We start from the raw sequence: 56,958 nt of genomic DNA on the forward strand, positions 1-56,958 counted from the left end.
GCATAACTATTATGTAGAAGGCATGAACTGGCTGACTAATAATGTGGGTATTGATGGTGTGTATTTAGATGATGTGGCTTTTGATCGTGTAACCATGAAGCGCATTAAAAGAGTTTTAACGCAGAATAATCATCCTGGGATAATTGATTTACACTCTGCAAATCAGTTTAATAAGAATGACGGTTTTAACAACAGTTCTATATTGTACTTGGAACATTTTCCGTATTTGAACCGTTTGTGGTTTGGTGAGGAATTTGATTATGAAAAGAATAAGCCCGATTACTATTTGACAGAAATGAGTGGAATTCCGTTTGGGCTGATGGGAGAGATGCTTCAAAACGATGGTAATCCATGGAGGGGAATGCTTTACGGTATGACCAATCGTTTGGGCTGGTCTGACACGAGTAACCCGAGACCGCTTTGGAAAGCTTGGGATGATTTCGGTATTAAAGGATCTGAAATGATCGGTTATTGGAGTGATAATTGTCCGGTTACGACTAGCAATGCCAACGTTTTAGCCACTCTTTATAAGCAAAAGGGTAAAACCATGATTGCTTTAGCAAGTTGGGCAGAAACTGATGTTAAGGTTACTTTAGCTATCAATTGGGAAAAACTCGGATTAGATGCTACAAAAGTAAAATTAACAGCGCCTGCTATTGATCGGTTCCAAAACGAAGCAGGTTATACTGTTGGCCAAGAAATTAATATCGAAAAAGGGAAAGGCTTAATTTTAATTGTTCAATAAATTTTTCCTGCTCAATGTTAGTTAATTTTACTAATTATTGTTGCTTCTTTTAACTCAAATTATGCCAGATCAAAATAAAACTGAAAATTTAAGTATTGCACTAAACCTGAGTTTGCGTGAAAATAATTTTGTTAAAATATCACTCGGTAATTACCATGGAAACGAAATTGATTTAAAACAAATTTTAGTTAGGAAAGTAATTATTAAACGAGAAGATAAACTAGCTTTTACTTTTAGGTATAAAACCAGAGACATTGCAAAAAACTTTTCGGTAAAAGCGGGTACGGAGCTGATTTTTGATTATTTAAGTAATGGTTTTAAAATTGCAACACTTTTTACAACCGTAAATGATTTTATTTTTGAAGAATTAAATAATGGAAAATTTGTATGGAGGATTTTAGCAACCAGTACTAAATCAGTTCAATCCGTAAGCCATGATGAGGAAAAAGTAAGGTTGATTAAACCAACATCTAAATCGTATTTAACAGCACTCAAAATTACCGACGCAGATGGAAATGTTTTTAAAAATGCGCAGGATAAATTTAGGCAGATTAATCACTATATAGAAATTTTAAGCTCGTTAATTAAAGAATTGCCAGACGGCACGATTAAAAAAGTAGCTGATATGGGCTCGGGTAAAGGTTATTTAACTTTTGCGTTATACGATTATTTACATTCGAATTTAAAACTCGAAACCGAAGTTGTTGGTGTAGAATACCGCCAAGATATGGTCGATTTATGTAATGAAGTTGCTGTAAAATCTAAATTTGAACATCTAAATTTTATACAGGGAACAATTGAAGCTTATGATGCCGAAAAAGTTAATCTATTAATTGCCTTACACGCTTGCGACACTGCAACTGACGATGCTATTTTTAAAGGTATTAAAGCTGGTGCGGAGCTGATTGTGGTTGCGCCCTGTTGCCATAAACAGATTCGTAAAGAGATTGAACTAAATAAAGTGAGTAACGATATTTCATTTTTAACCAAGTATGGGATATTTTTAGAACGCCAAGCAGAAATGGTTACGGATGGCATACGGGCATTAATTTTAGAATATTTTGGCTATAAAACGAAAGTTTTCGAATTTATATCTGATGCGCATACGCCAAAAAATGTTTTGGTAGTGGGGATTAAAAAGGCTGAAAGCTTAAAGACCAAAGCTGAAAGCGAAAGAAGAGACGAGATTTTGCATAAAATTAAGGCTAGTAAAGAATATTTTGGTATTGGCTACCATCATTTGGAAAGGTTATTGGATTTACAGTGAAATATGATTAGACTAGATAGTTTTAGAATTGGAAAGTTCTTTTTATTCACACTTTTGCTGGTTTCACTTGCTTCATGCCAGCCTAAAAGATTAGGTGATAAAATTTTTGATCTTAATGATTTTTCGTTGGGGTTAAGTGTTCATCGTTTATATGAAAACGTTTTGAAAAAGGAACGCACAGAAAAATATTCATCTTATAGCGATACAATATTTAATTATAAAGAAGGGGCTAAAAAGGCCATTGCTGTAGAATATTTTGTCGATGCTGAAAAATCTGAACGATTCGCAAAGTTTAAGAACGTTAGTTTTTTTAACGTGAAATCAATAAGTGATGTTAAGGATAACTTGATGATGATCACTGCTGAAGAGAATTGTGGCTTTGGAGATCAAATGAAGCTTATAGGTGAGTTAAAAGTGGAATACGGCAAGCCCATAGTTAAACAACATATTGCCAGTTTTACAACCTTCACTTGGTTATTGGATGATAGAACTATTCAGATTCAATGTGAAATGATTCCCGACTCCGACAATTATTACAATAAAAAAAATGATTTTCTAAATCCTAATGGCGGGTTTTTAAGATCAGATAGTTACGAACAAAATCATATTTGGAAAGTTATTGTTTATGTTTTTAATAATGATTATATGGAGCAATTGAGAGAACAATATGGATATTCTGAAAGTGGCCATAAACCTTATTTGTATGATTATGATACGAAGACAGTTTCTCCATTTTGATGAATTTAGCATATAATGTTGGTAAAGCATGTTATATTTATATCTGTTCAGTTGAATGAAGCCAATGGCGATTAACTTAATTTTTATGCAAAGTTTTTCATGGCGGGTGTTTTTTTCTACATCAGTTGGGCGATAAATAGGGAGAATTAGGTTAGTCATCGGCATAATATTTGAGAAATTTCTTACAGGATTTATCCTATGACTGAACGGAGCAAAACATCTAACTAAAAAAAAAGCAGCAATCTTAGCGATCGCTGCTTTTTTGTTAATATCCACCTATGTTCTATTTCCCTGTTTGAAAAGGTGAAGCGGGCAAATCGCTATCATTATATAAATTTCCATCAGGATTGTGCGCCCAATCGTAACGCACAAATTTTGGTTCTGCCACCTCTTTTGAGCTCACCGAAATCTCATTTCCTTTAATAGTTGCGTCTGCCCAGTGCCAAACTTTATCTGCGCCTGCAATTGCAAAGCCCTTCAAATTTCCATCACCTTTGGCTTTTAAACCTTTAGCGTGGGCGAAACTTAAAATGATATTTTTGCCCTCAACTTTACTAGTGGTGTAAACTGGTCCAGCGTATTCGATGTCTTTGTTATAATCGTTGTGTAAGGCAATAAGTGCCAATCTCTTACCAACATCTTGTTTATTTTTAGGATGGATGTCTTTACCTTCTCCAACATCAATAATTGTAGCCATACCTGTATTTGGCAACTTTAGGGTATTTCGCTGTGCATCCCTAAGTTCTGCCCAGTTAGATTCTCCAGGTTTGTCTTCTTTCGATAAATAGTTTGCCAATTGTACAAAGTAAAATGGAAAATTTCCTTGCTTAAAACTCGACCTCCAATTATTAATCATCAAAGGAAATAAAGTTCTGTACTGTTTTGGTCTGCTTGCATTGTCCTCGCCCTGATACCAAATAACGCCTTTGATATTGTAATTTAAGAACGGATGAATCATTGCATTATACAATACACCAAACTGATATGGGCTATCATCCGGTTCTGGCTCGGGGCCAACTTTAGCTAAATCCAAACCGATTTTATACTTCCAATCTCCCACAAGTGATATTGCCTCTCCTCCTTCAAATTTTAACGTTAGCGAATTTTTGTCTCCAATAATTCCACCGCCACCACCCGTATCAAAAATACGGATTGTAATTACATTTTTCCCAGCGCGTACAAGTTTTGCTGGCACCGTATAGGTTCCGTTATTGTGATCGTCATCCGTGTCACCTACTTTTACCCCATTAAAAAAAATAATTCCATTATCATCTATATAACCTAAGTGTAGCTGCAAATCTTTCCCAAACATGCTTTGTGGCAAATTTATCTCTTTACGTGTCCAAACTACACCATCAAGATTTTTTAAATCACCATTGGCCCAATAGCCTGGCGTCTTTAACATCTTCCAACTCGAATCGTCAAAATCTACTCCTGTCCAAATTTCTTTTTCATTGCTATAGCCTTGGTCTGCTTTTATTAAGTCTGCACGCCAAGTTCGCATTCTATCCGTATAAGGAATCCCTCGGCCTTTTACTTTTTCTGCATTTAATTTTGCTGCCGTGGCATAATCTGACATTGTGCTCAACGCATTAACGCTTGTCCATGCTTCAGCAAAAGTTCCACCCCAAGAGGTATGGATTAAGCCTATCGGGATACCCGTTTGTTTATAAACTTCTCGTGCAAAAAAGTAAGCTGTAGCAGAAAATTCTGCAATACTTTTTGGCGAGCATTCTTCCCAACCTCCGCCATTAGCTAATTTAACATCAGCCAACGGTACAAAACTCATTACATGTGCGGCCTGCAATAACCTTATCTGCGGGTAGTTTGCGTCTGAAATTTCTTGTTCATAATTTTTAATTTTTCCCCAACCTGCCAAAGGCATTTCCATATTAGACTGTCCGGAGCAGAGCCAAACATCTCCAATAAGCACATTTTTCAGCGTAGTAACTTCACCGTCAGAAATGGTGATCTGATAAGGGCCGCCATAACTTGGTGTCGCAACAGCAACCTTCCAATCGCCACTGGCGGAGGCTACTGACTTGTATGTTTTATTATTCCAACTTGTTGTTATGCTAATGGCTTTACTTTTTGTTGCCCATCCCCAGATATTAGCCTTAGTTTTTTGTTGAAGAACCATATTATCGGCAAAAAAAGAGGGTAATTTTACTTTGGCAGCGCTTGCGTAACCCACACAGATGGCTATTAAACCAAGAAGAATTTTTTTCATTATAATTTTAAGATTGAGTTAACACCTAAAATAAATAAAATAATTCATTAATTTAAAATTGGACAAATAAGATTGGTTAAAAACTAAAGTAAATTAAGACCGTTTACAGAAAAAGACCGATAAGAACAAAGAGGGTTTGATGATATTTTAATTATAAGATGGCCTACGCTTTATTTTGATAGTTTTACTTCCGTAAGAAATGTAACAATTGGTATAAATACAGAAATTGTAGGCTATTTTGAAAGGACAATTACCCATTTATTACTTAAAACCACTAATACATTCTTTATCTCCGTTAGTTTTTGCTTTAGTTTATTTGGAGCATTAATGAATGATTGTGAATTTTTAAAGTTTGTAGTCCTCGGATGAACCTTAGCAAACCTTACATGATTCACACGAGGACTACATGGAGATAGAGAGACTATGCCTAATGAATACTTTCCCAACAGAATAAAGCAATGAATTTAGTGTGGCAATTTTTCTCTCCACAAACCATAAAACCAAGTGCCTGCAATTGCACTTAAAAGTGTTACAATAACCACACTTGCACCTGTTCCTATTTGTGCAAATAATGGTCCTGGGCATGCGCCAGTTATTGCCCAGCCGAAGCCAAATAATAAACCGCCATAAATTTGACCTTTGTTAAATTTCTTATCATGGAATTCTATTTTTTCCCCATAAATGGTTTTTATGTTAAACCTTTTGATTATCCAAATAGAAACCATGCCCACCACCACTGCGCTTCCGATTACGCCGTACATGTGAAAAGATTGCAACCGGAACATTTCTTGAATGCGAAACCAGCTAATGACTTCAGATTTTACAAATACAATACCGAAGAGTACGCCAATGATTAAATATTTTATATTATGATACCATTTATGTTGTATATTACTTTCGTTAATGCACATTGCATCTAACGAGCGAACTTCAAAATCGGTATTTTGATTAATTTTATTTTGCATCGTTTTACAATTAAAGCGAAAGTATATAAGGTAAAATTAAGTTGGCCATTATAAAGCCACCAACCATAAAACATGTTGTGGCAATTAACGAAGGCCATTGCAAGTTCGATAAGCCTGTAATTGCATGGCCACTTGTACAGCCACCGGCATAACGGGTGCCAAAACCAACTAAAAAGCCACCAACTACCATCATAATAAATCCTTTTAAGGTAAAAAGTGTGTGCCAGTTCATAATATCTAGCGGTACTAAATTAGTGAAATTTGTAATGCCATAACCCGCAAGTTCTGCAGTTAATTTTGGATTTACCTGAACTGCCACTGGGTTAGAAAGTAAATTAACTGCAATTGCCCCGCCTAAAAAAATCCCAAAAACAAAAAATAAATTCCATACTTCTTTCTTCCAATTGTATTTAAAAAATGGAATATTTGCCGGGATGCAAGAAGCGCAAATGTGCCTTAATGACGAACTTATCCCGAATGATTTGTTGCCGAGAATTAACAAAGCCGGTACGGTTAAGCCAATCAGCGGGCCGGCTATATACCAAGGCCATGGTTGTTTTAAAAATTCAATCATTTACTTGTTGTTGTTAATTAATTTTTCTAGTTCTGGCGCAGCAACCACGCCCGATTGGCGCCAAAGTGTTTTACCATTTTTAAACAGAATTAAAGTTGGTACGCCACGAACTTGATAAGCCGAGGCAGCTTGCGGATTTTTATCTATATCAATTTTAATGATACTCGCATTTTCGCCAACGCGTTTTTTTAAATCATCTAAAATGGGCGCCATTGTTTTACAAGGTCCGCACCAAGTAGCAAAAAAATCTACTAAAACGGGTTTATCTTGATTGATTGTCTCTTGGAAAGTCATACTTTGGTTTTTGGATATTTACTCTCAGATTTTGTTAATATTAAAGTCAAGTGTTTTGAGCCTATGAAGCTATTTTACCTCTGTAAAAGTGATATCACGTGTATTCGCGGGTGTTTTTGAAAAAGGAACGTTACAGCCTCCTGAACTGCCACAGCCCATGTTTAACAAAGGCATTAAAGCAAATAATGCACCCATAAAAACAATTAGCCATTGCTGATTGGTAATTCCTTGCACGATGAAGAATATGCCAATCGACAAGCGAAGCACACGCATAAAATTCCAGTTTTTTAGGTAGTTTTTCATTTTTATGTTTTTATTAGGTTGATAAATATTTCTGAATTTACTCTTGGCGCAATGCTATTATAGCACTTCTCCATAGTTTTAATTACAAAATTAGGTTCAAAAATTGGTTTATAGTCTTCAACAGATCCACCAAAAGGAGGGCCCTGATGTTCGAATGTTTTATCGAAAAGCAAACCTATTATTCTACCGTTTTTCTTAAGAAGAGATGCTGTTTTAAATGAATATTCATTTCTTTTAGGTAGGGGTAGGGTACAAAAGAAAGTTTGCTCGATGATTAAATCATAATGCCCTTCGTGAAGAAAAAAATCTTTGCACAATACCTTAACATTAGGTGTATTTGCAAATTTTTCGTTTAATAATTCAACTGCTTTTGGGGCAATATCAACCAATGTAATATTGGTAAAACCATTTGCAACTAAATATTCGGCTTCATGTGCATTGCCACAACCTGGGATAAGTATTTTTGCATTTTTTGCTAAATACTGATCCATGTATTTTGTAATGGCTGGCGAGGCTACACCAATATCCCAACCAATTTCATTGTTTTCCCAGCGCGAATTCCAAAACTTTGCATCCAAAGGATTTTCACACTTGGAAACACAACATTGCAGTTCTTTATTTCGATCACTCATTTTATAGCCTCATTTACATTGTGCCAAGTGCCACCGTTAATTACGTTTTTGAAGCCATTTTGAGCTAAAATATTTTTTGCCTGCGTGCTTCTTCCACCACTTCTACAAAAAACGATAATGTTCTTTTTACTTTTAAATTTTGATAAATTAGTTGTTATTTTATCCAATGGGATATTGGTTGCGCCTTTAACACTTCCACTAGAAAACTCTGCGGATGAACGGACATCAACAAGAAATGCACCTTCTTTTATAGCTTCGATTAACGCACTGTTATCGGTACTTCCAAATAAATTTTTAAATATTCCGAACATTTTTATGAGGATTAATTATGTTTTATTTAAACACTTTTGTTTGACACACAAAATTAGTTTTAGGCACGCCAGTTTGCGCAATGGCATTAAAGCCACCTGCTACTTCGGTAAAGTTTCTATAACCTCTTGCTTGTAAAATGCTGGCCGCAATCATACTGCGGTAACCACCTGCACAGTGTAGGTAAAAGTGCTCTTTTGGGTCGGTATCTTTAACCCATTCGTTAATATAAGCCAATGGTTTAATAAAGGCATTTTCTATGTGTTCGGCTTCATATTCAGTTTCCTTACGAACATCAATAATTTTATTTTCAGCTGTATTTACTTCTTTTGCAAACTGTTCGGCTGTTATTCTATCTATACGATCTACTTCTTTTGCTGACGATTTCCAAGTTTGAAAGCCACCTTCCAAATGCCCTAAAACGTGATCGAAACCAACTCTACTTAATCTGGTTATGGTTTCTTCCTCTTTCCCGATCTCCGTTACCAATAAAATTGGTTGCTTTACATCAACAATCATTGCACCAACCCAAGGGGCAAAATCGCCATTTAAACCAATGTTTATGGCTTGTGGAATAAATCCTTGCGCAAAATCGTCATTACTTCTAGTATCTAAAATTAATGCACCACTCGCTTCGGCAATGGCTTCAAAATCGGTTGCCGATAATGCTTTCATGCCCGTTTTTAAAACTGCCTCAAAGCTGTCGTAACCTGTTTTATTCATAGCAACATTCATCCCGAAATAGGCCGGAGGCGGTAATAAACCATCAGTTACTGCAGTTACAAAAGCTGCCTTATTGGGTTGATTTAAGGCATAATTCATTTTTTTCTGATTGCCAAGTGTATCAACCGTTTCCTTCATCATATTTTTGCCACAAGCAGAGCCTGCACCATGCGCGGGATAAATAGTTAAGTCATCAGGTAAGGGCATAATTTTATTTTGCAGACTATCATAAAGTAGCCCTGCCAGTTGTTCTTGGGTCATATCGGCTGCCTTTTGTGCTAAATCTGGGCGACCTACATCACCTAAAAAGAGCGTATCGCCGCTAAATAGAATACTTTCTTTGCCGTTTTCATCTATCAATAAAATGCACATACTTTCCATAGTATGGCCGGGTGTATGTAGTACTTTTAGCTTAACATCGCCTACTTCAAAAATTTGATTATCCGTTGCAATAATGGATTCAAATTCTGGTGTGGCGGTAGGGCCGTACACAATTGATGCACCAGTTTTTTTGCTTAAATCTACATGGCCACTAACAAAATCTGCGTGAAAATGAGTTTCGAATATGTACTTTAGTTTAACATTGTCTTTTTGTAATCGCTTTAAATAGGGGTCAATTTCCCGCAAAGGATCTATAATGGCCGCTTCATTTTTTGAAGTAATGTAATATGCCCCTTGTGCTAAACAGCCAGTGTAAATTTGTTCTACCTTCATTTTATTATTTATAAATTCACTATTTATTATACGAAGTTGCAAACTAATTTTTGTAGGCAAAGCTACTTTAGTTACACAAGCTAAATTACTTAATTATTGTTTCTTTTACGATGATATAAATGCCCATAGTTAATACAAACCAACCAAATGCGGGCTTTAATTTTTCGCCATTAATTTTAGTTGATAGATAACTGCCAATTAATATGCCCAATATTGCTAAGCTTGCAATTTTTATTGCAAAAATCCATTCCACGTTAAAATGTGATAAAGAAAACAGAAATCCTGCCAGTGAATTAATTGAAATAATTACCAATGATGTCCCGACGGCCATTTTCATCGATAATTTTAAGTTTTTTACCAAAACGGGAATAATCAAGAATCCTCCTCCTGCACCGATCAGTCCGGTAATTAACCCTATAAAAATACCCTTAATAAATAGGCTTTGATAATTTTGTGTTTTTACTGTTGATTTACTTTCATCAATCTTTTCGTCTTTTTTGATCATGCTATACGAAGCAAAAATCATCAATAGTGCAAAAAGAATCATTAACAAAATATTTTTGGTTACTGGCCAACCATTTGCCCGAAAAATTTCTTGTGGTATGGTAGGCAGAATATACCACCGTGTTAAAAAAACTGAAAATATTGAAGGGATACCCAATACAAGCACCGTTTTAAAATTGACCAACTGCTTTTTGAAATAGGATATAGAACCTACAATGCTTGTTGCGCCAACAATGAATAACGAATACGCTGTTGCGGCTAACGTATCTATTTTGAAAATATAAACCAATACCGGCACAGTTAAAATACTGCCACCGCCACCTATTAATCCTAATGCAATACCAATAAATATTGAGCTAATGTAGCCAGCTACTTCCATTTCCTTAACTTGAAATGCAAATTTGCATCAAAAAAAAGTGCAATAAAGTGACTTAGGTTACATAAGGATTATTTTGTTTCGGCCCAGTTTAACACTTCCGTTATCTTCTAATTGTTTTAATAATCTAGAAACCACCACGCGGGCTGTTCCTAATTCATTTGCCAACTGCTCATGCGTAACCTGCAAGGTTTTGTTATCTGTTAATTCTTGTTTCTTTTGTAGCAAAGTAAGTAAACGCTCATCTACTTTTTTAAATGCAATGGCATTTACAATTTCCAACAGTTCTTCGAAACGTTTGTGGTACATTCTAAAAATATAATCTAGCCATTGTGGATATTCTTTAATAAATACAGAAACTTTATCCATTGGCAAAAATAGTATTTCGGCATCTTCTTCAACTTCGGCTTTCAACTTGCTGGTTTCGTTATGTAAGCCACCTAAAAACGACATAATGCAACTCTCGCCGGCTTTTATGTAGTAGAGTAAAATTTCCCGACCATCGTCTTCGGTTCTCATTACCCTCAGACTGCCTTTAATTACAATGGGAATGGAGCGGATATGCGAATGCTCATCTAAAATAATTGCCCCAACTTTATAGTTTTTCTTTATGCTGTATTTGTATAGCTTCTCTACTAAATCTGGCGAGGTTTGAAATTCTGTTATATGTTGTAAGTCATTCATTTTTTAGCTTTAGTTAATGTAAGAGGGATTGGCGTTTGTTTAGAAATTATTTCCCTTCGGATGTAATATAATTTATTCGATGGTATTATAGTGAATTGTTTACTTAGCTTATAATTGCTTGAAAACAAATATCCTCATTCAAATTAATGAATGAGGATATCGTTTTTATTAATTAAGTTTTATAATAAAACCCTTAAACTTATTTTGTAGCTTTTTCGAACGCATTTGCGCCATTTACAACTGGCAAAGTTAACGTAGTGTGATTTAAATCGATTGTAATTTCTGTACCTGGTTTTGGCCATAATGTAAATTCTTTATCGCTAGAAAAAATTACAACTCCAATTTGTTTCCCTGCTGGTATAATCTGATCGTCAGGTTGTAAATTGAATTTTAAGTTGTAGAATTTACCTGGTTTTAAAGGCTTACTTTTTGTTAATGATTTACTATTTTGAGGATCTGCCCATCCGCGGGTAATTATATTATCCATTAATTTTGCGCCCTTTCCTTCGCTCCAAGGCAAAGCAACCAACCAAACCGAAAAATTAGCTGCTTTTTTACTGCTTGCTAATCTCACAGAAATTTGAGTTAATCCAGATAAATGTACCGCTTCTTTCAGTATAGGCGTTACATAAAGTAGGCGATGATCTGATTTTTCGGCTTTTGCTAAGTCACTTCCTGAAATGGAAACATCATCTACTAATTTTTCATTATTTTGATTTTCTGTTGGTGCAACTGAAAGCTTTCCGGCTGAATTTCCGCCAGCTGTAAGATATAATTTTACATCGCTAGCTGCGGGGTTAGGGAAATCAGCATAAGGCGTAGGGTTATCGTTTTTGTCGTTTTCTCTAACAATCCAAGCTTTTGGCTCATTTTCTACGCCATTATCAATATTGTACAAATATTTTGTAAACCATCTGTTCATCATGGTAAATGGTGGTTCGCCACCGTGTCCTTCTTGGTGATAGTATATTTTAACCGGCAACCCCATTTTTTCTGCAGCTTTATAGATGCGGTAACTGTGTTCTGCCATTACATTCCAATCGTTAAAACCGTGCGACATAAATAAGGCCGCTTTCATTGGCTTCATTTGATTTAGATAATCTCTACCTGCCCAAAATTTATTGTAATCACCTTTCTCTCTATCCATGCCCTTCATCATCTCGCCATCTCTTACCACGCGATCGCCATAAGCTCTTTTTTCTTCAGCACCACTGTGAATGAAATCGTATAAAACATCAATATCTTCTCCTAAATATCCACCCGGACTTCTAACTAGTCCATTTGAGCGATAATAATGATAGTATGAAGTATTTGGTGCAACTGGAATAATAGCTTTTAAACCTTCTACGCCGGTTGTTGCTGCAGCAAGTGGAATTGTGCCATTGTATGAAGTTCCTGTCATACCAACATTGCCGGTACTCCAATAAGCTTTAACTTTTTCATCACCAGTTCTAGATGTGTAACCATTATCTTTTCCCGAAAGCCATTCTATTACCGCCTTTGGTGCTAACGATTCGTTAATGCCGCCTACTGTTGGCGAACCATCAGAAAGACCTGTACCTGGAGAGGACGAGTGTACAATTATATAACCACGTTTTACCCAATCGTAAATAAATTCATTCGAAATTATTGGTCGGTTTCCAGTACGTTTAACTGAAGGATGATCGTGCATATATGGCGGTTTTTCATCTACTTCTTGCTTCACATCCCAAAAAGAATTAGGACCATCTTCTGATACTCCGGCATAGTAAGGACTACTACCGTAAATTACGGCGAGTTTTAATCCTTCAGTTTCTGTTTGGAAAGGCCTAGTAACATCTACGTGCATACGGTCTAACTTTCCATCTCCGTCGGTATCGAAGGTGGTTTCTACCCATAAATCGGTTCTAATCCATTTATCTGGCGTATCAAATGCTTTTACAATTTGCGCTTCTCCATCTTTAAATATGGGTTGCGCTTTTTCTTGAGCAAAACTTTGCGTGGTAACAAACGCAAAAACTGCAAAATTTAAGATTAAAATTCTTGTTAAATTTAATTTTTTCATAGTTTTTAAAAATGAATTGATAGTGGTTTATTGTGTGTTAACAATTTTCTGTAAATTAAGTTAATTTTTTTAATCTGATTATTGGATTGACCGTTATTTTAAGCCTATTATATTAATATACTAATTTATGTCAACAATGGGTTAAATTACTAGCGTTTTTAAATCTTAAGTTATACGTTATCGTGAATAAATACGCTACAATATTTTTTTATGTCTTCTCTAACCAATCTAAATTCTTCCATTATTTCGGCATCGGTTCCGCTTGCCTTTGCGGGATCGGGGAAGTTTTGGTGAAATTTTATAGCGTTTGATGGGAAAAATGGACAGCGTTGTTGAGCATGATCGCATAAGGTAATAACGAAATCAAAATCGACATTTTTGTATTCATCAATATGATTAGAACTGTGATGGGAAATGTCAATCCCATCTTCTTGCATAGTGGCTATGGCTTTTGGGTTTACGCCATGCGTTTCTACACCAGCACTATAGATTTCTGCTTTGCCATTAGCAAAATAACGTAAATAACCTTCAGCAAGCTGGCTTCTGCAACTGTTTCCGGTACAAAGCACTAATATTTTCTTCATTGTTGAGGATAAAATTTTTGTTTTAGCAATAAACTAGCCCGTACTAATAAAATTAAAATCGGTACTTCTACCAGTGGCCCAATTACGCCAACAAATGCCTGTGGCGAATGTATGCCGAAAACTGCAATAGATACAGCTATCGCCAACTCGAAGTTGTTTCCGGTAGCTGTAAAAGCAATGGCGGCGTTTTTATCATAGGGAACTTTTAAATACAGATTTATAAAAAAACTGGTAAAAAACATCAATACAAAGTAGATAATTAACGGAATGGCAATTTTAATAACATCAAACGGAAGTTGTAATATTTTATCGCCTTTTAGGCTAAACATTAATAAAATAGTAAACAGTAAAGCATATAAAGTTATGGGTGATATTGCTGGAATATATTTTCTATTGTACCAATCTTTCCCTTTGGTTTTAATTAAAAAATACCGACTTAAAAAGCCTGCAAGAAATGGAACGCCCAAGTAAATTAACACACTTTGAGTTATATCTTTAATAGATACACTTACGTTAAAGTTGGCTAATCCTAATTTATTGGGTAATATATTGATGAACAACCACACCATAAAACTGTAGCTGAATATTTGAAATATGCTATTTAACGCGATTAATAATGCTGCATATTCGCGGTTTCCTTTACCTAAATCGTTCCAAACAATTACCATTGCAATGCAACGCGCCAAGCCAATTAAAATTAAACCAGCCATATAATCTGGTTGGTCTCTTAAAAAAAGAATAGCGAGGATAAACATTAAAATTGGCCCAATTACCCAATTGAGTATTAGAGAAATCCCAATTGCTTTCTTATCGGTAAATACCTTTGGCAATAACGAATAATCTACCTTCGCCAATGGCGGATACATCATTAATATTAAACCTATTGCCAATGGTATATTTGTAGTGCCAATGGAAGAAGCATTTGTGATGTTGGAAATGCTTGGGAATAAATAACCCAACAGCATACCAATTGCCATTGCAAGGGATATCCAAAGTGTGAGGTAACGATCGAGAAATTTTAGTTTTGGTTGCATTAATTTTTGTTTAGCAACAGCCTCCACCTGGTGTGCAAGTAGTCGCATTTGCATTCATTTCAGCTAGGTTTACCATTGGTTTTGCAGCAGGAATTCCGCAAGAATCTTCTGCCAAACAAGCCGTGGTTTTATTTTTTAAAACAAATACTTTTCCATCGAAATCCAAATCATATTTACCAATGGTTTCACTTTGATATTCTACTTCAATTTCTTGATCTTCAATTCCTAATTTTTCTTCTGAAAGTTTTATGATACTTAACAATCTATTAGGTTTTAGGCGATGGTTGAAGTCATCGGCGTTCCAAAGTTGGAAGTTTACAGTTTTTTCATTGCGAATTACGCCACCACAATCAATAAATTTTTTCGTAATCATGCCAACTTCAGTTACATGAAAATGTTCGGGAACAGCTGTTCCATTTTCTAATTGAAATTCAACGTTTTCTAATGTGCTTAAAATCTGTTTTACTGCTGATAATTTCATGGTATTTTAATTTAAGTTTTTTTTTGTGCCTAAAAAAATGGGGTTAGCAACACTTATTTTTAGCCACGGTATTTTCTATTAGTGAAAAGTAAGTAGTCATTATTTTGATTGTAGTTTCATCGATACAGTAACAAATGGAATTGCCTTCGATGTTTCCTTTGATGATACCAGCGTTTTTAAGCTCCTTTAAATGTTGCGAAACAGTGGGTTGTGCCAGCGGTAGTTCATTTACAATGTCGCCACAAATGCACGCATTAACTTTCATTAAATGCTCAATAATGGCAATTCGTGCAGGATGGCCCAATGCCTTAGCAATTGTAGCAATTCGGTTTTGTTGATCGGTAAAGTGTTCAGTTTTGCTTGCACCCATTTCATAAAATATAATATTGCAATATTACGATATGTTATTGAGTAATCAAATATTATATTTTCTTGGGGAAAATTGATTAACTTATTTTTCGACCAGTTGTGTCTATTTAGAAACAAATGAGTGCTTTAGGTCAAACTCAATTATAATTTTTTTGCAGCATTTTCGCGTTCGAGAACTTTTATATTTTTGCAATGTTACTTTAGTAAAACGTAAAGGCTATTAGGCTTTGATGGAAATTAAATATCAACACAGTTTTAATAAAACAAGCAAAATGATACAGGATGAACTGATTGCCACGGCGAAAGCACTGGTTGCAGACCATAAAGGTTTGCTGGCTATGGATGAAAGTACAGGTACTTGTAATAAACGATTTGCAGAATTTGATATTCCCCAAACCGAAGAAATGAGGCGAAAGTACAGGGAACTTATTGTTACTACGTCGGGGCTCAATCAAAGCATCAGCGGTGCGATACTTTTTGATGAAACCATCCGGCAACAGCAATTAGATGGCACGCCGTTTATTAAAATATTAATTGATGCAGGCATCATTCCCGGAATAAAATTAGATCTCGGTGCAAAACCTTTAGCGGGATTCCCAGGTGAGAAGGTAACCGAAGGACTTGATGGTTTACGCAAAAGACTGGTTGAATATAAAGAAATGGGCGCCCGATTTGCAAAGTGGCGTGCGGTTATAAATATTGGCGATGGTTTGCCAACTGCTGGAGGAATACTCGCCAATGCCCACGCTTTAGCAAGATATGCAGGTTTATGTCAGGAAGTTGGTTTGGTTCCTATTGTAGAACCCGAAGTTTTAATGGATGGCGACCACAGTTTACAACATTGTTTAACCGTAACTAGTGAGGTGTTGCACATCGTTTTCGAAGCACTTTACAGTCAGCGTATTTTATTAGATGGAATGCTTTTAAAACCAAATATGATATTGCCAGGTTTGGAGGCAAAGGTTCAAGAATCGGTTGATGAGGTGGCTGAAGCTACTGTGAAATGTTTGCTAAATAATGTACCAGCAACAGTTCCGGGCATTGCTTTTTTATCTGGCGGACAATCGGCCGAACTTGCTACGGAAAGGTTGAATGCGATGCATAAAAAATATAAAGCTGATTTGCCCTGGGCACTTACTTTTTCTTACGGCAGAGCCTTACAACAGCCTGCTTTAGAAATTTGGCGTGGAGACGATGCTAATAAAGAAGCCGCACAACAGGCATTAATTCATCGGGCAAAGTTAAATCGTGCAGCTTGTATGGGTATTTATACCAGTGAAATGGAAAAAGCGAATTAAGTTTTAAAAGCTAATATATTTCAAAACGCGGAAACCCATCTGTTATTTACCCACAATAACAGATGGGTTTGATTTTGGTAATTCATCAGGAATTTGCATTTTGGCAACACCAATTCTGTTATCGGCCATTCCATAATATACATCAATGCGGTTTGGTTGGCCAATGTCATCTCTGCGGTCTATACCTGTCGGGAATACAACATTCGCTATTGTGCCAATAGTTTCTTCGGGTAATTCTGGCGTTAAAATGGGTTTAGCAGACCTGTAAATTACATTTTGAGGATTTTTTTCTGAAAGAATCATAGCGCCCGCCGAGTAGCAAAGTTTGCGATGCGCTTCCGTAGAATCGGGCAATTCGTGTACACCATGATAAACTACAAGCCAGCCAAGTTTAGTAAGCAATGGTGGCGCACCTGCTCCAATTTTTAAGTTTTCCCAATCTTTTTGCGGTATTGCTAACCGGTGGTTTGATGTAAATTTTGCATATTCTATGGTGAGGTCTTCTCCTAAATTGTAGTAAGAAATCCAGATACTTTCTTTGTGGGTATCAATTTCTCTGCATTTTTCGCATTCAACGGTTTCTTCTGGCCTCGAGCCACTAAAAAGTGGTCGGTGCAACATACCAATTGAAGGGTGCCCCTTCGGACTCATAATAATTTCGGGGAAGATACTGGCATCTTTATTATCAACGCCATTAAAGTCGATGTCTTTATAAACCTTATATTTCACCAGTCCTAGTCTTTCCCAATTTAACAAATCTTTAGATCGTGCAACGGCAATTCTTGGTCCATTGGGGCCAAATGCTGTATAAGTCATAAAGTAATGTTCCAAAGTTTCTACATAAGTAACCCTCGGGTCTTCACAACCACCACCGCCATCTGGGCGTTTTTCGTATTCAGCTTCTGGTTCCAACGCTACACCCAAACGCTCTACACCAATCGGGTCACCGGCGTCGTTAAATTTTACTCTTGCAATGCCAATTCGCGAATAATTATTTTTGGCAACTAAACGTGGAAAAAGGTAAAGTTCGCCATCCGGACCTCGAGTTGCTGCGGGGTTAAGTACGCCTTCTACTTCTAAGTCATTGCCCGCTTCGGGTTCCATTATGGTACAAATTCTTTCTAACTGGAAGGTGATCATATTTCTTTTCCTTTATAACTATCGTTTAAACAAGCAACAAACGTTTCAATAACTCTTTTTGTTTCTTCTGGATCGCGAACTTGCACACAAATTACGCCCGTTTTACGCGATGGATAATCATTGCCACCTTTAAATAGCGCATCGCCAACAAACATCATTTCTGAAATTTCAATTTCTAAAACCTCTTTTAATTTCTGAATGCCATAAGCTTTATCAATACCAGGTTTTGTAACATCTATAGAAGTTGTGCCACCCAGCGTAACCGAAAATTCTGACAGTGATTTGTTTAAAATGGTTTGAACTTTTTTGCGTTTAGAAAAATCAGGATCCCAATCTTTTTTCTCTTTCAAAGGTGCACTTTGTCCCAATGCCGAAAACGTAACCTGACTGCCTCTATCTTCTATCTGTTCGCCCCAAGTTTTTGTAATTTTCCATCCCGCTTCGCTTATTGCATCATTTAAGTTTTTAATGATTTTCTCTTTTTCTTCCGCTGTAAAATTCTCTGCGTATAGTTGTTTCCATTCTTTGTCATATTGATAAAATTTGGTACCACAAGTTGGCAGAATAGAAAGTTTTTGTTGAAGATTTTTTTTGGGGAGATGATCCAATACCTGTTTTTTAAATTGAGGCCAGTCGCCTCCAGATATAATTGCAACGTGCGCAACTTCGAGTAGAGCGGTTAAATGATCCGCCATTTCGGTATCAATTGCTGCTTTGCTTTCGGCCAAAGTACCATCTAAATCAAATATTAGGAGCTTTTTCATAGTTGGAGTAAATTTAATGTTGAGCAAAACAAAATGTTGATGCTCTATTTTACCGATGAAAAAGGATTGAAAATCTTAAATCGCGCTTTGGTTGTCATCAATAAGATTCAAAAATCCTTATTAACTCTATTGAGAAAAGATTTTCCATTGGATTATACATTAACTAACAATTTTTATGGCGTTTTGTTGGGGTATTTATTAGAATAACTGATTGTATTTTTATTCGGTGATTAAATAATCATACCATCTTTCATTTCTATAATTCTATCGCTTTTTTGTGCGAAATCTTCATCGTGGGTTACGGCAATAATAGTTTGACCGGCATTGTGCGCCAAATCCTTAAAAATCTCGAAAACAATTGCTGTATTTTTACTGTCTAAATTTCCCGTTGGTTCATCGCCCATAATAATTAATGGATCATTTATGAGTGCCCTAGCAATGGCTACACGCTGTTGTTGTCCGCCTGATAGTTTACTTGCGTTTTTTAGCGCTTGATCGGCAAGACCCAAAGTTTTTAAACGTTCGTAAGCTTTGGCTTCTATTTCTTGAGGTGATAATTTCCCTAAGCGTAGGGCCGGAATCATTACATTTTTAAGGCAACTAAATTCTTGTAATAAATAGTGAAATTGAAATACAAAGCCGATTTTTTCATTGCGTATCGCAGCCAATTCGTCGATACTTTTGTGGGTCATCAATTCATTATCTAAATATAAATCTCCTTTATAATCTCTATCCATTGTAGAAAGAATGTATAGCAAAGTAGATTTTCCGCAACCCGATTTGCCTACCAAAGTAACAAGTTCGCCTTTATCTACCTCTATAGAAATATCTTTTAGCACATGAAACTCATTCGGATCATGAAAGAATTTATTTACGAGTTGTGTTTTTAAAATTGACTTCATTTAGTGATGAGTTATTTCGGTAGTTATGAGTTATTTCGGTAGTTATGAGTTATGAGATATGAGTGATGAGTGCTTTTCAATTGCAGAAACTTCGCGATTAGGTAAACTCATAATTTTATGTTTATCGATTACGTGTTTGGTTTACTGAGTTTTTTGTATTCATATTATTTCATTATTGCAATTATATTTTTTACTTGATAAAGTGGCGATGAATTTTCTGGTCATTGTCAGTAACTCATATCTCATCACTCAACACTCATCACTAAATAAAAAAGCTTATAGCTTTTTACTTATTGATTGTTTAACTGTAATAATAGAACTTTTCAGCATTTTTAGTAATTCTGTATTATCATTTGCGATGCTTTCGAATTCATTTTCTGTTAAATAATCTGTCGCTTTTAGTAATTCTAACCAATATAAAGTTTCATCGCATTCTTTTTGAGCAATTGCCAATTTATGAATAAAGTCCATTTTACTTTCTGCATTTTGCGCCTCCCTAATCAATGCGCCAACTGCGGTACCGCTTCTGTAAACCTGTTTGCTCATTATAAATTCCTTTTTTTGCTCTATAATTAATTTGTACAGCTTAACAATCCTAATGGCAAACAAAAAACTCTTTTCTTGTAAAATACTCTTACTCATATTCTGTTTGTTTTTATAAATCCTTCCCACTCATCACTCATATCTCAACACTCATCACTAACCTCCTGTTCGCTCATCACTCAAAAAACTATTTTCTAAAAATCTCTACCGGATCTACTTTTGCCGCTTTACGTGCAGGAAAATAGCCAGCGAAAAAGGTTATGATTAAGCCGAAGAAAATTCCCCGTAAAAATCTGGAGCCGTCAAATTCAATCGGGAAATAGCCAATATCGCCACCTACGTAAACATGTTGTAAAACGCTTATTAAAACTGTGGCCAATAGTACACCACCAATTACGCCCAAAATACCAACGGCTAAAGCCTGCGTTACAAATATGCGCACTACATCTTTCCCTCTAAAACCCATCGCTTTTAATATGGCAATGTCATTTATTTTCTGACTAACCGTCATATTCAAGATGTTATAAATCCCGAAGCCGGCCACTAATAAGATTAGAGACGACACTAAACTGCCCACAATGTTGCGCATTTTATTGCCTGTAACCATAGAGTTATTGGCTTCTTGCCAGCTTTCTGCTTTGTAGCCAGTCACTTGTGAAATTTCATCGCCAACGGCTTTTGCATCGTCTGGATTTTTAATATTTACCGTAATATCGGTAATGTATAATGCACCTTCCTTTTGTAATTGCTGTGCAGATGCTAAATTAATGTACGATTTCGAATCATCTAAAGTCCGCACGTTCGACCTAAAAATACCGACAACTTTAAAAGTTCTATTTACCCCTTTTGCTGAGGTAAGATTTAGATTATTACCGACCACAAGATTCATTTTTGTAGAAATCCCTACGCCAATTACAATGCCATTTGGGTTTGATGTTAGCGACTTAAAATCGCCAGAAACTATAGTAGAATTTATATTATACATTGCATTGGCCTCGGCGGGTTTTACGCCCACCGCTATGCCCGAAATTTGCGATTTACCATTGTTGTAAAATACAGAAGAATTTACTTGTGGCGTAACTACAGTAACATTTTTATTTTTTAATATCGTTTCTGTAACTTGATTAGGGTTGATGATGGTGTTGCTTTTTGGCAATACTTTAGGATTGATAATAAGGTATTTCGCAGTACTGTCATTAACCAGCGGTTTGCTCATTTTATCTTCCTTATAAACCCTAATGTGCGCATTGTTTTTAAAAATAACACTGGTCGAACTTCTATCTAAAGCCAACATTAAGCAATTCATAAAAATATAAATCGCCATGCCCAATAAAACGCCCATACCGGCAACGGCTGTTTGTTTTTTACCAGCAAAAATATAGGTTTTTGCAATATCAGTATTGATATTCATGGCTTAGTGTTTTAAAGGTAAAATCACATCATCTTTTGTAATGCCAGCTAAAATCTCTACAAAATCTGAAGATATAATGCCAGTTTTTACGATCACATAATCATCCTTGCCTTTTACATTTACGCGGTTGCCAAAATCCATTAAATTTCTTGGAATAAGCAAGGCATTTTTCTTTTCTTTGATGAAGATATTTGCTTCTAATTGAGTGCCGAAAAAAGCTTTGTTTAGCGGTTCCTCAAAAACCGCTTTGCAAATAAACGATTGGCTTTTTTGATCAAATGAAGCGAGTATCTCGGTTATTTTGGCATTGTAGATTTTCGAATCGTCTGTATTTAATTTTACATACGCCGTTTGGCCGAGTTTGATTTTCCCGATATTGGTTTCATCTACATTAAGCACAGCTTGAATAAGTTTCGCATCGGCGATGGTGGCAATTACATCACCTTTTTTTACAAAATCTCCATTGGTTTTCAGCTTTTCAATTACGGTTCCATATTGAGGAACCACAATGTTGTTGTACTGCTGGGCAACTTTATTGTTTTCTAACTGACCTTTGGTTGTGATGTAATTTTGCTTTGCCTGTTGCTTTAACTGGGCGTAATTATTTTTTAAAACTTTAAGGTTGGTTAACGAGTTTTCTGCTGCCAACTTATAATTTTCGTATTCGGCTTTGGCTACACTTTGGGTTTTGTAAAGCCTTTCATACCTTTCGGCTTGCAGTTGGTCTTGATTGTGTTTTGCAGTAGCAAATACAATATTTTGTTGTACCTGTTGCAAAGCAGGGGAGTTGTTAGATAAATTTTCTGTTGTTATAGTTAACTGTTCTTTTGCAATTTGAGTATTTACTAAGTTGGTATTGTTCTCAATTCTAGCTAAAACTTTATCTTTGGCCACCGCGTCGCCAATTTCAAAATCTACATTTTTGAGTACGCCATCGGTTTGCGCGGTTAGGTTGTAACTATTTTTCCATTCTAGCGTGCCAGATGCAAAAACCAGTTCTTTTATATCTTGTACAATAGGTTTTGTACCTGTTTCTTTATTGCAAGAAAAAGCAAATATGCTTACAATAAATACGGCGATAATTTTGATTTTCATTTTGCTAAAATTTATTGTTAATGTCTATTTTACTTTTGTTAAAACCAATGTTTGCCAATGCACTAACCACATTTAACTTAGCATTAAGCATGTTGTTGTAAGAAATTAGTAAATCATCTAGGCTCAAAATATTTTCTTGGTATTGATTGAAATTTTTATGGTAAGTATCTGCTTTAAGCGAGGCAATTTTTTTGAAATTTTGCAACTGAATTACGGCTTTTTCATAGTCTAAAATTAATGCCCGATTTTTCGTTTCTGTTTCTTTAATACTGTGTTCGGCATTTGTTTTTAAAATACTGGCTTCAAATTGCTTGTTTTTAATGTTCGCTAATTTGGTTACCGTTGTCGGTAAATTCATACTTAATTTCAGTCCAATATAATTGTAGGAAATTGTGTTCGAATTGGTATCGTAAAAAAAATCTCTGCTTAAATTTTGCCAATTTAGCGATGAAATAAAGGATAAGGTAGGCCAATTTTGGGCTTTAGCAAATCGAATATCCTGTTGCATCATTTGTAATTGTAGCGATGCATTTTTATCGACTAAACTATTCTTTATGGGTAAAACATCCATAGTGTTTTCGTAAGCCCAAACTTTTTCGGTAAGCGTAGGGTAAATGCTGTTTTCAAAAAAAAGCGCTAAACTTTCTTCTTGTATTTTAAGGTTGATTGAAAGCTGTTCGAGGTTATTTTTTAAATTTATTTGATTTACTTCCGCCTCATTTACATTCTGTTTTCTGCCCACACTTTCCTTAAATCTATTTTGGGTAATTTGTAAAATGGTATCGGCCGATGCCAAATTTTGGCTAATAATTTCGATCTGTGCTTTAAAAGAAAGGATGTTAAAGTAAATGGTATTTATTTGGTTGTAAATATTTTGCTCGTTCAGTTTGTTTTGATTCTCGGTAAGTTGTTGGTTAATTTTTGCCGATTTTATTTGAGCAATTCCTGCCAAATTAAAAAGCTCGAACTGTGGTTGCAAGTTAATTAACGACGAATATTTTTGCCCCGTGGTTACCTGTCTAAAAGTGCCGGGCTGACCGAAAATTTCTCCCGGTAAAAAAAGAACTTGTTGTTTGGTATTGTCTAGCAGTTGCATCGAAGCCGGAATGCGTGGATTAAACACATTTCCTAAAGCGGTTTTTTTGGTCAGCTCGGCTAGTTTGTTTTGAATGTTTGCATTGATAAATGTATAATTTTTTGTTTTGGCTAAAGTCAATACTTCCTGTAAATTTTTAAATGCGACCGTTTGTTGCGCCTGAACGTTTGGAACACAAAAAAGAGAAATAACTATGATTATGAGGTAATTAAACTTTAAATTTTGAATATATACTAACATAACTTTCAATTATTTAATCGGATTTTGTAGTAATAAGTTAAGGGTATTCATCATTTTTTTACCAGCAAGCTGTAAATCGAATTCGAAATTTTTGAGTCGCCATTTGTGCAACAGTAATCTAAATGAACCAATAACAGTATGTTGTAATTCTGCAATCTCAATATCATTTCTAATTGTACCTTCTTTTATACCTTGTTGCAAAATAATTTCCACTACGTTAAATTTGTAAGCCATAATTGATAGCAGTTCGCTTTTTACTTTATCACCTTCGAAATAAATATCATCTGCTAAAACAGCCATTGCAAAATGTGGATTTTGCGAAAAGAAAGTACACTGACTATCAAAAACTTGATTTAATCTTTCAATGGCGCTTAAATTTAGCTCCAAAATTTGATCCAACCGCTGTTTAAAATTAGCCAGAATAAATTCAAATAAAGAAACAATAATGTCTTCTTTATTGGCGAAATGCCTGTAAATGGCACTCTCCGAAAAACCCATCTCTAGCGCTAAGTTTTTGGTTGTTAATGCCTTTAATCCTTTCTCAATCAATATTTTCCCCGAGGCTTCTAAAATTTCTTGTTGCCTTGCCGAAATAGTAGTAATCATAATAAAATGTTAGTGAGTATTCACTCTTTAAAGGTAGCATTATTTTTTAATGATTTGTTGAGATTGAAAAATTTGATTGTTGGTTACGTAAAATTTGGAGTTTTAAAGAAAAGTATTGGTGTTAGCGTTGGCTGTAATAGATAAATACTAATCTTTTTGAACTTGAAAGATTAGGATTTATATCTAAACAAAGGCAATTTAAATTACAAAAGCTCCACTATGATTTCATTTTTGCGGTTAATCACTTCGAAAGGTGGATTATAGCCCAAAAAGTAGAATTTATTGCTGTATTTAATGCCTTCTGTATTTAAGGCTGCTATTAATTGCTGCTTGTATTTTGCGATGGTTTCATCATTTGCCCAACCGCCAAAAGTAATTGCTGCAACGGTTTTTGCAGGTTGCTCAACAAATTTGATTCCCGGCTGATTAGGTTGCGGAAGCGTTTCCTTATTAAATTTTTTCGGCACCATAAACATCATGGTCATATCATCATCCAGCGACATAGAAACGGGGGAAGTCATTGCTATTTTTTCGCTTTTCTTATTCCCACCAAAAATGTAGCCTGCTAAAATGGAAAAGCCTTTGCTCGAAGCTTCTTTGTATTTATTGCCCGAAAGTTGAACGGAAGTAAACAACGTTGCTTCATAACTGCGGATCTCAAATCCATCGTATTTTTTCTTAACCGTATAAGGATAAGTTTCTATATTTCTTTGTCCGCTCATTGCAAAAAGTTGTGTAATAATAAAAGCCAATAGGATTATTCCAGATGTGATTAGTGCTATTTTCATAGTTTAAATTTAATAAATTTCATGCAGTTGCTTTTTAAACTTCACGTTAGTTTACAAATAAACTACGCTATGGATTCGTTCTAATACTTTGTTGAAGTTTTCTCTTTCAATTAATACTTAGATCAATCGTTAAATCCCAAATCAACTTATTTTACGCAACGCCGAACCTTTACGCGCAGCAATATGATCGGTTTTACTACTTTTTATTTCATATTGAGGATCATTTTCGGTAGCGTGGTGTGTGTAACCTTTGTAATCGAAATTTTTGTGATGTATTTTGATGATCGTTCCAGATGCATTTCCACCTTCAGAATTCCAACTTACTTCATCGCCGATTTTAAATGTAGTTGCCATAATAATTGTATTAAATTTTAATTTTCATCTGAATAAGAAACCTCGTGATCTAAAATAATGGCTGGCGAAGTGTAGGGGTGTTCTTGCACTTTTCCCAATCCCATAATGTGATAAACCGTCCAGTTTTTTGCTTTTAAAAAATCAGAAACCATCGATCTATGGCAACGCCACCAAACCGCTTCAGAACACATATATACAGTAGTCTGCGTCGATGCGATATTTCCTAAGTTTAAAGCTGCGTTTTTAAATTCGTCAGTTTCCATGTAATCGGCATACGCCCTAAAAGAAGGATTGTTCCAACGGTTATTTTTCGAATCTTTATTAACTTTTCTTCTACCGCCTAAATCTGTTAAATACAGGTACTCAATCCCAACTTCTTGTAACGATTTTTTTAAATTTTCTTGGTCGAATTGAGGATATTTTTTCGACCCAGGCAAACGGCGGATATCGGCCAGAACTTTTACATCGTAATACTTAAGCATCTCCAAAAACTCGGCAATGGGATGTGTAGAATGGCCGATGGTGTAAATGGTATTTGAAGGTAAGTTTTTCAAAGCAAATTATTTAATGTTAATATAAAACGATCAATGTATTGGTACCGCTCTTTAAATTTATACTGTTGAATGAAGCGTGGATGTTCCAGCACAGTTAATCGATCGAAAAGTTTGGCTTCTTTATTTAGCTTTTGAATAAAGGTTGCATTCTTTTTGCCTAAAATAAATACTTCTGATGTATCTAAACCCAAACTAATGTGTTTTTTTAACGAATCGATCATAAAATCTTTTACCATTTCGAAAAGTGCGGGTTCATCGTAATAATTCGCATTTACCCACCTGCCATCTTTTACATGGCGAATAATGGCCAATGGAAATGGAGAGTTAATATAAAATTGCTTGTAGAAAGTTTCTGGTCCGCCATATTCTTCAATCAAATCATATACAAAAACCGACGAAACCTCATGTGTTCTTGCCGATTCCATTTTAATGCCACAAATACTTTCCAATCTTTTTGTATCGGTAAAAGGAACACCCGTTACGCCTGCGCCATGCCGACTTGGATTGATGCCAATTATAAACTTTCGTTCTTCATTATCATGATAAAATTTATGGTAGAAATCTTTCATCACCGCCATCGTTTCGGGGTTATCGAAATAAGGATTGAGCACCATAAAACCTTCAGGAAGATTGCCTAAATAGTGTAATTGACTGTTAAAATCGATCACCTTTTCTCCAAAAGTTTTCATCATCAAGTGAGTTTTTTAATTTGAACAATTTACCGTAAACAAAGTTTTTTAATAGCCTTCTTTAATGATGAAATCTGCAGAAATCCCTAACGAAGCGAGTTGTTTTTCTATAGCTTTCATCATTTCTTCAGGCCCGCAGAGGTAAAAGTATTTACTGCTGGTATCTGAATATTTTTTGATCAAATCTTCGGAGATATAGCCGTGTTCGTAGCCTTCGATATCTTCTTTAGAAAGTATGTTAATGAAATTTTTACCCAGAAGTTTATCAAATTCTTTTTCTAAAATAATATCAGCTCTAGTTTTATTGGCGAATAGAAGCTTGTTGTTTCCAATTTTATTTTCTTTTTCGAGGGCTTTAAAAATCGCGATAAATGGCGTTATTCCTGCCCCTCCAGCAATGAAAATACCTTCGTTTTTGTATGAAATGTCGCCAAAAACATCGCCCAAAATTAGTTCATCACCTTTGGTAAGAAATTGTAATTGTTCGGTTACGCCTTTATGCTCAGGATATGATTTTATGGTAAATTCAATTTCGTTATCATCTGGTAAAGATGTAAATGTAAAGGGCCTTATTTCCTTTTCCCAGCCGACTCTGTTGATGGAAAGATCTACGGCTTGCCCAGGTTTAAAGGTTAATGTTGCGGGTTTTTCGGCAACGATTCTCAATACATCGGGTGTAATTTTCTCGACAGATGTTATTTTTACGGTATGTGCCATTTTGAGTTGTTTTTATAAATATGATAACCATTTATATCCAATAAAAAATGACTTTTCAAATTGATTTGAATAGGCGGCGCCGGAGAAGTTTGCTGTTGGTATTCTTTATCTATTGTTGAAGCCACAATATGTGGACTACCTATTATAACAACGGCATAATTATTATGTTTGAGGAAAGGAAGATTTTTTCAAATTTGGTTTTTAAAGTCATTTGGTTTTAGGTTGTGAGTGGATTTATTTTGAACGATTATTTAAAAATGCGCTTTTGACTTCGGCTTTTATCCATAGGGTAGCTTAAAAAAGAACTGCCATGTGCCGTTATTTAGGTTGGTTTGTAACATTGCGTAGCACAATTATCTTGTAGTTCTTGATTCTATAAAGCTGTTTAAAAATTAACAAGTTCCCCATCAAAATTGAGTTGGTGGGTAGGAGTTTTTATGCTCGAATATGGAGGAAAACATATAAAAATCAGGTCTTTTTTTTCCAAAAAAAAGAGGAACTAAATCCTCTTCTTAAGCAATCCAAATAATTTTACGAGAAGCCCATAACAAGGGTAAATGTAACCGGTTCTCCCGAACGAAAATCGGGACAGGCTGTTCAACCGAGGCTTCATTGTTGGCTCTGCGAGCCCAACGAAGCCTTAGCTGTTAGCGGTAGTTTTTATTTAAACATTAACGTTTTAGTTTCATTCATTAGTGGTTCTATTAATTTACTATTTTTCGCACCTGACAATGAAATGTTTGCAAGCTTATCATTTTTTTTAAATTCCATTGATAGCGAAGTCCCACTGTTAATAAAATTAGAAGTGTGTTTAGTGATTATAAATCTTTCAAAATCATTAATGGTATAAATTTGTTTATCAAATAAACCAAAAATAGAGAATTCTATTGTTTTATCTTTTTCGTTTATAATTACTTTTCTCCCCAAAGCTATTAAATTAAGGACTATTGGGATTATTGTAAAAAGAAAGAAAGGTATTTCTCCATCTAATTTACTATTATTTACAATGAAATATATTCCAAGCAAAGTGAAGAATATGAGTGATATAATTGAGAAAGTTTTGTTTATTTTCAGTGAATAAAGTTTATCTTTTTTTTTTGTATAAAATTGTAGTTTCATAGTTATAAATGTGTATTAATTTGTGTTATTTTTTCTTTTAAAATTTCTCCGTATTTTGAGTTTTCAATAGTAGATAGATTTAATTTATATCCATGACCGAATTTATCATCTTTCATAATTACAGAATAGCTAATTAAATTATTGTTACCACCAGTTTCCATTTTTTCTATTTTATATATTTCTGAAAAATTCAATATTTTTTGCCCATAACCCAATCTTTTTCTTTTTAACTCTTTACGATTTAAATTAAAAATATATTCAGTTGAAAAAAAGAAATTTATAATTAAACCAGATACCATTGTGATAAATAAAATTCCGAAAAGAAACTTAATATTTAATTCTGGGAAAATAGCAAATAAACCAAATGGTAAAATTGTAATCCCTACAATTACATAGGATACAATAATATAGGGTTTCCAAGGTTTAAAAGTAATAATCATTTTATGTTTTTTTTAAATGTTCTATAAAATTACCGCTAACGGCAGTCTGTGAATTAACTAAGTTAAAAAAAGAAACTATTCGGATACCCCTCGGAGAAAAATTTCATACAGACGATTCTAAGAGGCTCATTTTTAGTTTTTTCACAGCCTGACGGTTTGAAAATTTGTGCAGAAATGGCATTGCTTGCAGAACCATTGTCGCACCGCACGAAATTAAGTAAATAACTGATGAAATAACGTAAACCACCGTCAGCCATTTTTGCGCAAATTTGCTGTTGTAGGCAGTGCTGTTTTTTAATTTACAGTCTGCGCTTCAATTTTCGTAGTCTTGCTGATAATAGCTTTTTGATTTTTCTTCTTCTTAAAATATTCTGACAAAGACTTTTCCTCTTGAGCTGTCAAAGGCTCATGTCCGCCAATAAAGTCAACTTCCAATTCTTTTCGTGTAGTTTTCATAGTTATGAGTTTTGAAAATATTTATTGATTAGTACAAGTGCTGATTTTGTTTCTATAATCATTAATCTTCCGCCAAAATGAAGCGCACCAAGTGTCTTTTCGTAATGGTCCACAAGTTGTGTCTTTGAAATAAAAGATACGTTTCCCTGATGTCCTCTTTGGAAAGATAATTAACAGGCAAAAGCAACTAAGTTTCCTGCGACGCCAGCATACATTTTTGTCTTTCCTTTATTAAATGGAGAATTTTCAACTAAATGCATATATACATGGTCTTCCTTCACTTCGACACAAGTTAAACCTCGTATTATTGTCGGATTATTCCAAATGGTCAATTTGTAAACATCCTTTTTTGGATTTTTGAATTCACTTTTCCAGTCAAACAACCAACTGTTTTTTTGGTCACTGATTTTAAGTCTTGAGTCGTCAAGACAGATATTTCAGTTGGAAAACTGTCGCCAGTTACCACGTTTTCGATAGAGTTCGTGAGCTTATCGATGATAAAGTCTAGACCGATTTCTTCCTGTTTTTTCACATTACTAATTTACGAAAATAGATTGGTAATTTATTTGTCAGTTGTATGCATTTTGTCGAGTAGTACTAGCGATAACGTATTGGGTATTGGCGTAGTGGCAGACTTTCAGCAGAAAAGTTGATTAGAATTACTACCTTTTAAGTTTGCACAAATGTTTAATCGAAGCAAACCACCCGCCATTATGCCAATACCTTGTTAGCGGTAGTACTAATCCTGATGTCCATATCCAAGTTCTTCGTTTTTGTCCCAAAATGATATAAATAATTCAGCTGGTGTACCTCTCTTACTAGTCCAAATTGCTACAATTTTTATAGCCTTTTCTAAATCATCAAGATATGCCATTCTACCGTCACTACCTCTAATTCCTTTATCATCTTTTTTTGCCCCACGGTTTATTAGGATGTTTTTTTCATCATACACAATTCTTCTAACGTCTTCAAAGTCCTTACCTTTTGGCAACGTATCTTTAAGAAGTTTCGTTAGCCCATTATAATATAATTGGAATTTAGTTACAGGGTCATCAATCTTCTGTCCCAGTAATTTATCTGCTTCATTTTCGGTTATAAGTTCAGAATTAATATCTAGAGCTAATTGCTCACCTTTAATTTCTTCTGATTTTTGTAGCAACTCTAACCTTTCTAAGTCTTCTTTTGAAAGGTTTCGTTCCCCAGTGCCTAACTTTTTTTTGTTTTCTTCCACATTAAATAATTTATACAGTTAACAATTCTTTTATTCTATTCGCAGTTTCTTTTATTTCCTCAATATCCCAATTAGCTATATTGAGATTTTTTGTGAGATTTGACATCTTTGGAAACCGGTCTTTAAATGCTCCCCAATAGTCATTTCCAATTTCCGCTTGCCTCCATTGAAATTGTGAGTAGATAATTGAAGGATGTATTTGGCATTCATTAGCAAATTTCTCAACTATTAATTTATTATGGATTAATTTTTCAATGTATCTCATTTTTTCTTTTGACAGAAGATATTCACCTGCAAATTCATTTGCCCTATCCTCTTGAATTAAAAATAAATCTGGCTCACCAGATAGATGATAGGTGGTTTTTTCAATAATATCAAGGTCGTATAGTACGTGATGAAGTTCGTGAATCAAAGCAAACCAAATAGTTGCGTAATTTTTATTCAAATCTGTTATTACTACACAAGGTTTTTTGTTTATTATAAAAGTTGCTCCGCGAATTTGAGTTTTCGGTAATGATGGCTGAAATATAACTGTAACTCCGATGTTGTATAAAGCTTGAAAAACGGTCATAAGTCCTTTTTCAATATTCTTTGTATATGGTTTTATTTTAGGAATTAAATCAATTAAACTGTTACGGTTGTATTCATTAGGGTTATCAATTGTTTCAAAATATTTATAACTTGATTTAATCCAGAAATCTTTCATTTTGTCACTAAAAGACTTCTTAGTTCTACTATATAAAGCCTCGTTAAGTTCTACGTCGTATTCATAAATCGAGTTTAATCCAAAGAACTTACTTATTCTGTTTTTGAGATTATCAATATCGTCAGTTTTTTTTATAAAACCTAGTGTTAACAGTGCTTTCAAATCGAAAAACTTATTAATAAAAGTGATGTCCATCGAGTCCTGAAGTTCTTTGAGTTCTTCTGCTGACCTCTCGTTGTAATGAATTATTAATAAATTTTCTAAACTTATTTCTAGAAATTCGCCTAATTTGATAAGCTTGTTAATATCTGTTTGTTTAGAAGTCTTGTTAATAATTGCGTCTAAACTCTTCCTCTCAATACCAGCAAGTTTTTCGAATTGAGTTTTATTTAAACCAGAATTTTCAAGTTTTTCTATAAGTAACTCTTCAAGAGTTGGCCCTTTATAGTTAAAACTTTGACTGAGGATTTTTGTAACCATTATTTTTAAGGTGAATTTACCTCAAATGTAAGTTTATTTTTAAAAAAACCAAAATAATAGAGGTAAATTTACCTTTCTTATTTATTTCAAGAAAGACGATGATTTGAGTTGAGAGTCGGTAGGTATTGCCACTAACGGTTTGCGTATTGGCGATGGTGCGGCTAAAAATATGGACTTTTTGTATTAAAAATTAATATTCGGAACATCTAAAATGGTTAAACTTGCGATTCCTCCGCACTATTGCCAATACGATGTTGTATGCTGTGCTTTATTCCATTTTTATTGTTAATTTATTCGATTTTACTTTTAATATTGTCGAGCCATTTTCAGTGATATTATAACTTCCTTCGTCATTTGGAACATATTCTTTAAAATAATCGGTATTGTTTTTATATATGTGATAATCATAATAACTTTCTCCGAGAATAAAATTCTTTTGTGTTTTTGGTAAAAGATGTAGTCCCAAAATTAGTGTTCTAATATAAAATTCACCCTCAATTTCTTCCATTGACTGTCTGTTTTTAAGAATATTCCAATCAACATCCACAATCTCAAACTTTTGGTTTATTAATTTTTCAAAATCATCTATTCCTGCAATATTATCGATAGTTTCTTCAACGCCTAAATTTATTTGGTTGTTTTTTCCCGTCAGAGAAATACTTTTTGGCGTTCCACTCGTTCTATTGTTTTCAGAAAATTTAGAATATTCATAAAGAGTCAATTTAATTGTGTCTGTTTTTTTGTAAGAACTTTTGTCTGCTGACCAAATTACTTTGATATCATTTTTGTCAATAGTTATTTTATCAACAACATTGATGTGAAATGGTTTACTTTTATATTCTTTTCCTTTATACAATACTGTCATAATCGGAAAATCAATTCGTCCAAGCCTTGTTGGTTTTGCATACGTATAAAATTCATAAAACGTTTTGATAACTTTATCATTTTCATCTGTGATGCTATTCTCAGAAGTCATGTGAACTCTATCTAAATTATTAGTCAGTTCTAAACCGTCAATTTCTTTAACATTTGTGTATATACTATCTGGTTTTTCCTCAAAATGTATACTGAAATCAATAGACTTTCCAATTTCTGCTTCGGGTTGTACGACAAACCAAACAAAATCTTTGTCATTTTTGCTTTGACAAGAAAGAATTGTAAATGGAAAAATTATAATTATTAGATAAATAAAAAATGTGGCTTTTAATTTGTTCATTTGTGTAAATTTCTATTTAAAGATTTGTCAGAAGCGGTCTGTTAGCATAGCATACAACTCGTAAATATACGCAACTCGCTTTAATCTATCCGTTTATAAACGAATATAAATGTTTAAACTCCTATTATTAAATTTATTTTTCTCTATACACTATCAACAGCTCAATGTTGCAACAATTCACAACCAATAGGGCGTTTTGTTCTAAATTAAATTAGTTGTCTTTTTACGCAGAAACTTTTTCTATTCACCTTTAAATTTAAAAGTTGGCCTTTCGATAGATATGTTGCGTGATTAAATATACAACATCCCGATTACCGAAAATAGGTAGATCACGATTACAATCCAAGAATCGATACCCATACCTTTTTTTCTTGTAGGCAATTTCAGCACCATGCCAATTAAATAAACGGAAGTTATGATGATGGCTACGGTGGTTAAATAAATATCTACATTTTGCGCTTTAGGTAAAATGGGGTTATTGCTTATTAAGCTAGCAATTAAAAATAAAACGGGTAAAAAAGCATTTCCGCCAAAAATATCGCTGATGATAGGCTGATAACTTTTTGCTTTTACAAAAGCCATGCCGCTCGAAATTTCGGGTAAAGAAGTAACCAATGCTAAAATCGTGGCGCCGAAAATGATGCCGTTGATGTTAAAGTGAGTGGCAATTTTATCACTCGTAACCTCCAATAAAACGCCAAATACCAATACCACAATTGCGATTGAAATTAGCCAAACTAAAGCGGATGTTTTGGTGTATTTATGAGTGTTAGTCGGGTTGGGGGTAGCCGAAGTATCTTTCTTTTTTGATTGAAATTTTTTTAATAAAAGTATGCTGGTTAACCACGAAAATGCGATTAAAATTTCGGGTGCAGTGCTTCTAAACATCATGTTCGATTGATGAATCTGTTTGCCAAGAATAACCAATACCAAGATTATAATCAGGAATAATCCTTGTAAAATACTCGTTTTATTGCTCACCAATGTGCTTAAAGGCTTCGGTTCTTTGCGCGATGCGAAATCGAACAACACCAATAATAGCGATTGTATTACGATTCCACCTAAAATATTACCCACTGCTAAATCAATATTTCCGCTCATCGCACCACTTACGGTAATGGCTATTTCGGGTAAATTGGTTACGATGGATAAAATAATCGTGCCACCAAATGAGCTTCCTAACTTGAATTGATCATCAATAAAATTAACTACGTTAGATAGTTTGCTGCTAAAAATCCATAATAGAATTACGGAAACTAAAAAGATCCAAATGGATTGATCGAAAGAAAGGTTTATTTGCATAGTTTGCTGGCAATGTTAACGTATTTTGTATTGAACTTAATTTAGTACTGCTGGTTTCAATTGGTACTAAAACCCGCGGAATTATGACTTGTTTTTATAAATGCCAATAAATTTACGACTATAATTAAGCCACCATTTTGGTTAAACTTAAAATCTATTATCGTGTTTAACTTTATTGCATTCAATTTTAGAATATAATTAAGTAAAAACCTATTTTTATTTGCATAATCGGTCTAATAAGCCAAAATTTAACAAAAATTGATGAAGGTTATAAAATGTTAAAGCCGTAATGGTTTTTACACCCAACAAACCGTTATAATTAACTACTTCATTTAGTACTTAGCCCCGGTTGTAGCGTGCACGCAGTAAAGCGAAAAACGGGAACAGATTTTGTTTTGTGTACAGCCGTTGCGCTTCGAAAAAAAGAAATAATATGAAAAAAACAATATTTATAATCGCTTTAATACTGGTTACGGTTGGTTTGATTTATAACTACTATCCCGAGCCAAAACTCCCTGCAAACGCCAACGTAGATTTGCTGGTGGTAAAAAAATCGAAACACCAATTGCTTGCTTACAGTAACGGAAAACTTTTAAAAAGTTATAAAGTTTCTTTCGGCGATGCGCCAATTGGACATAAAGAATTTGAGGGCGATGAGAAAACACCCGAAGGAATTTACACCATAAATGCTAAAAACGATAAAAGTGGATACCATAAAAATCTTGGTATTTCTTATCCTAATTTAGCCGATATTGCCCACGCAAAAGCGATTGGTAAACCAGCAGGTGGCGACGTTAAAATACATGCCCTGAAAAATGGATTAGGAGCAATTAATAAATTTCAGCGGTTAATAAACTGGACAAATGGCTGTATTGCACTTACAAATAGCGAGGTTGATGAACTTTACGCATCGGTAAAAATTGGAACTAAAATAGAAATTAAACCATAAAATATGAAATTAAAAATTATGCTGTTAGCTTTTGCAGTTATGCTATTTGCAAGCTGTGGGCCAACAATTTCGGGCAAAGATGAACAGTCTTTTAAAGCTTCGAAAGCAATAATGGAAGCAAAGTTAAGTGTTACTGAAAAGGACGATTTGGAAAAAGCATTACGGGTTTTAACGGCAAAGGCCATGAAAGAAAAATGGGAAAAACCTGATGATGTAAACTTTAAAGGCAAATCTTTTGATGCTATTGTAATGAATATGATAGATGGCAAAACCTTTTCGGGAATAGTTGATTATGCAGAAGATTTTTTGAAAGCCGATAGAGATAAAAGTATCAAGGAAAAAACAACCGAAATTGATAGTTTAACAACTGAAAAAATTAAAATTGCGAAGCAAAATAAGGTGCTAGATAATTTTAAACTAACGAAAGTCAGCATCAGTGAACAAGAATGGTTTGGCGAAAAAACACCATTTTTAGATTTGACATTTGTGAATAATATGGGTACGGAAATTTTAGGGTATAATGTACAGATAAATATTTATTCGAAAGCAACAGGTAAAATAATTGCCTCTCAAGAACAAGGCACAAGCTTTAAAGTTGACCAAGCACTTAAACCTAATGCAGAGGATGTTTGGTCTCAACCACTTTTATTTGAGGCAAAAGAACATAGTAAACTTTGGGCAACCGCACAATATCCTATAACCGATTTCTCAAAATTCGATTTGAAAATAGAAGCATTTCCAAAAACAGTTGAAACTAAAAAAGAGAAATTAGTTCGCGTAGGAGGTTTAGAAAACATCGATAAAAAAATTAAATACCTCAAAACAGAGTTGGAGCAACTTAAAGAAACTAAAGGTACTTTAGATGAATTGGAGTTAACCAAATAATATGAAAAGAAATATATTGCTTTTGTTTCTGATTTTTTGTTCAATTGCTACGGTTGCTCAAATTAACGATGAAGATAAACTAAGCGTAGATTTAGATAAGGATGGCATAAAAGATCATGTTGTTTTTGATAAAGATAATGGCGTAATAATCGTGAAGCTATCTACGCAAAAATTTAAGCCAATTCAAAGTAAACCAGTTGAATTTGAGTTTATGTCATCTGGGATACGCACTACCAAAAGTGGTTTTGAGTTTTCTAATAATTATATGCGTGCAGGTTACAGTTGCCAATTTAGGTATAATCCAAAGCAAAAAAAGATTCAGCTCATTGGCATGAGTCGGTACGAATTTGGCCCGGCATCAAATGATGGAAGTGGAAAGTCTAGCGTTAACTTATTGACCAATAATTATATCGGTAACTGGAATTTTTGGGATGATGAGAAAGAGGAACTCATACCGATGAAGACCATTAAACTGAAAATGACTTTTCCTGTTACTTATTTATCGGGTTTTGATGACGGAATTTTTAATAAGTTTCAAGATAAATGTGTGAGCCTATATGAAAAGGCTCACGAAAAAATGAAAAAATCTCAACTTTTAGAAAATCAAAAATGAAATTAATATTTTATTTGCTTTTTTTGCTAGTAACGACTAATGCAATCGCTCAAAAGGTTTTTAACCAACCTAATGCAAAAGGAGAATGGCAATACATTTATCCATTTAAAGATAAAAATTATGTGTTGGCGATACAATACAATTTAGATACTGGAGAAAACACTACTTCGGAAAACAATACTTTTATCTATTTTGGTAAGAAAGGAACCTATTCAGACCAGATTTTTTGGAAAGAACACGTTTTTATGAATGTAATTAAAGAGAATGTGCAGTTTGAAGACTACAACAATGATGGGGTAAAAGACTTAGCGTTATTTTCGACCACAGGTGGACGGGGAAGTAACGAATATTACAAGCTGTATTTAGTCAATCCGAAAAACCACACCCTCAAAAAAGTGATCGGATTCGATGAAATTACCAATCCAGGTTATGATAAAAAACATCGCGTAATTGTAGGTTACGGGTATGCTGGTAGTAATTATTACAGTCTTTATCGCATCAATAGCAAAAACAAAGTTTACGAAATAGGAGAAGGTTTTGAGGATAACGAAAAATTAGACTTGGATAAAAAAATAGCAGAAATTTTAAAGAAATTCACAAAGAAATGAGAACTGTTTTACAAATGACCAAAGTATTCTCGTTTACGCTTATTTTACTGGCATCATTTTCTGCTAGTTATGGCAACATGGCCAAACCTTATGTTGATGGTACAGAAAGTTCTACCTTATTTGGAACTAAAAATTGCAAGGTAATTAGCGAGCGGATAGATTTAACTGCGGTTGCTCCGGTTGATGAAGATGATTATGCTTACAAATTAAATTATAAAATTTCCTATCGCATTTCTGCCGATCAGCAAGGATTATTGCCGTTGCTTTTTATTGCACAGAATATGGATGTGCCGAAATCGGTAATGGTTAATGGCGTAAAAATCAATCTCGAAAGTCTAACCCAAAACATGGCATCGAAGTTTAAATTTCTTACCCCAAGTCAATCTGGTGGAGATTTCTACGACATTGCTTTTGATAAACGAAGCATGAAATGGGGCGTTCAATTATCTGAATTAATTTATTTTGAAGCCCTAATATTAAAAGGTGAAAACGTTATTACGGTTGAATATGACGGGCATCCAGAATACAATGTGTACGGCCTGCTGCGAGAATATAAAATTCAATATGCTTTGTATCCGTCTAATTATTGGAAGTCTTTTGGCGTAATAGAAATTAATATAAAACTGCCTAAAGAAGCTGAAATTAGAAATGTAAACATTGGCACGCTCCAAAATTTAAACAACGGAAATTATAAATTAACGATTGGTAAAATTAGCAAGGATGATTTAAAAATTGTTTTCTCCAAAAAAATCTCTTATTTTGCTGGAGCTTTACTTTTTTTACAGCCATTTGGTTTGGCCGCTATAGCATTTTTAATTTCGGCATTCTTTCATTTTAAATGGATAAAGAAAAGGCGATTGATGTACCCAACCAAGTACAATTTTGTAGTTCCGATTGGCATGTTGCTGGTTACGGCAATTACCTATCTTGTTTTTGCATTTAGTTACGATTTAATTAAATGGCTGCTAAATAATGATGGGTTGAAAAATGGTTACGCACTACTTTTAGTCTTTACTTCACCATTTTTTCTGCTCGTTTATGGCGTTTTTGTTTGGATTGTAGATTATCAGATTAAGAAAAGAATTTTGATGAAAAACACCCAAATTGAAAGTAATGGAAGAAATTGATATAGCATTCAAATACACCGAAAAACAGGTCAAACATTTGTACCATTTTGGTATTTTTCCAACGGCAAACGCGAAATATTACTTGATTTTTTTTACAGTTATAATTTTTGGAGCGACTAGCCTTTTTGTATTTCTATCCACCTCTTTATCATCTCATTTAGGCATCGTTTATCCAATTCTTAAAATTGTATTAGGTATTTGCGCCGTAATTTGGTTTTTTGTTTTATTCAGTATTTTCGTTAGTTTTTTCATCACACCAATAATGGCTTTTAAAAAAAGTCCCGCTTATCAGGGTTTATTTAAGGTAAAACTTAATAATCAAGGAATGACTTTCTTACAGGAAATTAAAGAAAATGATGAGCCGAAAATAACCAATGGTTTTATGAATTGGGCAGACTTTAGACAGAAAGCAGAAAGCCAAGACTTTATTATTCTTTACAAAGGAAAAATAGGAAATGCGCTGCCGAAATCAGCATTTAAGTCGCAGGCAGAACTTACAAGTTTTAAGGAATTTTTAGATGGTAGAGTGGATATTGAGCCCAAAACATTTAATCGGAAATCATTATGGGGTAATCTGTCTATAGAATAAACTAAGTTCTTTTAATTTTCGCAGGCCAAAATTTACTAGCTGGCGTATTTTTAACCAGTTCGGTCGACTAATTACTACTTTCTAGAGTTAAAATTCCGTTTTCGGCTAATGCGGTCGTCACCCTGAATTCAGTTCAGGGTCTTCACAGCGGGAAAGATGCTGAACTAAATTCAGCATGACGATTAGCCTAAGTGTGACGCCAATAGCACCCTGTTTTCAACGAAAAAATTGTCGACTCTGGGTTTTTAAGCAGTCGTGTGAATTCAGTTTGGGCAATGAGTTTTTACAAACCCTATTCATATTTACTGCCAACATTATCTAAATTATCAAACATTTTTCGGCCTAAGTTTTCTGAAAATACTCGATTTTTAAAATGCTCGTTCTTGCCAGTAAAAGTTTTGATTTTTGTTTGACCATTCGCCTTATACGAAGTTCGTTTTACTACATAGTTTCCTGTAAGTAAGTTGTAAGATTTATCAATATTTTCGGTGGGCGAAGCTCGATAACTGACATCATAGCCAATTACCTTAATTCTTCTTGAAGGTGGATCAAACCTTAATTTTATAAAACGTCCGAATGCAGCGGTGCCATCTTCAAAACAGCCGAATTGTAGCACCTTATTTTTAAAGGTTAATTGAATGGGGTAAATTTGGAAATCGCTTGTTGAGGGTAAGTCTATTTCAACTTGTTTGTTTAAATTGCTGAGGTAAATGAGCAGTTTGTAATTTGAAAGCGTTGCTTCGTTTTTGATGATAACAGCTTCATCTTTTCTCAAATCATCATCAAACAACATAAAAATTTTGCCCATTTCTTTCCCGTTTGCCGGGCTTTCTTTCAGCACTTCGTAACCCTTTGGTATTGTAACCTGCGCCAATAGCAAAGTTGGAAAAATCAACAATAAAAGATTTAACAACAGCTTTTTATTCATGATAGCGTTTAAGATTATTGTGCAGTTCCATTTGATTAATTACATTCTTTTTTGTGGCGTTTTACAGCTTCACACCGCAAATGCGATACAAAGTGAATACGCTAATTTCTGACCATGTTTCCATAAATATTTGCTAGTAGATATTGGCTCTAAATGGGAATTTTTATCAACCTTAAACCGTTAAATTTAATTTTTTTCATTTGAGATGAGCATCAAGTAAAGCCCTTCAACTTTTTTTCGCATATCTTCTCTAGTTTCATATAAACCTTGCTTTAGGGTTTCCCTGTCCTTATCAAACGCGCTGAGCATCTCTTTATAGTCCTCTGAAATTTCCGCTTTATGATAGCCAGGCTTTTTACTGATAAACAAATAGTCGTTTTCACGATAGTATTTTAATGCGAGTTCCAACACCTTTTTATAATTATCAATATCAGCTGCTAAATATAAAAAAACACCTTCTTCTAATTCTACTTTCTGATCTCCATAAAAGTCGTAATAGACCCCGACATTATTTTTGTTCCAATCAACCAATCTCATTTTTGCCAAGTTGTATAAAAACCCACTCTCATTAAACCTACTTTCTTTAAAATATTTAAGGGCTTGGTCAACGTATCCGCTAGGATGTTGGTTATTCAGTTTGTTGGTTACTGTCATTAGCTCATCTAAATTTATTTCCGAAATGTCTCCATTAGCCAATAGCGAGTCTGACTTTACTAATGCTTTTTTATAAATTCTGATGATGTCAAATTCATCTTGTGCAAAACCTGAGTGGCTCATAAATAGAAATAGAATTAAAATGAAATATTTTATGTTTTTTTGGAGATTTTTTTTCGTCTGCTTCATTTTTAAGATTAATTAACAAAAGAGTAGGTTTTATGTTTTAAAACTAGTTTTTGTTCAAATTAGTATTTAATTAGCATTAATCACGCTTTGTAGAAAATAAGAGTTGCTAAATCTACCTCATATATCTACGCTCGAACGTGATAAAATCTTGTAATCAGCTTTAGCTAAAAATAAACGATAAACTTTACCGATTGATGATGTAACCTAAAACGGTATAACTCATTTTTTCAACTATAATTTTTTTGGAATATTGAGTTGCTAACTAACGAATAATGGCATTTTTAATACACATAGCGGTCACAACGCATCGTATAATAATCTTGTTGACTAGCTGTAAAGTAAAATAGCTAAATTAGTCACTGTTAAAGATGGTTTATGATATTGTGGAAAAAATTAACAGGCGGATATTAATAAGTATCAATAACTCAAAAATATGAATACAATTATCCAAATTGAAAAATACACGTCATTATCTGATATGCTAATAAATAGCTGTTTAACGGATAGCAATTAAACTTTTTAAGAATGCAAGACACCACCATAGAATTTGAATACACTGAAGCGCTTGTAAAAAGCTTGTACCGATTTACGTTTTTACCGAAAATTAAATTTAATTTTTTTTTAAAATTTGTGCCTTTATTTTTTGTTGTAGTAAGCTTAATGTTAATATTAGGAAGTGGGATATCCGATCCATTTGTGGTAAAAACCTTTGCTTTTATTAAATTTATGGCAATTATATTGGCTGTAGTTTGGGGTTTTTGGCTTTGTGTAATATTAATAGCCATTTTTTGGCTGCCAAAGGTGGCAGTTAAAACGACCGAATCATTTCAAGGGCGCTTCAAACTTATCCTAACGGATGATGATTTACATGTTACACAATTAGTAACACAAAAGAACTTTGAAAAAAACGCAGATGTACGGGTTAAATGGCCGGCTTTTACTATGAAGGCCGAGAATGATAAATTAATCATTTTATATCAAAATAGAAAACTATATCCAATACCGAAATCTTCTTTTAAAACGATGATCGAGTTAGAAGAGTTTAGAGGGTTTTTGAGTGCACAAAACCATATTAAACCTAAAAACATTTATAGAACAGTATTATGGGGATAGATTTGAGATATGAACAAATTAGAGAAGGTTTCGTAAAGAAATTCAATTTACCAATATTAAAACAATTATTGCTTATTTCTTTTTTTTCTTCGTTTTTAGCAAATATAGACGGTGGTGGTGCGTTTTTAATTCCATTAATTTTTGGTGCTTACATTGTTTATCAATTTTATGAGAAAAGGCAACGCTTAAAATTTGTGACCTATTTTTTTCCGTTTATATTTCTAATTATTTTCTTCACAGCTGGCGGATCATTTTTGATACACTTTAACGGAGAAAGTTCAATATCAGATACAAATATTCTAATCAAAATTTTTACAGGTCTTTGTTCTGCTTATGTTGTGCTAATTACGATTTGGCTGTTTTCTAAGGGGCAACTTAAATCCTTTCAGTTTTTAATTCTAACAATTATGATTCCAATTCCGTACTTTTTAGGTTTACAAAGTATGGCCGAGCGAGTAGAAATTTTCCTTTTCTATTTTTTGTTTAACACCGGGCTTTCTTTAGCAATAAGTAATTATTTTTTGCCATTAAAGATTAAATCAATAAACGAATAATTGCTTATTCTATACGCTTAGCAGTTGCAAGCTTGCGTATAACAATTTTTGTATTCTATTTATTATTAAAGTCACTATTTTACGTTTGATTAAACCAGCCTCTATGAAATTTGCAAAAACATCAACTGCCACATTACTTTTGCTGTATTCACTTTCAAATTCATTATTTGCACAAGATAAACGTCAGGAATTTAAAAAAAGTGGCGTCTATTTTGGTGTTTATACTGGTACTTGGTTTGGTACTGGAAATAGTTCGAAATTAGGTAATTCCATCATGGGCGGGTTATTGCTCGAGTTAAAGAGTGAGAAAAGTGCATTGGGTTTCAATTTCGATTTTTTTGGAAATCTTGGTAAAACTGAAAAACTTTACATTATGGATGATAACCAAATTATCGAAAAAAATAGTTATTCAGGTGTTCAAATCTCCTTACAGTATAGTCAAGAAATTTATACTAAAAACAGGTTGGCCTTGGAGGCGGTGGGAGGCGTTGGCTACGGCGATTTAAGTTTTAGCGTTCCCGACAAGGATAACGGTGTTGGTAAATCTAGTTTTTTTGTAGATCCAGGTTTAGGGGTCAGATATTTCATCGGTCAAGAAACATTTCTCCAATTTAAGTTGCAGTACAACCTGGCGAATTATAAATTAAAAGACCTTGCGAGCACTAATATTGGAGGAAACTTTGTCACCACAAAGCTTATTTTAGGCTGGCGTTAAATTATATCATGAAAAAAGAAAAATTTATAATTTGCTGTTTGCTGATGATGCTTTTTGCGTGTACAGAAAAGAAGAAACCAGTAATTGTTGAGAATAAAGAAAAAATTGAAATATTAAAAGACAGTCCTTCAAATATTGTTGAACCGCTAAAAGATAAATCAGTTATTGAATTGAAAAACGATACATCGGAAACGGTCAGCACAACAGAAGAACCAGAAGAAGATATTACTGCAAAAGACAGCATCAATTTCGATAAATATGCAGTTGATGTTCAAGAAGTATTCAAGAAAGCACCGCTAGATTTTAGCAGTTATCCAGATGCTAAATTTTTCAGAACAAGAATAATCGACGCCTACAAAAGCAATGAAATAGCTTTTGGCGGACATTACATTGGGACTATTTTTGGCTGTGGAGCAAGTTGTATTATGGGATTTATAATGGATGTGAGAGATGGTAAAATTTATGATTTGCCTTTAGGCGAGAAAAATATGTGCTCGTGGGATATAGATAAGGCGATTAGTAATCCGGATAGCCGGTTATTTATTTCAGCCATTTGCAAAGAAGATGAAAATAGCAAAACTGCCAATTACAACGCTTACGTCTGGAATGAGGAGAAAAAAGTTTTTGAAACCGTTGCGCAAAAAGAATTTATTATCAAAAAATAAAATTACTAAAATTCAATTGATGTATTTTATGCACTATAACTTTTGAAATGAAACGAAAAATACCTACTCCAATAATCATAATTTCTGTTTTCGCTACGATAGTTGTGATAACATGCTTTTGCTTAGGCTTTAAAATCCCCCAGTTCGATAATCATAAGAAATGGACCACGCTTGATGATAACAAAGACAGTCGCTTTAGTATTGATAAAGTTACCGATGCTTATGTTTTGGTTGACCTAGAAAATCCAAAACAGTTCGTTTGCTATGGAGATTCCGTAAGAATCATCAGCGAAAGCGGCGAAATAAAACATGTGTTTAAAACTGAAACAGATGATATTCTTATAGATAAAATTAATAACAGGCTAATTGAACAAGCCACAACTTTTGAGAAGTGGAAAACGGAAGTTGATAGCGTTTTTGTCATCGACCTTAAAAATTACAGTAAAAAAAGGGTGCCGATAACAGAAAATATTGTTAGCGAAACTTATGAAGATTTTAAAAAGAGACTTGGTATTGTAATAGTGTATGATGTTAGCAAAGCTAAAGAATTTACAGTGGCAGATAGTCTTTGTAGTTTGAAATATATGGCCTCTCAAAAAAAATATATAGCTTTTTTAAATACCTTATCTCCTGTTATACAATTAGATAATAAATATGGTGGCAGGCATAGTAGGGTTGCATTTTACAGCAACAAACAAGGAGAACTTTTTAAAATAGTTTCTAGTGATGTGATCACATCAGATAATTTTGAATCTTATATGAGAAGTCTTGATAAACTTTGGCCAAATTGGAATGCAGAACCTAATAAATATGAGTTCAAATTTAAGACCGGAAATTTTGCTCTTGTCGCTAAAAGCAGGGTGATGGGTAATGATTTAACATCTGATTTGTATTTCACGAATATAAGATTTGAACAAAATTATGTAAATTATTATGCGATAAAGCTAAAAGACAGCGTGTTAAACTTTAAAATGTTTGATCACACACATATCATTTATCTAGAAAAAAATCTTCAAGATTTTGATCAGTTAAATGTGCCAAAGAGTGATAGAGATACTTTGGCTTTTGTTTATGGAAATTATTTATATCGGGTATATTTAAAAAAACGATAAATTTTTGTTTGAAGAAAGTTTATCGATTTGGGTCGTCGATTTTTCGCTTAGATTTTGCCTTAAATTATTTTAGAGTTTACGATTGCTTATTATGATAAATTTGCTGATGGAAATTAGCTATGGATGTTAATACTAAAAAGAGAACTACTTTTGAAAACGAAAATGATTAACCTTAATACGCAGTTAAAAAACTTAAAACCAGTAAACTTCAATTTATAAATTACCACATGAAAAAAAGAAAAATATATTCAGCATTAGCCGTTAGTTTAGGTTTAGCCTTAATGTCCTGCAGTAATAAACAATCTACACAAAATACAAAAGTGGTTTATCCAACTTTGTTGGTTGCAAATTCGGGTCAGATTTACAATTATAATTTAGAGTCGAACAAAGTTACTTGGCAATACACCAGTAAGTTTGATACTGCGGGTAATCGCAATAATTTTGCTATAGATGGACAACAGATTTTCATGCCTTTTGAAAGCGGAAAATTCATCAGCTTTGATGTAGCAACAGGTAAAATTATTTGGAAACAAGAAGTTTTTGGCAATGAGGATTCACCTATCGGAATGAGTTCGGACGAGAACGACCAAGCAAAAATGCTGAACGAGTTAAAGCCTCTTTTTATGACGAAGCCACTTATAGACGGCGAAAATGTGGTCATCGCCTCTGGCGGAAATCCCAATTCCATTCAGGGGAGTTATCTCTATAATTTTAATAAAAAAGATGGCGATAGAAAATGGCACTGTTCATTACCGAGACCCTTCAATGCTTATGCTGCGGTAAAATATCGTGATAACTATTTTATCAATTCTGCTGAATATTTAGAAAAGATTTCTCCAAATGAAGGTTCATCTATGAGCTATGGTTTATTTGATGGCGAGGATGAAGTTCCCGGCTCAAACGTGGCGCCAAATCCAAAAAGTCAGTTTGAAAGAGGGATTTATTGCCAAATGCAAACCGATGGAAATAGTTTATTTATTGGTGATGAGGTCGGCAAATTTTACTGTTTTCAATTGGACAAAACGGGCAGTGTAAAAGATGGCGACATTATGGATCCCAAAAATACGTTCATCGGCAATCCTAAATTATTTAAGTGGACTTTCAGTGATAAAGACTTTACTTTCCAAAAAAATGGAATTACATTTTTAACAGATAATGCACTTCTTGTTGAAATGAAAACCGGCACTGCTGATAAATCTTGCATTTTTGCCTTAAATACAGATGATGGAAAAGTTAAATGGAAAAAGGTTGTAAGCGGAGACATTAAAAATTGGGCATTACAAGGTAATTTAATTGTTGGAAGTACAGCCGACAAGATTTTTTGGATCGACGCTAATGGAGAAAATTATAAAGAAGCGAGTGTACAAACTAAACCACTATCTAATATTGAAGTGATGAATGCAACTAACTTTATTTACTTAACCACCAATGGAATTGAGATTTTTGATACCAATTTAAAAAAGGCGAAAGTAATTTTTAAAAAACAAGTTGCAGAAAGAGAATTCGATAATTATCAAGTTAAATTTTTGAAAAAATAATCTTTTCAATTCATGTTAAAAGGAATCTTTTACGCTTGTGCAATACTCTTGATTTTAACTTCCGGCTGTGGTGGTAAGCCCGAAGATCGAACAGGAAATCAACAGAAGAAAACTATAGATTCGAATGAGGCAACGAAAGTTGCTGAAGTGACTGATAACGTCTCAAACATAAAAAAAGAGGTTTTATCCTATATAGAGGTGAAGACTTGGATAGATGATTTTAGGAATTTCCGTATGGCGATTTACAACAATGATGTGCCAAAATTAGAAACCTATTTTGATTTCCCTTTTGATGATAAAGGCAACAGTATTTTGGGTTTGTGTTCTATTTCTGATAACGATTGGGCAGCAAGAAATAAACAATTCAACAATCCAGATTTATTTTATAAGGCAGATTTAGCAAAATATTATAAAAATATTTTCGATAAAAATTTCACGGCTTTACTACTAAAAGTAAAATCGGATCAATTATTTAGTAAACAACATTTGCAGACCAAAATAATAAAAGATAATGATGGCGCATACCAACTATTTGTAGATTACAGCGAAGTAGAAAATACTTTAACGCTAAACTTTGCCATTAGCAATAATTTTAAAGATGAGAACGGTGAATACGTAAGCGAGGGCGAACATAACATCATTTATCATTTTAAAATTATTAATGATAAAAAGCTAATTTTAGTACGAGTGGATATGGCAGGATAAAAACTTTAGAAATGACTAGATTACAAATTAACTTGGGGTGTTTAGGATTATGCGTACTTTTGGCGTTGGGGTTGCTTTTTGCAAAATTTTTAGTGCCGATTGTCCCTTTACTACTTGCCATATTGTTGCTGTTTACCAAATCGCAATTAAAAGCCACGATTTTTTCTAAACAGAAGAAGGTATATGAATTAACAGAAGGACCTGCAAGGTTGGCTGGAAAAGCCATTCTTCGAGAGCAAGGGCTGATTTCGCCATTTTTTAAAGAAAGTTGTATTGGATATCTTTATGTAAAAGAAGAATACATTCCCAACGATGACGGATACAGTACCAATACCCTTGCAGAGCAAACTGCTTGTAAAAATTTTCACTTAGAAACCGATTATGGGTCAATCCATGTAAATGCAACCGGACTAACGCTCAAAGACCTAGCAATAACAGTAAAAAATGAGCATTCGTTAAAACGTAATGTAAATGACCTTGCCTATATAGAATATCTTTTAAAAAATAAGGATGAAATTGTACTTGTCGGTACCGTTATAAAAAATGAAAAAGGACAACTGGAATTTGCCAAAGTGGGTAGAGATTTATTCTTTGCAACCACAAAGAAGAAAGTGCAGGAAGTAAAAATGGGATTTGATGTATTAGCAAAACTTTCGCCATGGTTATTGCTTATGTATCTGGCGGTCAACTATTTTTTGTTTTTTGCACCATTTATAAGTATTCCTGGATCTACAATATTTCCTTATTTTGCCATTTTTGGGCTGCCCATTATATTTGTGGTATTGGCTTTTGCTACAAAAGATAAAGAAGGCTTTATTTGTAAAATATTACAGTTTTTTGCTGGCGTTTGCTTTTTTACCTCTTTTTTAAATTTTCCATTGATCATTCTGTTCTACTCCATTAAACTTGAGTTTTACCGCATATTTTGCATCTTTTTAAGCATTGCGGTTTTCACAACGTTGGCGCTAGCTTTCAATTATAATCATTTAACTGAATTTAATAGTAGCACAGGTAGGTACAAGAAACACGGATAATAAAAAAGAAACAGTTTATGGTGTTGATACTACGGATGAATAGCATTGTTACTTTGGCGCTACATTGAACTATTTTTGAAATTATTTGAATTTTAGAAAACGAATAAACATTGATTGTTAACAAATAATGATTGATGTCTAACGAATAACTTTCAAGTAACGATAAATGCAAAAGATTAATTACATTTAATTTTGGGAAATTAAGAATCACCTCAAATAACTGCTCCATTTATGAAAAAGATTATTTTGATTATTTATATTTTCTGCATTGCATTTGGTGTTGTTAATGCTCAAAATTTAGAGGAGTTGAAGCAGTTATATAGTATTGACAATCCTAATGAAAGTAGCGCTGTGAAAATAATTTATGACGATAGCATTAAACCTAAAAATTTTAACGAAGTTTCTGTACTAAGAGCTTTATCTTTATTTAAAGTACAAAAAGATAAAATTGAAATTGATGCAAAATTACTAACCGTGCTGTACAATGAGACAAAAATCCAATTATTTATGCCCGTTGATGAGGTAATTAACCTTTGCCCTGAACTGGGATTAAAGACAGACACAACTGGTCTTTACTATGTATCCAAAAATAATGTAGTTAGCTTGAGAACCATTGAATTTAAAAATAAAAAATACATTAACGAGATTACAATTGACGACTACTATTTACAAGATAGAAAACTAAAAAATTACGGAATTATAGTAGTAAATGGTTTTCCGGTTACACGTAATCAAAATCCTAATGCCACTCATGAAGCATTTAACAAACTGGCAATTGATGATTCAGGTAAATTTTCTGGATATGGCATGAATTGGAAGTATTACTCGGTAATAAAATCAAAAGATGAAGATAAATTAGCGATGCTATCAAGTTTATATGTCGACGATTATTTTAGGAGGTTGCAGAATAAGAAAATAGTTTCACAACTAAAATGGCAAAATTCTCCCGATAACAAATTTACAATTTATTGCAGTCTTACGGGAATAGACCCTGAAGATGTACCTTTAGAAGCACCTGGAAGCAATTACAAATAACTTTAAAAGTATGCTCGTATTATTTTATATTGCCATTATTCTGATACCAATTTTAGGCTATTTTGTTTATAAAAATATCCGTAAAAATGCTGATAATACCACAACGCTGTACGAATATTTTTTAATTGCCATCACCTTAATTTCTCTTGGTTTGTTTGCAATTGCATGGGGAATGAGTAGTGATGATTATTATACTGCTATTGATATTGTTGATGGTGGCTATACGCCAATGGCTACTAAACATTTAACCACGTTAGCGGTTTTTCTAGCATTATCCGTTTGGAGCATTTTTGCACTGTGGTTAAAGGCAGAGCGCCTATCGCCAATTTTATTTGTGCTCGCCATCCTTTTTTTAATCTACGGTTTTGTGATTAGCATTGGCTTGCTTATTCAATTCGGTAGCAATACCGAACAGCATGGCGCAGATTACGTAATGTCGCTTTTACCGTTTTGCTATTTACTCATCTCATTTTCGCTCTTTGTAAAAATCTCTGCTAAGGCACAAATCATTGCGAAAGATCGGGTGTATAAAAACCGAGCGCTCAACTATTTAAACGGTATTTTAGCAAAGAGTAATCATTTATCACTTTGGATGATAGCGCTTTTTATTCCTGTTTTTATTGTTATCATATCAATTTTGATGTTGTTTGGGCAAGATTTTAATTCAATTACCAAAGTATTGACAGAAACCACCACTTGGACTTTTTCTCAGCAAACACATCCACCATTTTTAGAACATAAGGGTCATTATTTGTGTACGGTAGCCGTTTGTGGAGATCCTAAAGTGGTAAAACCTTTGCGTTTGGGCAAAAGACATGGACACGAAATTATTGTAAATAGACAATTGTTAATTGCAAACGCGTTTGAAGAACTGATCCAGGAAAGTACGCCACGTTTACATAAAATAATTAGAAATGCGTACGATAAATATGGTTATCCGCTATCGAAGAAAATAACATCTGCAAAAAGTTCAAACTTAGTGTATAGATTGATGAAACCGTTGGAATATTTGTTTTTGGTTGTCCTTTATTTGTTCGTAGTTAAACCCGAGGAAAAAATTAATAAACAGTATGCGATTTAGGGTATGATTGGTAACTCATTAATTTAATTATTTGAACGAATAATAAAGTAGTTGCTACGTATTGCATGTAAACGTTAACGAATAATGATATAGTAATTAGAAGTTGTATTGCATTGCTTATGTTTATGCTGTGGAGATAAAAGAAACCACGTTATAACTTATGAAGATTTTAACATACATTTCAACATTTGTGGCAATTTCTCTCTTTTCATGTAGCTCAAAACCCGACATAAAGTTAATTGGGATTTATATTGAGCCGTACTATAATTCCAGCCCTTTTAAAATAAATGTTGGTTCGTATAGTGAAGCCTTAAAAACTGCCGATGAGAAAACAATTTTAGATGTGGCGCAAAAAATTAAATCTAATATCGATAAAGTTGACCTCATAACAATGTACATGCTTTCTACCCGATTGTACGATTTAAACAAAAAAGACGAAGCCGTTTATTGGTTTTATACTGCATCGTTTAGACGGAATGTTTTTAAGCAAATAGCTTTAGATAGTGCCCATGGCACAGAAACAGGTGAACTGATTCAAGCGCTTGATAGCTACAAAACACTTTTAGGCGAATATGTGAATGGTTATGCACTTGGCCAAATTGATAAAAATATAGAAAACTGTAAAGCAGTTATTGCAGATAATAGCAATATGAAAAGTTTGTCGATGGCTTATCCAACCCTAAAATTCGATGAAACTAAATTGCCAGAAGCGGTAAAAAATGCAGTAAAGGATAGGGAAGAATTTATTAAATACATGGATGACAACCGAGCAGAAATTAAAGCTAAAAGAACAGAAAACGGTATTGATGGTAAATACTAAGCTTCAGGTTGTAGTCAAAAGAAAATGACGTCGCCAAAAGAAATTTACGATACCAAAAGGAACAATTTCGTTAATAAGACAAAGTTATATTTTGATTTTTTGACATCAGAGTTTGATTTTGATGAACCGATTTACGGTTTTTCGGAACAGCCTAATGGAACTATTACGAAGGATAAATTTGATTTTAATAATCAGCGTAGAAATCTAAAAATAACAATATCAAATGCTTACCATCCTAATGATTATGGATTTGAAATAAATTTAATTGACTTAATAGCTGAAACTGAAGAAATGGTTGGTTATGTCTTAAAAGAAAATCAAGATGTTGAGCAAAACTATCTTAAAAATGCGTCAGAACATTTAAAGAAAATTATTGACGAGACATATTAAAAACAGTTTTCTAAAACAAAATACAAATGCGTAGAAACCTCCTTATTTTTTTTGGTTTAGTATTTATTGGCACGTTGGTACTGCTTTTTAAATGGAGTGGGTATGAGTTTCCCAATGAAAACAAACATCCTGAAATTCCTTTTTTTCCTAAAACAACAAATGGTTCAACGCTGATAAATAAACGGGTTGACTCTATGTATATTCGAGCATATCAGATATTGAAAAAATCGGATTTAATTTTGGTAAATTACGCTAAAGATTCGCTCGAAAATAACAGTAGCGAGCTTGCAGTTGTTACAAAATCTTTTAGTCCGGTTTTTTATTTACATGCTAAACAGGCACTCAACTATAGTTTCGATGAAAAAAGAAATTTATTGTGTGTTGTAGAAAGCTCGACTGATACCACGCTTGCGGTTGTTGTGTTTAACATAACAAAGCGTAAAAGAGAAATTGTTAAAAACCTCACAATTGCAACCTATCAAGAATTATTCAATAGTTTAGCTGTTGTGAAACATTTTTCTCCCCATAGAGATTTTACCCAAGGGATATTTTTTACAGATACTAATGGGCAGATTTATTTTGCTAAAAGTGAATTGGCGAATGCAATAAGTAAAGTTGTTAAAATGGAGGAGGCAGATAATTTCAACTTTACAATTTCGATTACATACGCAGGCGATGCTACAATCCATACCAAAAACATTAAAGTTTTTGATAATACTGTAGTTTCAAACCATTTTAAACGGTTGCTTGCTTACGGCACGCCATCTTCACCAGGAGGTGATGGCAACCCGCCCAACTTTCCTGAAGATAAAGGTTGGTTTGATAAATGGAGGTATTACTTTTTTAAAATAAGACTAAAAAATAAGGAAGCTGAATTTAAAACCAACTTATACAACAATTCTGGAACTTATTTCGATGAATTATCCGAGCCAAAAACCGACCAAGATACTTTGCTATATTATTCGGAAAATAGATTTTATCAGTTTTACGCTAAATGATAAAATCTAAATAAAAGTGTATTTTGTTAAATTAATAACGATTTAAAAAAGGCTGAGAAATTGCTTAACAATTCTCGGAAAACCAAAACTATAAAATTAGCTATGAAAACGACTTTAAAAATTGCCTCAGTTTTAACGATGATGTTTATTTCAACATCACTTTATGCTCAACTGCCAGAAGAAATTCAATGGAAACATTTAGAGAAAATTTATACGCCAGACAGTACGCAACTGGTGCTAAAATTGAATGGTAAAGTATTGGATGGAAAATATAAAATTCCTTTTGATGAAGGTGGCTTTGCGCTTTACACCATTAAGAGCGGTAAAATTACAGGCGATGCTTTTTGGTATTCTACAGCAGGGAATGTAGAGTGTAAACTTCGATACAAAAACGGTGTAAGAAATGGGTTGAAAGAAAATTATGATCGTGATGGTAAAGTTTGGTTGAGGCAGGAGTTCATAAACGGAAAGCAAGATGGCATAAACGAGATGTATAGCGGTGGGCAATTATCCAATAAAAGCGAGTATAAAAATAATAAAAAAGATGGCCCACAGTACAGTTACAGTGGTGATAAAGTAATAACAGAAACAAATTATAAAGATGGCTTAAGAGATGGTTTAAGCAAAACTTACGGGCTAGATGGAAAAGTAATTACAGAGATAAATTATAAAGCCGATAAGCAAGATGGCTTAACCACCATGTTTGCAATGGGTAATAAAACGATGGATTTTATGTTTGTTGATGGGAAAAAACATGGCATAGGCCACATGTACAAACCAAATGGCTCGGTAGTTTTTACGAATTATTTTATCAATGGAGAGAAAGTGAGCAAAGACGAATACGATAAATATCGGAAATAGGTATGAGTTAGTTTTAACTTCGCTTTTAAAAATTATTTTATCCAAATGAAAAATATGTTGCTGATTATTCTCGTGGCTTTTATTGCAATTTTCCTGTTAGAAAGCTGTACCACAATCAACCTATCTCCAAAATTGCTGGTTAATAAATCCAAGTATAATAAATTCCCAGAATTAAGTGATGGCTTGGAATGGGGTACATTTAAGATGAACAGAATTACAGAAACATCGGGTGTCAACTTGCGCTATTTTCCACAAAAGAACTTTTTTCTAGTCAGTAATTATATAAGTTTACAAGAATTCAACCCAATTAAAATAGATAGTCTTGGCAACACGGTTTTTCAACTTAACCTGTATAAAAGGAATGATGCTGATTTTATAGATGCTATCAATTGCTTCGTTATACTATCAAATGAGGTTTATGATTTCTCTGCTGATAAGCCAACCGCTGTTCCTTTTAGTGAAGTGTTGAACAAGGAGAATACGTTCACATCAGAAAAATGGATTGAAACGTTTGAAGCACATTATCAACAAGCCGACATTGTTTTATATGGCTGGATTACAGAGCTACAATCAGCACAGTGCGTTTATTTTCAAACAGCAGGTAAATGGGTAAAACTTTACGAATTTGATAGTTCGGGACCAAGTTTTATTTATCCCGACGGCTCAAAAATTAAATGCAAAATAAATAGAAAGGAAATTCCTGAAAAATTGTATGAAGAGCATTTTTTAAAAGATGCTACAAATCTGACCTATTCAAATGAACACCGTTATACAGATGAATACATTACGCCATATACTTCCGCGGAAGCTTCATTTTTTCCAGATCAAGCGCTTACCTACAAAAAGGCTGGAGAAATTAAAACGCTTGCGTTTTCAAAAGAAATGTCCACCTCCGATGGTTATATGAATCCTGGTATTCCCACAAGATTTTATGGAACTGCTTTTTATGAGTTGAATATAGATGGGGATATTCTAAATTTTAAAAACAATGCCATCAAGTCTAATGGATTTAGCGAAAAAACTGAAACCGATCTGTTTCTTTTTAGTTTACCAGAGAAATTTTTAAAAAAGAGTGCTTTACGTTTTCTTACTTATGATTATGGGATAAACGTTCACGAAAATGGGAAAAAAGGCGTTTATGTCATTCGGAAAAAAGGAAATTAAATATGATTACGATCCATTCAAAACGGATAGGAGATACAAGAATAAAGGCAATTTGACCAAGACAATAAGTTGTGCGTCATTTTACCTCTCGATTTCTCAAAGAATTAAATCAGCCAAGATATAATAACCCAATTAATAATATGAAGTTCAAAGACAAGAATGCCAAAATGGAAATCCCCAAATTATTTATATTGATTTTGCTTCTATTTACGGTAACACTCACATCTTGTGCCCAAAAAAGCATTTCCGATTTTAAAGATAAAAATGCTTACATAGATTATTTGAAAGGTAAATCTTTAGGCGATTTAAAAACTGCTCTGACGAAAGACACGTTGTATCTTCAGACAAGAATTGATAGCGTGAAAGATATTGTTTTTTATGAAGATTTTTCGCTGTCGCCAACGGATAATGATGAAACTAACAATCATAAATTAGAGCAGGCTAAAAAGTTTACTTTAACCAATGTCGATAGCATTAAACAGTCCTTTTTAAGGTATAACGAAACGCTTCTTTACACGCAAAAATATGCACTTCCGAATTCTGAATTTAGATTTTCTACTGCCGAGGACAGCGATTTCTTGTTGGATAGAAACTTAAGCCAAACCATCACAAATGCGTATTTGGGTAGAGATAAATTGATAGCAAATGCAATAAAGTTAAGTACGCCAGACAGTATAGCTGTACAAACTTCTTATCATTATCCAACCAAATTTGAAACGTTAACCATTAATAGAAACATTAAAAAAACAAATTATAAAGATTTTGAAATTGAGGTTGATACCATTTATAAAAGTGTAGTTCACTTAAGTTTACCTGGTGCATTGGCCCCAAAAATATTAGGTTGTCAGGCTGTAAATAAAGAAGGTATTTTAATGGATAGCCATGGTTATTATAGCTATCCAAATCGGGGATTAAGTAACGAGACACTATTTGATTTAAATTTGTTAAAAAGCACTTTAAGTGATGCGATTAAGGCACCTGATAAAGAAAAAGCTTTGACTGCGCTCGATAAAATACCCGAAAATGTTTTCGAATTATTAGCGACAGTAAATGACTTTAACGCTGACATTATGAAAGTTGATGAAAACGCTGAGGATAGTGAAGTGATGGGGAAGATGGATAGCATTAATGAAAAATACGTAGGCATTTTAGGTGTTAAAAAGCAACAGATTAAAATGTATTTTGATGATGACGTTGAAAAATTATATGTTTTCATTGCAACAAAAATTGATACCCTAAATGCAAGTGTAATCACAAAAGCAAAAGATGATAGTGATTCAAAATATCGCGTTTTCCATCAGGAAGATATCGGCAAATATGGAATTGTAGATAAAAAAGGAAACATCGTTATTAATGCTGAATACAACAAACTTGTAGATCAAGGAAATTCTTATTTCGAAGAAGAAATAGACCCTAACTCCAGAAAAAGACAAACCTATTATCTAGATGTTGCGGCTAAAAAACTGATTAAAATTCCTGAAGGATTATCATTTCGACATAAGTACACTGAAGAGTATTCGGTATTTGAAAATGAAAACAGACAAGTGGGTTTGTTGAAAAACAACAGCAAAACGATTGTACCTTTCAAGTATCTGAACCTCGCAAAAAAAGATAATGTTTTTATGGCATACGATATGAAGGACAACGCCAGAATAGTGGATTTATATAATATAGAGGGAGATAAAATACAATTGACAGACCTCATGGACGTTGATTTTTATGATGATTTGCCGGGCATACTTGTGGTGGGAAAAAATGGGCTGAAAGGATTGGTAGACAAAGATGGAAAAACTGTACTTCCCGTAAAATATAATGGCCTGTATTATTTACCGGGTTCTACACCGATGATTGTTTATTACGAAAAAAAGGCAAAAGAATCAGTAGGGCAACTTCGTGGTTTAATGACTAGTGAGG

63 protein-coding genes (2 of these 63 cut by a window edge) are annotated in these 56,958 nt (G+C 33.8%); 26 read left to right on the forward strand and 37 right to left on the reverse strand.

The genetic code is table 11. The features are described from left to right. The 3 genes from EZJ43_RS13045 to EZJ43_RS13055 form a co-directional block, all read left to right on the forward strand. On the forward strand, positions 1-745 hold the 3' end of the coding sequence (locus EZJ43_RS13045; protein ID WP_133263157.1) for a glycoside hydrolase domain-containing protein. It extends 2,222 nt beyond the left edge of the window; the window shows 745 of its 2,967 coding nt (coding positions 2,223-2,967); the start codon falls outside the window, past its left edge; its stop codon occupies positions 743-745. 61 nt (positions 746-806) lie between these two features. Continuing rightward, entirely contained in the window at positions 807-2,012 is a 1,206-nt protein-coding gene (locus tag EZJ43_RS13050) for a class I SAM-dependent methyltransferase (protein WP_133263158.1), read from the forward strand. 3 nt (positions 2,013-2,015) lie between these two features. Next, positions 2,016-2,750 (forward strand): hypothetical protein, encoded by a 735-nt coding sequence (locus EZJ43_RS13055; protein ID WP_133263159.1) that lies wholly within the window; start codon positions 2,016-2,018, stop codon positions 2,748-2,750. A 283-nt stretch (positions 2,751-3,033) separates the two neighbouring features. On the opposite strand, the gene EZJ43_RS13060 is transcribed toward EZJ43_RS13055, so the two are convergent. The 15 genes from EZJ43_RS13060 to EZJ43_RS13130 all read right to left on the reverse strand — a co-directional run bounded on the left by EZJ43_RS13060 (position 3,034) and on the right by EZJ43_RS13130 (position 15,571). Further along, on the reverse strand, positions 3,034-4,980 hold the full coding sequence (locus EZJ43_RS13060) for a sialate O-acetylesterase (RefSeq protein WP_133263160.1): 1,947 nt from the start codon (positions 4,978-4,980) through the stop codon (positions 3,034-3,036). Between the two features lie 464 nt (positions 4,981-5,444). After that, positions 5,445-5,945, reverse strand: coding sequence for a YeeE/YedE family protein (locus EZJ43_RS13065; RefSeq protein WP_133263161.1), 501 nt, complete (start codon positions 5,943-5,945; stop codon positions 5,445-5,447). Between the two features lie 10 nt (positions 5,946-5,955). Continuing rightward, positions 5,956-6,519 carry a YeeE/YedE family protein gene (locus EZJ43_RS13070; RefSeq protein ID WP_133263162.1) on the reverse strand — a complete coding sequence of 188 codons (564 nt, stop codon included), beginning with the start codon at positions 6,517-6,519 and terminating at the stop codon, positions 5,956-5,958. Beyond that, positions 6,520-6,813 (reverse strand): thioredoxin, encoded by a 294-nt coding sequence (gene trxA, locus EZJ43_RS13075; protein ID WP_133263163.1) that lies wholly within the window; start codon positions 6,811-6,813, stop codon positions 6,520-6,522. Between the two features lie 69 nt (positions 6,814-6,882). After that, a complete protein-coding gene (locus EZJ43_RS13080) occupies positions 6,883-7,116 on the reverse strand; it encodes a hypothetical protein (protein ID WP_133263164.1) in 234 nt (77 codons plus the stop codon). A 2-nt stretch (positions 7,117-7,118) separates the two neighbouring features. Beyond that, complete coding sequence (locus EZJ43_RS13085) at positions 7,119-7,748, reverse strand: methyltransferase domain-containing protein (protein ID WP_133263165.1); 630 nt, start codon at positions 7,746-7,748, stop codon at positions 7,119-7,121. Next, entirely contained in the window at positions 7,745-8,059 is a 315-nt protein-coding gene (locus EZJ43_RS13090) for a rhodanese-like domain-containing protein (RefSeq protein WP_133263166.1), read from the reverse strand. The genes EZJ43_RS13085 and EZJ43_RS13090 overlap by 4 nt, the downstream gene beginning before the upstream one ends. A gap of 22 nt (positions 8,060-8,081) precedes the next feature. Continuing rightward, on the reverse strand, positions 8,082-9,494 hold the full coding sequence (locus EZJ43_RS13095) for an MBL fold metallo-hydrolase (protein ID WP_133263167.1): 1,413 nt from the start codon (positions 9,492-9,494) through the stop codon (positions 8,082-8,084). Between the two features lie 85 nt (positions 9,495-9,579). Next, positions 9,580-10,377: a sulfite exporter TauE/SafE family protein gene (locus EZJ43_RS13100; protein ID WP_133263168.1), complete on the reverse strand. Its 798-nt coding sequence runs from the start codon at positions 10,375-10,377 to the stop codon at positions 9,580-9,582. Positions 10,378-10,434: 57 nt separating this feature from the next. Continuing rightward, the gene (locus tag EZJ43_RS13105; protein WP_133263169.1) at positions 10,435-11,058 is read right to left on the reverse strand and encodes a Crp/Fnr family transcriptional regulator; all 624 of its coding nucleotides are present in this window, start codon (positions 11,056-11,058) and stop codon (positions 10,435-10,437) included. A 199-nt stretch (positions 11,059-11,257) separates the two neighbouring features. After that, positions 11,258-13,102 carry a Xaa-Pro dipeptidyl-peptidase gene (locus EZJ43_RS13110; protein ID WP_133263170.1) on the reverse strand — a complete coding sequence of 615 codons (1,845 nt, stop codon included), beginning with the start codon at positions 13,100-13,102 and terminating at the stop codon, positions 11,258-11,260. Positions 13,103-13,272: 170 nt separating this feature from the next. Next, positions 13,273-13,686 (reverse strand): arsenate reductase ArsC, encoded by a 414-nt coding sequence (locus EZJ43_RS13115; RefSeq protein WP_133263171.1) that lies wholly within the window; start codon positions 13,684-13,686, stop codon positions 13,273-13,275. After that, entirely contained in the window at positions 13,683-14,720 is a 1,038-nt protein-coding gene (arsB, locus tag EZJ43_RS13120) for an ACR3 family arsenite efflux transporter (protein ID WP_133263172.1), read from the reverse strand. Before arsB ends, EZJ43_RS13115 begins: the two co-directional genes overlap by 4 nt. Before the next feature lie 10 nt (positions 14,721-14,730). Further along, positions 14,731-15,201 carry a DUF6428 family protein gene (locus EZJ43_RS13125; protein WP_133263173.1) on the reverse strand — a complete coding sequence of 157 codons (471 nt, stop codon included), beginning with the start codon at positions 15,199-15,201 and terminating at the stop codon, positions 14,731-14,733. A gap of 43 nt (positions 15,202-15,244) precedes the next feature. After that, complete coding sequence (locus EZJ43_RS13130) at positions 15,245-15,571, reverse strand: ArsR/SmtB family transcription factor (protein WP_133263174.1); 327 nt, start codon at positions 15,569-15,571, stop codon at positions 15,245-15,247. Positions 15,572-15,842: 271 nt separating this feature from the next. On the opposite strand from EZJ43_RS13130, the gene EZJ43_RS13135 reads away from it, so the two are divergent. Beyond that, positions 15,843-16,868, forward strand: a complete 1,026-nt coding sequence (locus tag EZJ43_RS13135) for a class I fructose-bisphosphate aldolase (protein ID WP_133263249.1) — start codon at positions 15,843-15,845, stop codon at positions 16,866-16,868. A gap of 42 nt (positions 16,869-16,910) precedes the next feature. On the opposite strand, the gene EZJ43_RS13140 is transcribed toward EZJ43_RS13135, so the two are convergent. The 20 genes from EZJ43_RS13140 to EZJ43_RS13235 all read right to left on the reverse strand — a co-directional run bounded on the left by EZJ43_RS13140 (position 16,911) and on the right by EZJ43_RS13235 (position 34,717). Next, the gene (locus EZJ43_RS13140; protein WP_133263175.1) at positions 16,911-18,008 is read right to left on the reverse strand and encodes a glycoside hydrolase family 130 protein; all 1,098 of its coding nucleotides are present in this window, start codon (positions 18,006-18,008) and stop codon (positions 16,911-16,913) included. Further along, entirely contained in the window at positions 18,005-18,772 is a 768-nt protein-coding gene (locus EZJ43_RS13145) for an HAD-IIB family hydrolase (protein ID WP_133263176.1), read from the reverse strand. Before EZJ43_RS13145 ends, EZJ43_RS13140 begins: the two co-directional genes overlap by 4 nt. Positions 18,773-19,002: 230 nt before the next feature. Beyond that, a complete protein-coding gene (locus EZJ43_RS13150; protein WP_133263177.1) occupies positions 19,003-19,674 on the reverse strand; it encodes an ABC transporter ATP-binding protein in 672 nt (223 codons plus the stop codon). A 276-nt stretch (positions 19,675-19,950) separates the two neighbouring features. After that, entirely contained in the window at positions 19,951-20,316 is a 366-nt protein-coding gene (locus EZJ43_RS13155; RefSeq protein WP_133263178.1) for a four helix bundle protein, read from the reverse strand. An 88-nt stretch (positions 20,317-20,404) separates the two neighbouring features. After that, positions 20,405-21,628, reverse strand: a complete 1,224-nt coding sequence (locus tag EZJ43_RS13160; RefSeq protein WP_133263179.1) for an ABC transporter permease — start codon at positions 21,626-21,628, stop codon at positions 20,405-20,407. 3 nt (positions 21,629-21,631) lie between these two features. After that, the gene (locus EZJ43_RS13165) at positions 21,632-22,723 is read right to left on the reverse strand and encodes an efflux RND transporter periplasmic adaptor subunit (protein WP_133263180.1); all 1,092 of its coding nucleotides are present in this window, start codon (positions 22,721-22,723) and stop codon (positions 21,632-21,634) included. A gap of 4 nt (positions 22,724-22,727) precedes the next feature. Next, positions 22,728-24,059: a TolC family protein gene (locus EZJ43_RS13170; protein WP_133263181.1), complete on the reverse strand. Its 1,332-nt coding sequence runs from the start codon at positions 24,057-24,059 to the stop codon at positions 22,728-22,730. Between the two features lie 9 nt (positions 24,060-24,068). Beyond that, positions 24,069-24,665, reverse strand: a complete 597-nt coding sequence (locus EZJ43_RS13175; RefSeq protein WP_133263182.1) for a TetR/AcrR family transcriptional regulator — start codon at positions 24,663-24,665, stop codon at positions 24,069-24,071. 203 nt (positions 24,666-24,868) lie between these two features. After that, positions 24,869-25,453: an SOUL family heme-binding protein gene (locus EZJ43_RS13180; protein WP_133263183.1), complete on the reverse strand. Its 585-nt coding sequence runs from the start codon at positions 25,451-25,453 to the stop codon at positions 24,869-24,871. Between the two features lie 141 nt (positions 25,454-25,594). Then, positions 25,595-25,807: a hypervirulence associated TUDOR domain-containing protein gene (locus EZJ43_RS13185; RefSeq protein WP_133263184.1), complete on the reverse strand. Its 213-nt coding sequence runs from the start codon at positions 25,805-25,807 to the stop codon at positions 25,595-25,597. A gap of 17 nt (positions 25,808-25,824) precedes the next feature. Beyond that, a complete protein-coding gene (locus tag EZJ43_RS13190) occupies positions 25,825-26,361 on the reverse strand; it encodes a DUF488 domain-containing protein (RefSeq protein ID WP_243718090.1) in 537 nt (178 codons plus the stop codon). Continuing rightward, on the reverse strand, positions 26,358-27,053 hold the full coding sequence (locus EZJ43_RS13195) for an SMUG2 DNA glycosylase family protein (protein ID WP_243718091.1): 696 nt from the start codon (positions 27,051-27,053) through the stop codon (positions 26,358-26,360). The genes EZJ43_RS13190 and EZJ43_RS13195 overlap by 4 nt, the downstream gene beginning before the upstream one ends. Before the next feature lie 45 nt (positions 27,054-27,098). Continuing rightward, the gene (locus EZJ43_RS13200) at positions 27,099-27,767 is read right to left on the reverse strand and encodes a ferredoxin reductase domain-containing protein (protein ID WP_133263185.1); all 669 of its coding nucleotides are present in this window, start codon (positions 27,765-27,767) and stop codon (positions 27,099-27,101) included. A 660-nt stretch (positions 27,768-28,427) separates the two neighbouring features. Further along, positions 28,428-28,886: a hypothetical protein gene (locus EZJ43_RS13205; protein ID WP_133263186.1), complete on the reverse strand. Its 459-nt coding sequence runs from the start codon at positions 28,884-28,886 to the stop codon at positions 28,428-28,430. A 2-nt stretch (positions 28,887-28,888) separates the two neighbouring features. Further along, entirely contained in the window at positions 28,889-29,326 is a 438-nt protein-coding gene (locus tag EZJ43_RS13210; protein WP_133263187.1) for a hypothetical protein, read from the reverse strand. Positions 29,327-29,620: 294 nt separating this feature from the next. Beyond that, positions 29,621-29,782 carry a hypothetical protein gene (locus EZJ43_RS17205; RefSeq protein WP_165953168.1) on the reverse strand — a complete coding sequence of 54 codons (162 nt, stop codon included), beginning with the start codon at positions 29,780-29,782 and terminating at the stop codon, positions 29,621-29,623. A 739-nt stretch (positions 29,783-30,521) separates the two neighbouring features. Further along, positions 30,522-31,013 carry a hypothetical protein gene (locus EZJ43_RS13220; protein WP_133263188.1) on the reverse strand — a complete coding sequence of 164 codons (492 nt, stop codon included), beginning with the start codon at positions 31,011-31,013 and terminating at the stop codon, positions 30,522-30,524. Positions 31,014-31,023: 10 nt separating this feature from the next. Further along, the gene (locus tag EZJ43_RS13225) at positions 31,024-32,199 is read right to left on the reverse strand and encodes an ImmA/IrrE family metallo-endopeptidase (protein WP_133263189.1); all 1,176 of its coding nucleotides are present in this window, start codon (positions 32,197-32,199) and stop codon (positions 31,024-31,026) included. A 268-nt stretch (positions 32,200-32,467) separates the two neighbouring features. Continuing rightward, positions 32,468-33,415: a hypothetical protein gene (locus tag EZJ43_RS13230; RefSeq protein ID WP_133263190.1), complete on the reverse strand. Its 948-nt coding sequence runs from the start codon at positions 33,413-33,415 to the stop codon at positions 32,468-32,470. A 291-nt stretch (positions 33,416-33,706) separates the two neighbouring features. Next, positions 33,707-34,717 carry a sodium:calcium antiporter gene (locus tag EZJ43_RS13235; protein ID WP_133263191.1) on the reverse strand — a complete coding sequence of 337 codons (1,011 nt, stop codon included), beginning with the start codon at positions 34,715-34,717 and terminating at the stop codon, positions 33,707-33,709. A gap of 433 nt (positions 34,718-35,150) precedes the next feature. On the opposite strand from EZJ43_RS13235, the gene EZJ43_RS13240 reads away from it, so the two are divergent. Genes EZJ43_RS13240 through EZJ43_RS13265 form a run of 6 tightly spaced genes read left to right on the forward strand, consistent with a single transcriptional unit; the run spans position 35,151 to position 39,488 of the window. Then, positions 35,151-35,666, forward strand: coding sequence for a L,D-transpeptidase family protein (locus EZJ43_RS13240; protein ID WP_133263192.1), 516 nt, complete (start codon positions 35,151-35,153; stop codon positions 35,664-35,666). Between the two features lie 3 nt (positions 35,667-35,669). After that, positions 35,670-36,551, forward strand: coding sequence for a hypothetical protein (locus EZJ43_RS13245; RefSeq protein ID WP_133263193.1), 882 nt, complete (start codon positions 35,670-35,672; stop codon positions 36,549-36,551). A gap of 1 nt (position 36,552) precedes the next feature. Beyond that, the gene (locus tag EZJ43_RS13250) at positions 36,553-37,164 is read left to right on the forward strand and encodes a hypothetical protein (RefSeq protein WP_133263194.1); all 612 of its coding nucleotides are present in this window, start codon (positions 36,553-36,555) and stop codon (positions 37,162-37,164) included. Continuing rightward, positions 37,161-37,772, forward strand: coding sequence for an XAC2610-related protein (locus tag EZJ43_RS13255; protein WP_133263195.1), 612 nt, complete (start codon positions 37,161-37,163; stop codon positions 37,770-37,772). Before EZJ43_RS13250 ends, EZJ43_RS13255 begins: the two co-directional genes overlap by 4 nt. Next, on the forward strand, positions 37,769-38,899 hold the full coding sequence (locus EZJ43_RS13260; protein ID WP_133263196.1) for a hypothetical protein: 1,131 nt from the start codon (positions 37,769-37,771) through the stop codon (positions 38,897-38,899). Before EZJ43_RS13255 ends, EZJ43_RS13260 begins: the two co-directional genes overlap by 4 nt. Continuing rightward, positions 38,886-39,488 (forward strand): YcxB family protein, encoded by a 603-nt coding sequence (locus EZJ43_RS13265; RefSeq protein WP_133263197.1) that lies wholly within the window; start codon positions 38,886-38,888, stop codon positions 39,486-39,488. Before EZJ43_RS13260 ends, EZJ43_RS13265 begins: the two co-directional genes overlap by 14 nt. Before the next feature lie 292 nt (positions 39,489-39,780). Here the strand turns inward: EZJ43_RS13265 and EZJ43_RS13270 are convergent, their stop codons facing one another. Further along, positions 39,781-40,416 carry a hypothetical protein gene (locus EZJ43_RS13270; RefSeq protein WP_133263198.1) on the reverse strand — a complete coding sequence of 212 codons (636 nt, stop codon included), beginning with the start codon at positions 40,414-40,416 and terminating at the stop codon, positions 39,781-39,783. 186 nt (positions 40,417-40,602) lie between these two features. Further along, entirely contained in the window at positions 40,603-41,193 is a 591-nt protein-coding gene (locus tag EZJ43_RS13275) for a hypothetical protein (protein WP_133263199.1), read from the reverse strand. A 591-nt stretch (positions 41,194-41,784) separates the two neighbouring features. On the opposite strand from EZJ43_RS13275, the gene EZJ43_RS13280 reads away from it, so the two are divergent. From EZJ43_RS13280 to EZJ43_RS13355, 16 genes are all read left to right on the forward strand, one after another. Further along, positions 41,785-42,372 (forward strand): YcxB family protein, encoded by a 588-nt coding sequence (locus EZJ43_RS13280; RefSeq protein WP_133263200.1) that lies wholly within the window; start codon positions 41,785-41,787, stop codon positions 42,370-42,372. Next, positions 42,363-42,926 carry a hypothetical protein gene (locus EZJ43_RS13285; RefSeq protein ID WP_133263201.1) on the forward strand — a complete coding sequence of 188 codons (564 nt, stop codon included), beginning with the start codon at positions 42,363-42,365 and terminating at the stop codon, positions 42,924-42,926. The genes EZJ43_RS13280 and EZJ43_RS13285 overlap by 10 nt, the downstream gene beginning before the upstream one ends. Before the next feature lie 103 nt (positions 42,927-43,029). After that, complete coding sequence (locus EZJ43_RS13290; protein WP_133263202.1) at positions 43,030-43,641, forward strand: hypothetical protein; 612 nt, start codon at positions 43,030-43,032, stop codon at positions 43,639-43,641. Between the two features lie 8 nt (positions 43,642-43,649). Continuing rightward, positions 43,650-44,306, forward strand: a complete 657-nt coding sequence (locus tag EZJ43_RS13295) for a hypothetical protein (RefSeq protein ID WP_133263203.1) — start codon at positions 43,650-43,652, stop codon at positions 44,304-44,306. A 47-nt stretch (positions 44,307-44,353) separates the two neighbouring features. Continuing rightward, entirely contained in the window at positions 44,354-45,418 is a 1,065-nt protein-coding gene (locus EZJ43_RS13300) for a hypothetical protein (RefSeq protein WP_133263204.1), read from the forward strand. A 227-nt stretch (positions 45,419-45,645) separates the two neighbouring features. Continuing rightward, on the forward strand, positions 45,646-46,956 hold the full coding sequence (locus EZJ43_RS13305; protein ID WP_207924626.1) for an outer membrane protein assembly factor BamB family protein: 1,311 nt from the start codon (positions 45,646-45,648) through the stop codon (positions 46,954-46,956). A 12-nt stretch (positions 46,957-46,968) separates the two neighbouring features. Continuing rightward, positions 46,969-47,661, forward strand: coding sequence for a hypothetical protein (locus tag EZJ43_RS13310; protein WP_133263205.1), 693 nt, complete (start codon positions 46,969-46,971; stop codon positions 47,659-47,661). Positions 47,662-47,672: 11 nt separating this feature from the next. Further along, a complete protein-coding gene (locus tag EZJ43_RS13315) occupies positions 47,673-48,695 on the forward strand; it encodes a hypothetical protein (RefSeq protein ID WP_133263206.1) in 1,023 nt (340 codons plus the stop codon). A 231-nt stretch (positions 48,696-48,926) separates the two neighbouring features. After that, positions 48,927-49,730, forward strand: a complete 804-nt coding sequence (locus tag EZJ43_RS13320) for a hypothetical protein (RefSeq protein WP_133263207.1) — start codon at positions 48,927-48,929, stop codon at positions 49,728-49,730. A 10-nt stretch (positions 49,731-49,740) separates the two neighbouring features. Then, on the forward strand, positions 49,741-50,811 hold the full coding sequence (locus EZJ43_RS13325; protein WP_133263208.1) for a DUF6688 domain-containing protein: 1,071 nt from the start codon (positions 49,741-49,743) through the stop codon (positions 50,809-50,811). Positions 50,812-50,971: 160 nt separating this feature from the next. Beyond that, positions 50,972-51,631: a hypothetical protein gene (locus EZJ43_RS13330; protein ID WP_133263209.1), complete on the forward strand. Its 660-nt coding sequence runs from the start codon at positions 50,972-50,974 to the stop codon at positions 51,629-51,631. Positions 51,632-51,655: 24 nt separating this feature from the next. Continuing rightward, positions 51,656-52,021, forward strand: a complete 366-nt coding sequence (locus EZJ43_RS13335; RefSeq protein ID WP_133263210.1) for a hypothetical protein — start codon at positions 51,656-51,658, stop codon at positions 52,019-52,021. A 26-nt stretch (positions 52,022-52,047) separates the two neighbouring features. Then, positions 52,048-53,019, forward strand: coding sequence for a hypothetical protein (locus tag EZJ43_RS13340; RefSeq protein WP_133263211.1), 972 nt, complete (start codon positions 52,048-52,050; stop codon positions 53,017-53,019). Positions 53,020-53,121: 102 nt separating this feature from the next. Further along, complete coding sequence (locus EZJ43_RS13345) at positions 53,122-53,880, forward strand: toxin-antitoxin system YwqK family antitoxin (protein WP_243718092.1); 759 nt, start codon at positions 53,122-53,124, stop codon at positions 53,878-53,880. 45 nt (positions 53,881-53,925) lie between these two features. Further along, a complete protein-coding gene (locus tag EZJ43_RS13350; protein WP_133263212.1) occupies positions 53,926-55,044 on the forward strand; it encodes a hypothetical protein in 1,119 nt (372 codons plus the stop codon). 140 nt (positions 55,045-55,184) lie between these two features. Continuing rightward, a protein-coding gene (locus EZJ43_RS13355) for a WG repeat-containing protein (protein ID WP_133263213.1) crosses the window boundary here: on the forward strand, positions 55,185-56,958 show its 5' portion. It continues 356 nt past the right edge of the window; 1,774 of the gene's 2,130 nt are visible here — the first part of the coding sequence; the start codon lies at positions 55,185-55,187; its stop codon lies beyond the right edge, outside the window.

It is taken from the genome of Pedobacter changchengzhani, assembly GCF_004354365.1.
In the GTDB taxonomy this organism is placed as follows: Bacteria; Bacteroidota; Bacteroidia; order Sphingobacteriales; family Sphingobacteriaceae; genus Pedobacter; species Pedobacter changchengzhani.

What these genes read in the sequence shown, in the direction of transcription:
- EZJ43_RS13050 (WP_133263158.1), top strand. Translation starts at nt 807, where the DNA reads ATGCCAGATCAAAATAAAACTGAAAATTTAAGTATTGCACTAAACCTG.
- EZJ43_RS13055 (WP_133263159.1), top strand. Translation starts at nt 2,016, where the DNA reads ATGATTAGACTAGATAGTTTTAGAATTGGAAAGTTCTTTTTATTCACA.
- EZJ43_RS13060 (WP_133263160.1), bottom strand. Translation starts at nt 4,980, where the DNA reads ATGAAAAAAATTCTTCTTGGTTTAATAGCCATCTGTGTGGGTTACGCA.
- EZJ43_RS13065 (WP_133263161.1), bottom strand. Translation starts at nt 5,945, where the DNA reads ATGCAAAATAAAATTAATCAAAATACCGATTTTGAAGTTCGCTCGTTA.
- EZJ43_RS13070 (WP_133263162.1), bottom strand. Translation starts at nt 6,519, where the DNA reads ATGATTGAATTTTTAAAACAACCATGGCCTTGGTATATAGCCGGCCCG.
- trxA (WP_133263163.1), bottom strand. Translation starts at nt 6,813, where the DNA reads ATGACTTTCCAAGAGACAATCAATCAAGATAAACCCGTTTTAGTAGAT.
- EZJ43_RS13080 (WP_133263164.1), bottom strand. Translation starts at nt 7,116, where the DNA reads ATGAAAAACTACCTAAAAAACTGGAATTTTATGCGTGTGCTTCGCTTG.
- EZJ43_RS13085 (WP_133263165.1), bottom strand. Translation starts at nt 7,748, where the DNA reads ATGAGTGATCGAAATAAAGAACTGCAATGTTGTGTTTCCAAGTGTGAA.
- EZJ43_RS13090 (WP_133263166.1), bottom strand. Translation starts at nt 8,059, where the DNA reads ATGTTCGGAATATTTAAAAATTTATTTGGAAGTACCGATAACAGTGCG.
- EZJ43_RS13095 (WP_133263167.1), bottom strand. Translation starts at nt 9,494, where the DNA reads ATGAAGGTAGAACAAATTTACACTGGCTGTTTAGCACAAGGGGCATAT.
- EZJ43_RS13100 (WP_133263168.1), bottom strand. Translation starts at nt 10,377, where the DNA reads ATGGAAGTAGCTGGCTACATTAGCTCAATATTTATTGGTATTGCATTA.
- EZJ43_RS13105 (WP_133263169.1), bottom strand. Translation starts at nt 11,058, where the DNA reads ATGAATGACTTACAACATATAACAGAATTTCAAACCTCGCCAGATTTA.
- EZJ43_RS13110 (WP_133263170.1), bottom strand. Translation starts at nt 13,102, where the DNA reads ATGAAAAAATTAAATTTAACAAGAATTTTAATCTTAAATTTTGCAGTT.
- EZJ43_RS13115 (WP_133263171.1), bottom strand. Translation starts at nt 13,686, where the DNA reads ATGAAGAAAATATTAGTGCTTTGTACCGGAAACAGTTGCAGAAGCCAG.
- arsB (WP_133263172.1), bottom strand. Translation starts at nt 14,720, where the DNA reads ATGCAACCAAAACTAAAATTTCTCGATCGTTACCTCACACTTTGGATA.
- EZJ43_RS13125 (WP_133263173.1), bottom strand. Translation starts at nt 15,201, where the DNA reads ATGAAATTATCAGCAGTAAAACAGATTTTAAGCACATTAGAAAACGTT.
- EZJ43_RS13130 (WP_133263174.1), bottom strand. Translation starts at nt 15,571, where the DNA reads ATGGGTGCAAGCAAAACTGAACACTTTACCGATCAACAAAACCGAATT.
- EZJ43_RS13135 (WP_133263249.1), top strand. Translation starts at nt 15,843, where the DNA reads ATGATACAGGATGAACTGATTGCCACGGCGAAAGCACTGGTTGCAGAC.
- EZJ43_RS13140 (WP_133263175.1), bottom strand. Translation starts at nt 18,008, where the DNA reads ATGATCACCTTCCAGTTAGAAAGAATTTGTACCATAATGGAACCCGAA.
- EZJ43_RS13145 (WP_133263176.1), bottom strand. Translation starts at nt 18,772, where the DNA reads ATGAAAAAGCTCCTAATATTTGATTTAGATGGTACTTTGGCCGAAAGC.
- EZJ43_RS13150 (WP_133263177.1), bottom strand. Translation starts at nt 19,674, where the DNA reads ATGAAGTCAATTTTAAAAACACAACTCGTAAATAAATTCTTTCATGAT.
- EZJ43_RS13155 (WP_133263178.1), bottom strand. Translation starts at nt 20,316, where the DNA reads ATGAGTAAGAGTATTTTACAAGAAAAGAGTTTTTTGTTTGCCATTAGG.
- EZJ43_RS13160 (WP_133263179.1), bottom strand. Translation starts at nt 21,628, where the DNA reads ATGAATATCAATACTGATATTGCAAAAACCTATATTTTTGCTGGTAAA.
- EZJ43_RS13165 (WP_133263180.1), bottom strand. Translation starts at nt 22,723, where the DNA reads ATGAAAATCAAAATTATCGCCGTATTTATTGTAAGCATATTTGCTTTT.
- EZJ43_RS13170 (WP_133263181.1), bottom strand. Translation starts at nt 24,059, where the DNA reads ATGTTAGTATATATTCAAAATTTAAAGTTTAATTACCTCATAATCATA.
- EZJ43_RS13175 (WP_133263182.1), bottom strand. Translation starts at nt 24,665, where the DNA reads ATGATTACTACTATTTCGGCAAGGCAACAAGAAATTTTAGAAGCCTCG.
- EZJ43_RS13180 (WP_133263183.1), bottom strand. Translation starts at nt 25,453, where the DNA reads ATGAAAATAGCACTAATCACATCTGGAATAATCCTATTGGCTTTTATT.
- EZJ43_RS13185 (WP_133263184.1), bottom strand. Translation starts at nt 25,807, where the DNA reads ATGGCAACTACATTTAAAATCGGCGATGAAGTAAGTTGGAATTCTGAA.
- EZJ43_RS13195 (WP_243718091.1), bottom strand. Translation starts at nt 27,053, where the DNA reads ATGATGAAAACTTTTGGAGAAAAGGTGATCGATTTTAACAGTCAATTA.
- EZJ43_RS13200 (WP_133263185.1), bottom strand. Translation starts at nt 27,767, where the DNA reads ATGGCACATACCGTAAAAATAACATCTGTCGAGAAAATTACACCCGAT.
- EZJ43_RS13205 (WP_133263186.1), bottom strand. Translation starts at nt 28,886, where the DNA reads ATGAAACTACAATTTTATACAAAAAAAAAAGATAAACTTTATTCACTG.
- EZJ43_RS13210 (WP_133263187.1), bottom strand. Translation starts at nt 29,326, where the DNA reads ATGATTATTACTTTTAAACCTTGGAAACCCTATATTATTGTATCCTAT.
- EZJ43_RS17205 (WP_165953168.1), bottom strand. Translation starts at nt 29,782, where the DNA reads ATGAAAACTACACGAAAAGAATTGGAAGTTGACTTTATTGGCGGACAT.
- EZJ43_RS13225 (WP_133263189.1), bottom strand. Translation starts at nt 32,199, where the DNA reads ATGGTTACAAAAATCCTCAGTCAAAGTTTTAACTATAAAGGGCCAACT.
- EZJ43_RS13230 (WP_133263190.1), bottom strand. Translation starts at nt 33,415, where the DNA reads ATGAACAAATTAAAAGCCACATTTTTTATTTATCTAATAATTATAATT.
- EZJ43_RS13235 (WP_133263191.1), bottom strand. Translation starts at nt 34,717, where the DNA reads ATGCAAATAAACCTTTCTTTCGATCAATCCATTTGGATCTTTTTAGTT.
- EZJ43_RS13240 (WP_133263192.1), top strand. Translation starts at nt 35,151, where the DNA reads ATGAAAAAAACAATATTTATAATCGCTTTAATACTGGTTACGGTTGGT.
- EZJ43_RS13245 (WP_133263193.1), top strand. Translation starts at nt 35,670, where the DNA reads ATGAAATTAAAAATTATGCTGTTAGCTTTTGCAGTTATGCTATTTGCA.
- EZJ43_RS13250 (WP_133263194.1), top strand. Translation starts at nt 36,553, where the DNA reads ATGAAAAGAAATATATTGCTTTTGTTTCTGATTTTTTGTTCAATTGCT.
- EZJ43_RS13255 (WP_133263195.1), top strand. Translation starts at nt 37,161, where the DNA reads ATGAAATTAATATTTTATTTGCTTTTTTTGCTAGTAACGACTAATGCA.
- EZJ43_RS13260 (WP_133263196.1), top strand. Translation starts at nt 37,769, where the DNA reads ATGAGAACTGTTTTACAAATGACCAAAGTATTCTCGTTTACGCTTATT.
- EZJ43_RS13265 (WP_133263197.1), top strand. Translation starts at nt 38,886, where the DNA reads ATGGAAGAAATTGATATAGCATTCAAATACACCGAAAAACAGGTCAAA.
- EZJ43_RS13270 (WP_133263198.1), bottom strand. Translation starts at nt 40,416, where the DNA reads ATGAATAAAAAGCTGTTGTTAAATCTTTTATTGTTGATTTTTCCAACT.
- EZJ43_RS13275 (WP_133263199.1), bottom strand. Translation starts at nt 41,193, where the DNA reads ATGAGCCACTCAGGTTTTGCACAAGATGAATTTGACATCATCAGAATT.
- EZJ43_RS13280 (WP_133263200.1), top strand. Translation starts at nt 41,785, where the DNA reads ATGCAAGACACCACCATAGAATTTGAATACACTGAAGCGCTTGTAAAA.
- EZJ43_RS13285 (WP_133263201.1), top strand. Translation starts at nt 42,363, where the DNA reads ATGGGGATAGATTTGAGATATGAACAAATTAGAGAAGGTTTCGTAAAG.
- EZJ43_RS13290 (WP_133263202.1), top strand. Translation starts at nt 43,030, where the DNA reads ATGAAATTTGCAAAAACATCAACTGCCACATTACTTTTGCTGTATTCA.
- EZJ43_RS13295 (WP_133263203.1), top strand. Translation starts at nt 43,650, where the DNA reads ATGAAAAAAGAAAAATTTATAATTTGCTGTTTGCTGATGATGCTTTTT.
- EZJ43_RS13300 (WP_133263204.1), top strand. Translation starts at nt 44,354, where the DNA reads ATGAAACGAAAAATACCTACTCCAATAATCATAATTTCTGTTTTCGCT.
- EZJ43_RS13305 (WP_207924626.1), top strand. Translation starts at nt 45,646, where the DNA reads ATGAAAAAAAGAAAAATATATTCAGCATTAGCCGTTAGTTTAGGTTTA.
- EZJ43_RS13310 (WP_133263205.1), top strand. Translation starts at nt 46,969, where the DNA reads ATGTTAAAAGGAATCTTTTACGCTTGTGCAATACTCTTGATTTTAACT.
- EZJ43_RS13315 (WP_133263206.1), top strand. Translation starts at nt 47,673, where the DNA reads ATGACTAGATTACAAATTAACTTGGGGTGTTTAGGATTATGCGTACTT.
- EZJ43_RS13320 (WP_133263207.1), top strand. Translation starts at nt 48,927, where the DNA reads ATGAAAAAGATTATTTTGATTATTTATATTTTCTGCATTGCATTTGGT.
- EZJ43_RS13325 (WP_133263208.1), top strand. Translation starts at nt 49,741, where the DNA reads ATGCTCGTATTATTTTATATTGCCATTATTCTGATACCAATTTTAGGC.
- EZJ43_RS13330 (WP_133263209.1), top strand. Translation starts at nt 50,972, where the DNA reads ATGAAGATTTTAACATACATTTCAACATTTGTGGCAATTTCTCTCTTT.
- EZJ43_RS13335 (WP_133263210.1), top strand. Translation starts at nt 51,656, where the DNA reads ATGACGTCGCCAAAAGAAATTTACGATACCAAAAGGAACAATTTCGTT.
- EZJ43_RS13340 (WP_133263211.1), top strand. Translation starts at nt 52,048, where the DNA reads ATGCGTAGAAACCTCCTTATTTTTTTTGGTTTAGTATTTATTGGCACG.
- EZJ43_RS13345 (WP_243718092.1), top strand. Translation starts at nt 53,122, where the DNA reads ATGAAAACGACTTTAAAAATTGCCTCAGTTTTAACGATGATGTTTATT.
- EZJ43_RS13350 (WP_133263212.1), top strand. Translation starts at nt 53,926, where the DNA reads ATGAAAAATATGTTGCTGATTATTCTCGTGGCTTTTATTGCAATTTTC.